The following is a 52,433-nucleotide window of genomic DNA, read 5'->3' as shown; positions in this document are numbered from 1 at the left end:
CATCAGGAAAAGTTAGGGAAACAGGATTCGACATAATGATCTCCTATCCAGTCCCGCCAACGAATGCGGGTGGTATAGTTGGCCGGCGGTGCCGGTGAATTGACGATACAGCGTCGCATCCGTCAGACGCGCAGAGATCGCTGTAGTGCTTTGGATTGCTGCGTGTTTCCCCAGATCACAGAACGACCCGTGGAAATCCGCCGTAGCCTGATAAAGGGTTTTCGAAAGTGAGTAAAGGCGAGGCTGTCGCGGGCGTTAGCTGCGCAGCATCTCGGAAAGCCCCTTCACCGTGTTCCAGTTGCGGAACGTCCCGATGCCCAGTCGCTTCGTGGTCATCGCGCCGAGCAGCTTCGATTCGCTCGCCTTGCCGGGGAAATGCACCCAGAGATCGCCGTCGACGATCGCCAGTCGCTCGCCGGCGGTGCAGTAGCGCCGAAGTCCTTCGAGCGCCGTTTCCGTTAGGGGATCCCGCATCACCCGAACATGGACCTGCGTCGCGTCCGCCTCGCTCTCCTGACGGAAGGGATTGGACGCAGCAAGCGTCTGCCAATCGGCCTCGGATCGAACAAGAATGTCGACATGCCGGCCAAACGTCTCGGCAAAGGCCGCCTCAAGCGGCATTTCGAGGTCCCGAGTGGACGTTTGTCCGGTCTGAAACACCAGATTGCCCGTTGCGACCAAGGTCCGCGGCGCTTGATAGCCGAGCGTTTCCGCCATCTTCTTGAGGTCAGCCATGACGACCCGACGGCCTGGCCCGAGAACGATACTGTAAAGCAAGGCGACGTAGCTGTTCATCATTCCCCTGTCAGGCGCGCCAGAAATCCGCAGCGCCCGCCGGCAGCCGGGCGAGCACCCGGTCGAGTTTCGCCTCGTCGATGTTGCGACGCAAGGCGCCAGCGACATCGGCAATGGCGCTGTCCGGGGAAATATTGTGATCCGGGCGCAGCGCCTGTACCTCCCGGGTCATGGCGATACGGCCCGAAAACGGGAGCCTCAGCTCATCGAGATCCCACTCGGCGACGAAGATCGCGCGGATGACAGGCGGCAGGATGTCGGCAAACAGGATGGCGTCTTCGGTGTCGAGCCGTCGCCGAAACGTCTGCAGCACCGCCTGCACCATCGTATAGGCCTGGTTCGTCGTCTGCAGCCCGGCCAAGTCGCGGGCATCGAGAATGAAGCGCTCGAAGTCCGCGGAAGCCTGACGGTACTCCATCGGCATGGTCATGGCGGTCATCCAATCTTCGGCCGCGGCCGCCAGAAGCGCCACGGCGCGTACCATACGAGGCGCGGCTCAAGCCGCTCGGGTACCGGATCGAAGCCATGCGTTCCGCCCGGCCCGCAGCGCGCCACGCGAAACAGCGTCATCCAGCCTCCGGCCCAGGAGCCATGGCGGGCAATCGCCTCGTAACCGTATTCCGAACAGGTCGGCAGGTGCCGGCACGAATTGCCGATGAAGCTCGAAAGGGTCAACTGATAGGCTCGGATCAGCGCCATGCCCAAGAGCCGCCCGGGGGTCTTGCGAAACGGCCCCGACCAGTTTCGGCCACGTGCCGCTGGCGCTGCCTTCTCCTGTGCAGCGTGCCGGCAATTCGGTTCGCCGCACATTTCAGACGGCCGCGAGCAGTCGCCTGGCCTCGATCTGCTCGATGGCATCGACGACGGCATCGAAGGTCAGCATGGTCGACGCATGGCGCGCCTTGTAGTCCTTCACCGGACGCAGGAAGCGCATATCCTCGAAGCGGCCCGAAGGCCCCTCGCCGTCCGCCTTCAACATGGCCAGCATGTCTTCGCGCGCCTGGCGGATCTCCTCGGCACCGGCGCCGACGACATGGCGCGCCATGATCGAAGAGGACGCCTGGCCGAGCGCACAGGCTTTCACGTCATGGGCAAAATCGGTGACGACGTCACCATCCATCTTCAGCCAGATATGCACCTTGGAACCGCACAGCTTGGAATGCGCCGTCGCGTCCGCATCGGCGTCGCCGAGCGTCCCAATACGGGGAATATTGCCGGCAAATTCGAGAATTCGGCTGTTGTAGATGTCATCCATCATTTGACGCGATCCGACTGATTTTTCGCGGTTTTGAGTGATCGACGCATGATTTTCTCCGGTAGACGGGAAAAAAGCACGACGCGACACGCTCCGCCTCTTTCATCTCTGTGGCACCATACTATATGCTATGTCGTGTTGGGGCGACAGTTCCGCAAGAGGAACAATGTCGCCTGTTGTTTGGGAAACCGTGCCGGAAGGTCCAGTGCACTGCTAAGCCAGGACCGGAAAGCCCCGGAGCCCGCCAACGGAACCCAAGCCTGCAGGGTTAGGCGAATGGCCAGTGGCGAGTTGTCCGAAAGATAAAACGTCAAGCAATCCCGTATTGCTCAAAGAGGCCATTATGGATGCCATAGTGAAGAATTTTCCTGTGCTCGACGATGCGAGCGGCCGTCCGACCCAGAAGGAAGCGGAGGACGCCGTACGTGTTCTTTTGCGCTGGGCCGGCGAAGACCCGCAGCGCGAAGGACTTTTGGATACGCCTGCGCGCGTCGCCAAGTCCTACCGCGAGCTTTTCAGCGGTTATGAACTTGCTGCCGAAGACGTGCTCGGCCGCACCTTCGAGGAAGTCGCCGGCTACGACGACATGGTGCTCGTCAAGGACATCCCGTTCTATTCGCATTGCGAACACCACATGGTGCCGATCATCGGCAAGGCGCATGTCGCCTACCTGCCGAACGGGCGCGTGCTCGGCCTGTCGAAGATCGCCCGCGTGGTCGATATCTACGGCCGACGCCTGCAGACGCAGGAATCGATGACGGCGCAGATCGCCAAGGCGATCGACGAGTCGCTCGCCCCGCGCGGCGTTGCCGTGATGATCGAAGCCGAGCATATGTGCATGGCGATGCGCGGCGTGCAGAAGCAAGGCTCGACAACGCTGACGACCACATTTACGGGTACGTTCCAGACGGAGCCGGCCGAGCAGGTGCGGTTCATGACTATGATCAGGGGCTTCAAGTAAGGCTCCGACAGACGGAGCCTTTCCATGACGCTCACCTTCGACGCTCCCTCCTCCAACAAGGCCGAACTGGAAACGGGTCCGGCCTTCACCCCGCGTTTCGATGAAAAGGGGCTGATCACCGCTGTCGTCACCGACGCCAGGGATGGAGAGCTGCTGATGGTCGCCCACATGAATGCCGAGGCTCTTGCGCTGACGATCGAGACCGGGGTGGCGCACTACTACAGCCGCTCGCGCAAAAGCCTCTGGAAGAAGGGCGAAAGCTCCGGAAACCTGCAGACGGTCAAGGAAATCCGCACCGATTGCGACCAGGATGCGATCTGGCTGAAGGTTTCCGTCGCCGGCCACGACGCGACCTGCCACACCGGGCGCCGTTCCTGCTTCTACCGAACCGTCGGCATCGAAGACGGCAAGGCCGCGGTCAAAATCACCGACGACCACAGGCATTTCGACCCCGCCGAGATCTACGATAAAAATTAAGCATCGCGCATCTTTTTGGCGCGGCTACATGCTATATTTATCTTTTGGAAACCAACCGGGCGCCTAATCCTTAAGCAAGGATGCGGCGCAATCGGAACGATCCCGTTCCAAACTGTATTGCAAACTGTATCCAATGTTTATCGGTCGCGCCGCATTCGTCGGTGGGATCGGTGATATACCTTAAGAATGGTGCCAGTCTTTCAGCGATGAATCGGGACAAGGCCGGCACCGGCGCCGGCTTGGCGGAGCCTCCCCAGGACGCGCGCACGAAATTGCGTCTCTCCAGGATCAATCCCGACCCCTGGGAAGTTTAGTCAGTGATGAAATGCCACAGCGACCTTCGCGCATTCTCATCGACGTGTCGCGCTGCGGAGTATTCGGCGGTGTTGGAGGTGCCGGATGTTGAATTGGACGTTTACGCGTAGCAACCAGATTACGGATCTGTCCGGACCGGACGGAACATCGATTTCGACAGCGCCGCCTGAACCGGCGCCACCTCCGCAAAAACCGAAGATCGCAATCGCGCTTGGCGGCGGTGCCGCGCGCGGCTGGGCCCACATCGGCGTGCTGCGCGCCCTCGACGAAGAAGGCATCGAAGTCGGCATGATTGCCGGCACCTCGATCGGCGCGCTCGTCGGCGGTTGCTACCTTGCCGGCAAGCTCGACGAACTCGAAACCTTCGCCCGTTCCCTCACCGTGCGCCGGATCGCCGGGCTGCTCGATTTCGCCATCGGCGGCGGCGGTCTTTTCGGCGGCCTGCGGCTGACCAAGCGCATGCAGGAACATCTCGAGGGTCTCAGCATCGAGAGCCTCGACAGGCCATTCATTGCGGTTGCGACAGAGGTACACAGTGGCCACGAGGTGTGGCTCGAAAAAGGATCGCTGATTACCGCGATCCGCGCGTCGTATGCCCTGCCCGGCATTTTCGAACCGATCAAGGCGAACGGACGCACGCTGATCGATGGCGCGCTCGTCAATCCGGTTCCGGTTTCGGTGTGCCGCGCCCACGAACAGCAGCTCGTCGTCGCGGTGAACCTCAACTACGATCTCTATGGCCGCTCGGCCGTCGTCAAACACAGCGCCGGCGCCGAATCCCTGGATGCGCCCTCCAAGGAAGCGCCGCACCAGTCGCGCCTCGGCATGACCAGCGTCATGGTCCAAGCCTTCAACATCATTCAGGACCGGATTTCCCGCGCCCGGCTTGCCGGCGACCCGCCAGATTTGGCGCTGCACCCGAAACTCAACGACATCGGTCTTTCGGAGTTCCATCGCGCGGGCGAAGCCATCGATCGCGGCTACCACGAGGCAAAGGCCAGGCTGGTTGAAATTCGCCGCATGCAGGAAGTGCTCGTTCGCTGACGGCTCGTTTGCGGCGTGAAAGGCCCGAGACGGGCGGTGCACCTTGCCGGTCGCCCATAGGCCATGATGAACACAAGGGTGCCTCGCGGCCCCCAGGGGATTAGGAGGGCGGCGGAGTGCCGCCCTTTCCCGTCAGCCAGCGATATAGGCCTTGATCTGTTCGGTCTCGTGCTCGATGGCGCGGATGTGATGCTTGATCACGTCGCCGATCGAGACGATGCCGGCGAGTTGACCGTTTCTTTCGACCGGCAAATGACGGGCCCTGAGCTTGCTCATCATTTCCATCAGGGTCTGCACGGACATATCCTCGGTGCAGCAGTAGACATTCTGCCACATGACCGCTGCTACCGGTCTTTCGAGACAGGTCGAGCCCTGCTTGGCAATCGCCGCGACGATGTCGCGCTCGGTGAGGATGCCTGCGATCTGATCGTCCGCGTCGAGGATGACGACCGCACCGATATGATTGTCACGCAAGAGGATGGCAGCCTGTTGGACTGTCATCTGAGGGCCGACCGTTACGACATTCCGGCCCTTTTCATCGAGTATGGCTTTAACTGACATGCGCACATCTCCCGTTGCGACAACACCGGGTCGGCAGGGAAAGGTCCAGCCATCTCACGTGCGGTACGGTCGGGCGATGGAACCTGTACCCTGGCCGCTTGCGAAAGCCGTCTCGCGTGCTCCTCAGACGCGGATGGCATTCCATACCCGGCCTACACGGGCCGCCCTGTCTTTCGATCACGGGCGACCGTAACAAATGGTGCGCCAGCGCCTTGGGGAAATCAAGCGCTCACAAGCGCTGTCCGCCGATCTTTCGCTCCGTCAGTCGCGCGGATCGAAAAGGCTGAAGAGCAGAAAGCCGAAGAGGAAGCCGCCGATATGCGCTTCCCAGGCGACGCTGCCCGCCCCGCCAGGGGTAAACATGCCAAGGCCGATCAGGAAGTTGGTCAGGAACCAAATGCCGGCGAAGACCACGACCGAGCGGTTGGCCAGCGCCTCACCGACATCGAGCCGGCGATTGAGATGGGCGAACTGCCGACTGATGCGTCCGCTCGGCGAGAAGACGAAGCGTGCGGCAGCCCCCATGAATCCCGACACTACGCCGGAAGCACCGACGACGACGATCATTTCCCCCCAGTGAAAGACCGTATGCAGCGCGACGGCGGCCGCAGCCGACAGGCACCAGAACACGGCAAGGCGCCCCATACCGATCCGCCGCACCACCGGCGCACCGAAGGCAACCATCCAGAAGATGTTGAAGATCAGATGCTCCCAGCTTCCGTGCAGGAAGGAGTAGGTGACGGGGCTCCACAGCCACGCAAGCCCCTGCTCTGCCAGAGGGTGGTCGTAACGCGCCGGGAGAAAGGCGAAATTGAAGATGATCTCCTGATCGATCGTCGGCGGCAGCACGTAGGTTCGCAGAACATGGATTGCGATCAGAAACAGCAGGATGAAAGTCAGCCCCGCCGGCAGATTAAAGGCCGGCTCGCGCGCCGGGCTCGCGGCGCTCTCGCGCTCTGCTTCCGGTGGCGTCGCCGTCTGATCTCGTTCCATGGTTGCTGCTCTCTCCTCTCAATGCGGTCCACACATTCCTGCTCGATCGCGGCGATGGCATGGCATCGCCGGCATTAGGACTGGAATTGGGGCGACCAGCCATAAGCAAACAAAAAAAGACCGTCCAGCAAAAACTGAACGGTCGCCAAGCTCAGATCCGAGCTCCAGTTCAAGTGCCGAAGACAACGCTTCGTAAAGTGATGTCCTCCCCTGCCAGTTGCGGCGGGCCACTGCAACGGAAACCGTTTGTTAACCTTAATTTCCGGCTGGCACGGTTTTCGCTCCTTAATCCTCCGAACCGCAATGCACGGCCGAAGATGTCCCGAACCGGGACACACCGGGCCGCAGGAATGGAATGAACGAAACGATGCGCAGCAATACGACAACGGAGCTTTTCCGATACTGGAACACCATTCGCGGGAAGCGCGAGCTTCCGCGCCGCGACGAGCTTGAACCCTCGGATATCAGAATGCTGCTGCCGAACCTGTTCATTCTCGAGCGCGACCGCAATGCCGGCATCTCGTTTCGCCTGGCGGGAACCCAGGTGTGCGCCCTCTTCGGCCAGGAGCTGCGCGGGCGGCAATTCGGTATGCTGTGGCTCGGAAGCCAGGCGGCGAAAACGCACCGCATCACCGACCAGGTCATGACGCATCGTGTGCCGCTGGTGCTTTCGGCCAAGGGCCGCACCGCCGACGCACGGGAGGTCGACATCGAAACCCTGCTCTTGCCGTTGGCCTCCAGCGAAGGAGAAAGCGACCGGGTCCTTGGCGCCCTCTCACCCCTTTCTCGCCCGTATTGGTTGCATGCAACCGCGATCGAGTGTCTCGACGCGACGGGTATGAAAGTTCTCGACCCCGACCGCACCGCCGTCTTTCGCGAAGAGGAAGCACAGCAACCGAGCGGTACCGTTGCAAAATCGCCGGCCGCGGGCGCATTTTCGAGCGAATTCCGCCAGTTCGGGCATCTCCGCATTCTCGAAGGCGGCCGCCGCGACTGATCCGGAGCGCTGTGCCGAGATGACGCCCTGGACCAACCGGAGGACGAACCTTCTATTAACTTGAAAAGGCTAATCTCCGCCAGCCAAGCTATGTCGCCACAGAGTCATCATGTTCTCGTTTCAGCACGCACAGAATACCGCTCCGAAACCGCACCACGAAGGTGCGTTCCAGCGCGTTTCCGTGAATCTGGCGGGGCGGCTGATGCTTGCCAATCATGACGAGTTCGAGTGCACCGCCATCGACATGTCGCCCGGCGACGTCCTGCTTTCCTCGCCGGCCCAGCCGCGCGCGGGCGAACGCATCATCGCCTATGTCGATCATGTCGGGCGTCTCGAAGGGACCGTATCGCGCATCGCCGACGGCGCTTTCGTCATCCAGCTCAACGCGACCGAGCGCAAGCGCGAGAAGCTCGCGGCCCAGCTCACCTGGATCGCCAACAAGCACGAGCTCGGACTGCCGGAAGACCGCCGCCACGATCGCCTTGCGCCGCGCAAGACGGTGACTGAGTTGACGCTCGACACCGGCGAGAAGTTCCCGTGCCGCATCATCGACCTTTCGCTGTCCGGTGCCGCCGTCGACATCGAGAACCGCCCGCCGATCGGCACCGCCATTCTGCTCGGCAACATGAAGGGCCGGATCGTCCGCCACTTCCAGGAAGGCTGCGCCATCGAGTTCTCGGGTATCCAGTCCCGTGAAGCGTTGACCGAATTCCTCTAACGGCGGGCCTGCGCCGTTCGTTGCCCGATCGCCCCGCATCGGGCAAGGCTCACAGCCCGGCCGCCCCGCCATCCATGCACCCGGCCTGAAGCCGTCTTCGTGCTTCTCTTGTGCGGCAACACCCCCGCTCCTGCATCAACGCGCTCCGCCCGTCCGCGGCCCAGCGAACGCGCCAGAAGCGCACTCACTTAGCCCTACGTCCGCGTAGCCCGAACGCACAGGATGAGCAGCGACAACCGGAGCGGTTTTCGCAGGCATCGACACGCCTGCGCCTGCGCCTGCGCCTGCGCCTGCGCCTGCGCCTGCGCCTGGATCATTTCGAGACAGGTACGCCGCAACACGCAAACGCATTCGCCGTCTGCAAATATTTTTTCCGGCAGAATTCCAGCGAAAACGCATATTTCAAGTCAAAAGCCTCCGGAAGAACCGTGGGCTGACACGGAAAATCCGTCTTTCCCGCCGCACCCGCGCCGCGACTTTTGCTAAACCCGACGACCTTCCCATCATAAAACCAAGTAAATACAGATGGTTGATTGCTTAACAAATTACATCTCCATCTGCGAAGGAAGCTGAAATAGATAAAATTTGATTCAAATTCAACTCAAATACAAATAAAATTCTATTCTTGTTTTATTCTTATACGACTTTCATTTGTACTTGTTTTTAGCTCGCAAGTTCGCGAGCGATAAAAACGTCTGTGCCATTGTCGAACCATAACGGGGAGACAATCATGCTCAAGACAATCACCAAGCTGATCGCGATTGCGGTCCTTTTCACCGGCGGCCTTTTCGGCACGGCCCAGGCTCTTACGGCCAACATGGTCGTGACCGGCTCGACCAACCCGCCGATCGGCCACTACGAGTTCTGCAAGATCTATGCGTCGGAGTGCACCTCTAACGGCAAGGATCGCGGCCCGATGGTGCTGACCCGCGAAGGCTGGCAGAAAATTCTCGAGATCAACTACGACGTCAACCAGGCGATCACCCCGATGACCGACATGGAAATCCATGGCGTCGAAGAGAAGTGGTCCTATCCGGAAACCGTCGGCGATTGTGAAGACTATGTCCTCCTGAAGCGCCGCAAGCTGATCGAAAGCGGTTTCTCCGCATCCGACCTCTTGATCACCGTCGTGCTGCAGCCGAATGGCGACGGCCACGCCGTCCTTACCGTTCGCACTGACCGCGGCGACTTCATCCTCGACAACATGCGCAACAAGGTGCTGCTGTGGTCGGATACCGAATACACCTACCTCAAGCGCCAATCGACCGAACATTCCGGCCGCTGGGTCAAGCTTCAGGACGGCCGCACCGTCGCCGTCGGTAGCGTTCGCACACAGTAAGATCCGAAACACAGGCGGGCCGCCACCCGGCGGACGCCTCCCAACGGGCCTCGGTCAGTCACTTTCCCCGTCCAGACCGAGCCTCGGCCGGTTCCGTGTCCCTCGGAACCGGCCGTTTTTTTATGAGGCCCCTCCTCGCCGAGTACCTGCAGGCATAGGGCATTCATCGAAAGTTAACCGTCTTCGACCAGCGTCGGGCAAGCGGCCCCCGCCACAGTTCGGCCTGCCACGAGCCAAGGGGTCGACACTCGACTTGGGCGCGGCCAACGCGACGGGACGGCCACGATGAGCAATTCTCCAAACGGGATAGACGAACCGGAACTCCGGCCACTTCTCTCCACCCGTTTCGTCTATCGGGTGACGGCGATCGTCGTTGTACTTGCCGGACTGACGGCGGCAATCGCCTTCGCGGGACGATGGTTCGGCGAAAACCTTGCTCTCGCCGGCCACACTGCGAGCCGCGAGACCTACGATATCTTCATCGGACAGGATCACCTGCGGCTGCCGGCGAACATGATCCGCTTCGAGGCGCAACGTGCCACTTCGATCGTCGGGCGTGTCGACGTCTACCTGACATGGCCGGGCATCGAAGGTTACAGCGACGAAAACCGCGACCTCTTCAACGACGTCGACGCGCCTGAAAATCTGATCTTCCTGCAGATTTCGCAAAGCACCATGTCCCGCGACATGTCGGGCCGGCTGGAGCCGATCTACACGCAAGTCTTCGACGGCGCTCCGTCCCCCGGGCCGAACGGACTACAGTTGCACGCGACCAAAACTGCCTCCAGCTATGCGGGCGAAGTCTTCTATACTGCGGAGCGGACAGGCCAGGCACCCTACGTGGTGCGCTGCCTGAAATCCGACGCGCAAACCATATCGACGAGCGCCGACTGCCAGCGCGACATTCATGCCGGCAAAGACCTCGTGGTGCTCTACCGCTTCGCCAATAAACTGCTGCCACGGTGGAAGGAGATCGACGACGCGATAACGGCTTTCATCAAAAGCCGAATCGTGCCCTGATTTCGTCCAACTGGTGTGGTCGAGGCTGTCGCCGCGCCATTGCGCTACACCGGAATTGTCTTTGTACGAATGCGTCCGATTCCGGAAACCAATCATTCATCATAAACCGATTGGTAACGCTATGCCGATACTGTCTCGAGAACGGTCGTTCCCGGAGGCGGCGTCCGGACAACCCCATGACATGAGAATAAAGAGCAGCGTAGTGTCCCAAACCGGTTTTTTTGATCTCGCGAAGCGCCCGTTCGGCGCTCTTTCAAAGATGGTAAAGCGGGTCGTCCTGGCAGGCACCATTGCCTCGGTCGCCTTTGTGTTGCCCGGCTTTGCGGCGTCGACCTACGCCAATCCCAAATATTCGGGCATCGTCGTCGATGCCAAGACCGGCAAGATCCTCTATGGCGAGGATGCCGACGAACTGCGCTATCCGGCGTCTCTCACCAAGATGATGACGCTCTACCTCACCTTCGAGGCGCTCGAAGCCGGCCGGATCAGCAAGTCCACGCAGATTCCCTTCTCGAAGAACGCGTCCGCGGAGCCGCCGTCGAAGCTCGGCGTACGCGCCGGCCAATCGATCACCGTCGAGCAGGCGATCCTTTCGCTCGTCACCCGGTCGGCCAACGATGCCTCCACCGCGCTTGGCGAGTATCTCGGCGGCTCGGAGCAGCGCTTCGCCCGCATGATGACGAACAAGGCGCGCGCGCTCGGCATGACGCGCACGACCTACCGCAACGCCAACGGCCTGCCCAATCCGGAACAGCGCACCACCGCACGTGACCAGGCTCGCCTCGGTCTCGCGCTCCGCCAGCATTTCCCGCAGTATTACGACTATTTCTCCACCCGCAGCTTCCGCTTCGGCAAGCAGACCATCGGCAACCACAACCGCCTGCTTGGCAATGTGCGCGGCGTCGACGGCATCAAGACCGGCTACACCCGCGCCTCCGGCTTCAATCTCGTCACCTCGGCCCAGATTGACGGTCGCAGCATCGTCGCCGTCGTCATGGGCGGCACCTCGGGCGCGAGCCGCGATGCACAGATGCGCCGCCTGGTCGCGAAGTACATGCCGGACGCGTCGCGTCGCGGCAACGGCAACCTGATTGCCGAGACGAAGCCGACCCCGGTTCCGGCAGAAGAGACCCAGGTTGCAGCCGCAGCGCCCGTTGCCGAGACGCCGGTCGTTGCGGCCGTCGCCACAGGCCACGACCTGCCCAACACCGGTCCCGTTCCGGACTTCCGCTACAATGGTGAAAGCGCCAGCAGCGTGCAGATGGCCTATGCCGGCAACAAGCGCGCATCGGACAACCCTGTCCTTTCCTCGAAGATCGTTCCCAACACGCTCGACGCACAGAGCCTGAAGCTTCGTCAGCCCGCGACCGCAGCCATGGTCGACACGCAGATCACCCATTCCGTGCCGAAGAAGGCAGACGCTGCCGCCAAGGCAGAGCCCGCCGAAGTCGCAAAGGCCGAGCCGATGCCGGCTCAGCCGCAGGGCTGGGTGATCCAGATCGGTGCCACGCCGGACAAGGACCAGGCCATGACGCTGCTCGGCAACGCCAAGGACAAGGGCGGCAAGGCACTTCGCAACGCGCAGCCGTTCACCGTTGCCTTCGGCCAGGTATACCGCGCCCGCTTCGGCGGTTTCGATGACCAGAATTCCGCAGTCAACGCCTGCAAGGCCTTGAAGAAGAAAGGCATCTCCTGCTGGGCCAGCCAGCAGTAACGACGAAATTTGGCGGCCGGATGTGTTTGTTTTTCGGCCGCCTTCCTCGGATTTGTACAGCGTAACGAGGTTAAACATGGCAATGAACGAGAACGTTCCGGGTGTCACCCCGCTGCCGGGGCGACGGGCTAAACCGTCGCGCATCAATCTGCACCCCCTGCACGAGGCGGCCATGCGCATCGCCGATCTCGGCCTCAATCGATCGAAGGCCAAGACACGCGATCTCGTCGGCATGCTCTTGACGCACGGGGCGCGCGCCTGGCGCTCGACCCAGCCGCGCGCCGGCATCCACCTTCACGTGACGGCGCCGAACCGGCGCCATCCGCTGAAGATGCGGATCACCTGAACATCCACAGTTCGAAAGGCGGCTACGGCCGCCTTTTTTGCATTCTGGCTGGGTGATGGTGCGGCCTCGGTGAAGCCGCTTCGCGCACGGTCGAGTGCGAAAGCGGGCACTGCTTTCAAGGAACACGCTGGTTGCCGCACGATTGCAAAGGTACCCGCGGCACAGGAATTCTAGAGAAGTCCGAGTTCCGCCAGTTCGCGCCGCAATTCGAGCGGCATCTCGGAACCGCTGCCCGAGAGCGACGCCAGGTCGCGCGGGGCGTCCTTGTCGGTCAGGTAACGCCAGCCCTGGAACGCACGGCGCGGCTGCAGTTCCGTCTCGACCACTTCCGGACCCAGCAGCAGATTGCATCGGCCGATGCCTTCGCCGTCGGTGAAGGTCTCTATGCCGATCAGCGGCTGGCGCGCCTGCACGCTGCCCTTTATCACCCAGTAGAGCGAACCGCCTTCGAGCAACTCCTCCACGCGCTTGGGCACCATGCGCGTGGTGTGGAACGAATGCGGCTCCAGGCCAGCGGCCATGGCGGCCATCGCCTTGCGCGAAACCCATTCGCGCAGGTCCTCGATCGATTCCGCTCCGACACAGAGCTTTATGAGATGTAGAGACATGGTTTTTTTGAACACCCGTCCGGCCGTTGCGGTCAAGCGGCCAGACGTCGTTCATCCACAATCACCGCAACACGTCCGGTCGATACACCGACGTTCGGGCTTCACGAGACCTGCAAGCTTGCAGGTCTCAACACTCGACGACGTTGACCGCTAGACCGCCGGTCGAGGTTTCCTTGTACTTCTCGTTCATGTCGACGCCCGTCTGCCGCATCGTCTCGATGCACGCGTCGAGCGGCACGAAATGCTTGCCGTCACCCTTGAGCGCCAGGGAGGCGGCGGTTACCGCCTTGACCGCGCCAAGCGCATTGCGTTCGATGCAGGGCACCTGCACGAGGCCCGCCACGGGATCGCAGGTCATGCCGAGGTGATGCTCGAGCGCGATCTCGGCGGCATTTTCGATTTGCTCGGGCGTGCCGCCCATGACGGCGGCAAGGCCGGCCGCTGCCATCGCGGACGCCGAGCCCACCTCGCCCTGACAGCCGACCTCGGCGCCGGAAATCGAGGCATTGTGCTTGATGATGCCGCCGATCGCGGCAGCCGTCAGTAGATAGTCGCGAATGCCCTCCTGGTCGGCATCGTCATGGAAATGCATGTAATAGCGGATCGTCGCCGGCACCACGCCAGCGGCACCGTTGGTCGGCGAGGTGACGACGCGGCCGCCGGCAGCGTTCTCCTCGTTGACCGCCATCGCGTAAACGCTCAGCCAGTCGTTGGCGAGCAGCGGATTGGCCTTGTTGGAACGCCACTCTTCCTGCAGCTTGTCGTGGATCGAGCGGGCGCGGCGGCGAACCTTCAGGCCGCCGGGCATGATGCCGTCCTGGCTCAAGCCCCTGTCGATGCAATTGCTCATCGCGCCCCAGATGCGGTCGAGTCCGGCGTTCAGTTCGTCCGGCGACATCGTCGCCTCTTCGTTCGCCCGCTTCATCTGCGCGATCGTCAAGCCGGAGCGCGCAGACATATCCAGCATTTGCTGTGCCGAGGAGAACGGGAACGGCACCTTGACGCCCGTCGCCTTGTTCTTCGAGGCGCGCATGGCCTCCAGTTCCGTGTCGGTCACGACGAAGCCGCCGCCGATCGAATAGTAGATCCGCTTCAACAGCAGCCGGCCGTCACGGTCGAAGGCGGAAAACGACATGCCGTTGGCATGGCCGGGGAGCGGCACCTTCTTGTCGAAGATCAGATCGGTCTTCGGCTGGAACTCGTAGGACGGATGGCCCGGCGGCGTAATGCGGCCCGTGCGTTCGACTTCGTCGATCAGGGCATCCATGCGATCCGGATCGACGAGATCCGGGCGCTCGCCGACCAGGCCGAGGATCACCGCCCTGCCCGTTCCATGGCCGATGCCGGTATGGGCGAGCGAACCGTGCAGGCTCACCTTGATCGCGGCGACGGCGGCGTGGGACGGACGCGGCCAATCATCGGAAAGGATGAGATCGAGAAAGCGATTGGCGGCCGACATCGGCCCCATCGTATGCGAGCTCGAAGGCCCGATACCAATCTTGAACACGTCGAAGACGGAAAGAAACATAAGCTGCCTGCCCCGGAGACTGACCCGCGACGCACGGGCATGATCGCCCGCCGCCGCATTCACGATTGCCTCGATACCACGCTTCATGGTCCATGCGAACCGGCGCCGTATCCTCATATTCACTGAACGATTTTATCCTCAGATCGGTGCCGATTTAAGGACATTCACCAGCAGATATAGGAACGAAGCCTAAGCGATCCCATGGCCGGCGCTCAGGCGGTCAACCGACATTCGATCGCATCCATGCGACATCGTCGCCCGCGTATGTTCCGGCGAGCCGTAGCCCGGAATCAAAAACGGCGCGGCTCTTGGGAAGCCGCGCCGTCAATCAGTGGACTTGTCTAGAAACTAGATATCAAAGGCCGCCGAAAAGATAAGCAAGAACAAGAACGCCAGCGAAACCAGCTACGGCGCGAGCAGTCACGCCCCAGCAAGACTTCTGAATTGTATTGTCCATGATGTCTCCGAAACACTCTCAACGGCCGCGGGCAGCACAGTAGGCGCCCGCGTCTGGGGCCATGCATATTGAAGAAAGCGTAAATGCGCAATGGGGGAATGTGGCGGAAAAGTGTCCCGCTTCGGCGCTCCTCCACACGATCCTGGTGAAAACCCCTCAATTCCCCGGCAAAGGCGAAGAGAAATTCCGCCGCATTTTCATCACAGTAGTTGACGCGTCGCCGATTCAGACGCCGCCCCGGCCACCTTGCAATTTCCAAAAGCCATGCCAAAAACACGTGTATGACCTTCGAAGATTACATAGCACTTGTCGTGTTTATCCTGCTTTGGGCGGGTTTCAGCTGGGCGACCGATGGCACCCGCGGCTTCAAGCGCGTGAGTCTCACCCGCCTCATGAACGAGCATCGCGGCCGCTGGATCCGCAATTCGCTCAACCGCGACCTGAAGATGATCGATACGCAGATCATCGCGGGCCTGCAGGCCGGCACCGCCTTCTTCGCCTCGACCACCATCTTCGCGCTTGGCGGCTGCTTCGCGCTGCTCGGCGCGACCGAACAGGCGCAGATGATCTTTGCCGACATGCCCTATGTCTTCCATGGCGGGCGCACGGCCTTCGAGCTGAAGGTCGGCGGCCTTACCTGCCTATTCGGCTACTCCTTCTTCAAGTTCGGCTGGTCCTACCGGCTGTTCAATTATTGCTCGATCCTGATGGGCGGCATCCCGATGACCGCCGACATGCAGCGGGATCGACATGCCGCGGAAAAGGCGGCCGAACGGGCGATCCGCATGAACGTGCTCGCCGCCAAGCATTTCAACGCCGGTCTCCGGGCGATCTTCCTGTCGATCGGCTATCTCGGCTGGTTCATCAGTCCCTATGTGTTCGTGGCGCTCACCGTCTTCGTCATCTTCGTCTTGACCCGCAGACAGTTCTTCTCGGAAGCGCGGTCGGCGCTCCTCCAGGACGCGACACCCTGACGATCCGCGCGCCCGGCGCGCCGAACGCCGACTTGCAGCCACAACGTTCCATCAGCAATCAAGGACGCGTGCCTGGCGCAAGCCAGGCCTGCCACTCTTCCTCACGCCAACAGGATGGCGAATGCCCATGTCCGATATCCATGTGACCGCACCGGCAGCAGAGACCCCCGCGAAACCGACAGGCAGGCGGCTCGCCTTCATCGATGTCGCGCGCGGTGTGGCGCTGCTTGCCATGGCGACCTATCACTTCGTCTGGGACCTCGAGTTCTTCGGCTATGTCGCGGCAGGCACCGCCGGCACCGGCGGCTGGAAGATCTTTGCGCGGCTGATTGCCAGCAGCTTCCTGTTTCTTGCCGGCTACAGCCTCGTGCTCGGGCAATGGCCGACGATCCGCATCGACGCGTTCCTGCGCCGTTTCGCCAAGATCGCTGGCGCCGCAGCGCTGATCACGATTGCCACCTATTTCGCCTTTCCGGACACGTTCATCTTCTTCGGCATCCTGCATGCGATCGCCGCGGCGAGCCTGGTCGGCCTGATCTTCCTCAGGCTTCCTGCCGTCGTTTCCTTCGCCGCAGCAGCCGCCGCCATCGCAGCCCCGTTCTATCTGCGATCACCGATTTTCGATGCCCCCTGGCTCTGGTGGGTCGGCCTGTCGGAAACGCTACCGCGCTCCAACGACTACGTGCCGCTGTTGCCGTGGCTCGGGCCGTTCCTGCTCGGCCTAGGTACCGCCAAGCTCTTCCACGCGCGGCTGGTGTCCGCGCTCGCAAGCCGCCCTTCCACAGGTGGCAAGGGGCGGCTGTGGATGACGGCCCTCGTCTTCGGCAGCCGTCACAGTCTGGCCATATACCTCATTCACCAGCCCGTGCTCATCGGACTGGTCTATCTCTTCTCGCTGATCTCTCCGCCGACACTGCCGGATCCCAAGGAAGCCTATCGCAGCAATTGCGTTGCGGCCTGCAACCAGGGCAATCCGGCTGTGCCGTGCGACAGCTTCTGCGGCTGCACGCTCGACCGTCTGGTGGAACAGAACCTGTTCGATAGTCTGAACAGGGGAGAGATCAACGTCAGCACCGATGAACGCATTGCGCGAATCGCACAGCAATGCACAATGAACGTGCAATCAGGGGACTAGGACATGAATGCCTATCGTGCCAAGCCGCTGAACTTCCCATGGCCGGCCCTCCTCTACGGGGTCGCCACTCTTGCGGCGCTCATCCTGGCGCGACATTTTCCCATTCCCGTCGCCCATGGCCACGGTTGGTTTCCCTGGATCAGCGGCGGCATCCTGATGGTCGTCGCCGTCTGGCTCGATCTCTGGGCGGTCAAGACGCTGCTCGACCGCCACACCGCCGTCCTTCCCTCTCGGTCGGCAACCTGCCTCGTCACCTACGGGCCGTTCCGCTTCACACGCAACCCGATCTATCTCGGCTACACCTTGATGATGATCGGCTTTGGTCTGGCGACGCTCAATCCCTGGTTCTTCATCACGGCGATCACAGCGGTCATGCTGACGACGCTCCTTGCCATCCGCAACGAGGAGCGACACCTGCTGTCTCGCTTCGGTTTCGAGTTCGAGCGCTACTGCCGGCACACCAGCCGCTGGATCTGAGCGCAGGCGCGGCTGCGCGCAGCGAAAAGGGCAGCGCGAACGCTACCCTTCAAAATATCCAGAGATAAACCAGCGAACCTTTAGGTGCCGACGCCGATTTCGGCCAGACGCGTCAGGCATGCCTCCTCGACATTGTCGAGTTCCGTCAGCGTATCGTCGATGTCCTTGCGCTTCTGGCGCAGCTCTTCGCGCTTTTCCTCGACGCGCGACATCAACAGCTGAAGCTGGCCGAGCTCGCCGGGCGGGTCCTTGTAGACCTGAATGATTTCACGGATCTCGGCGATGGTGAAGCCGATGCGCCGTCCGCGCAGGATCTCCTGAATGAGCCGCCGGTCAGCCGGCCGGAACAGGCGCGTGCGGCCACGGCGCTCCGGATGGATGAGGCCCTCGTCCTCATAGAAGCGCAGCGTTCGGGTGGAAATGCCGAATTCCCGCGTCAATTCGGTGATGCTATAGTATTTATTCACGCTGCCATTCCATGTGTTCCTGCACATGCACTATCGTTGACCTTGACGTAAAAGTCAAACAACACGCCGCGTTACGTAACGTGGAACCACCAGGTGGCGATGCCGAGAAAGCTGAAGAAGCCGGTGATATCGGTAATGGCCGTCACGAAGACGGCCGAGGAGACCGCCGGGTCGGCGCCGAAGCGATCGAGGCAGAGCGGCACGAGGATGCCGCCAAGGGCGGCAGCCATCATGTTGATCAGCATCGCAGTCGCAATGATGCCGCCGATGTTCGGGTCCTGAAACCAGAGACCGGCGAGAAGGCCGATCAGCGTGCCGAAGATCATGCCGTTGAGCAGACCGACCCCGGCTTCACGCCGAATGATGCGCGGGGCGTTGTGAATGTCGAGACCCCGGGTTGCGAGCGCGCGCACCGTGACAGTCATCGTCTGCGAACCAGCATTGCCGCCCATGCCCGCAACGATCGGCATCAGGATGGCGAGCGCCACGATCTGCTGGATCGTCGCGTCGAAGAGGCCGATGACCGAAGCCGAGATGCAGGCGGTCATCGAATTGATGAACAACCAAGGCACGCGTGAGCGCGATGCCTCCCCGACGGAGTCCGAAAGTTCTTCGTCGCCGACGCCGCTCAGGCGCAGCAAGTCTTCTTCGGCTTCTTCCTGAATGACGTCGACGACGTCGTCGATGGTGAGCACGCCGACGAGCCGGCCATTGTCGTCGACCACGGCCGCGGAAAGCAGGTCGTATTGCTCGAACAGCTGGGCCGCCTCTTCCTGGTCCATCTCGGCCGGAATGGCATGGCTGGTGTCGTGCATGATCGCATCGACCTTGACCGAACGCTTCGTTCTGAGGATGCGGTCGAGGTCCATCGCGCCGAGCAGCTTGAAGGTCGGGTCGATCACGAAGATCTGCGTGAAACTCTCGGGCAGGTCCTCGTCTTCGCGCATGTAGTCGATCGTCTGGCCAACGGTCCAGAACGGCGGCACCGCCACGAACTCGGTCTGCATGCGCCGACCGGCCGTGCTTTCGGGATAATCCAGCGAGCGGCGGAGGCGAACCCGCTCGGTAAACGGCAGCTTCGCCAGGATCTCGTCCTGGTCTTCCTGGTCCAGGTCTTCCAGAATGTAAACCGCATCGTCCGAATCCATCTCGCCGATGGCCTCGGCGATCTGTTCGTTCGGCATGTGCTCGACGATGTCGAGACGGATTGCCTCGTCGACCTCGGTCAGCGCCGAAAGGTCGAACTCCTTGCCGAGCAGTGAAACCAGCGCCAGGCGCTGATCGGGCTGGATGGCCTCGAGCAGGTCGCCCATTTCCGACGAGTGTAGGCCGGCGACATGCTGGCGCAGGTAGATCGTATCGCGATCGGCGATTGCCGCGCCGACATGCATGAGAAAATCGGAGCGGATAGAACCGTCGTCGGCATAAATGTCCGAGCCGTCAAAGGCCTTGACGTCTTCCGAGCTGCGGTCTTCGTCGCCAGTATTGCTCATGCGCGCCCTCGAAACGATTTGCTGCTTCCCGGCCGCCCACCTCGCAAGCCGGAAAGAATGCGTCCACTGACGGTTGCCTGGACCTCACCCGCCGCCACGGACGGGAATTTGGGCCTTACAGCCTGCTAGCGCAAAGCCCTGCCGAGGTCCACAGCACAGATACCACCCGGCGAAGCGCAACAACAGATTTATTCAAGCTGTTGCAAATACATGAAAAACCGGCTGCATCTCGACACAGTCGACATCGCTCGCGTGATCGGCTAGCACTTCAGTCGAGATATCGGCAGCGCAACACGCATTTGGCGCCGCCAAGGAAGATCTAATGGCCATTCGCCCCATTGTCCGCTTTCCCAATCCGCTGCTGACGCGGAAGGCGGAGACGATCACCCGGTTCGACCCGGCACTCGAGGCGCTGGCCGCGGACCTTCTCGACACGATGCGGGCCGCCCCCGGCGTCGGCATCACGGCACCGCATATCGGCATCCTGGAGCGCGTGACGGTGATCGAGCTCGATCGCGACAGCGGCGCCAGGATCTTCGTCAATCCGGAAATCATCTGGCACAGCGACGCGAAGGCGACCCATACGGAAGGCAGCGTCTCGATGCCGGGCATCCTGGAAGAGGTGGAGCGCCCGAACGCCGTTCGCGTCCGCTACCAGACGCTGCGCGGCGAGACGATCGAGGAGGAGGCGGACGGTTTCATGGCCATCTGCCTGCAGCACGAAATCGACCAGCTCGACGGCATCTTCTGGACACAACGGCTGTCGCGCCTCAAGCGCGATCGCGCCATCAAGAAGTTCGAAAAGCTGACCAGAGAGCAGGCGCGCGGTTAGCGCACCGGTTCCCTGCCCGCAACATCAAATCATAGTCACCAAGGACCGAACCATGAAACCGACCTATCTCGCCGTCATCGGCCTCCTCGCGCTTGCCGGCTGCAACAGCACCCAGCAAAATCTCGAGCCCCTGCCCCAGAGCCTGACCTATGGCGAAAACGCTGCCAACAGAAAGACACAAGCCTCACCAGGGGCCATGGTCCAGAACCGCTTCATGTATGAGGGCCAGATGGTCTACGAGACCTATGAAGTCCAGCCCGACCGCACCTACAAGCTCGTCCGCCGCCGCATGGACCAGAGCGGACCTGCCGGCAACAACTGATACGAATGAGCGGCGCACGGGCGCAGCGACCTCTGTCGCCCGTCGTCGCAATCATTTTCGAGCCGCGTACACCGCCGTTTCGAATTCGAGATAGCTCCCGAACGAAGCTGGATCGGCAAAGGGCAGTATCTGTGTTGCCCACAGGCCGCCGAGACCGTTTTGGCGGTCTATCCAGTAGTAGAGGTTTGCAAGCCCCGCCCAGGCCAATGCGCCGGCTGGTCTCCCCGTCGGCGCAGCCTCATCGTTGATCATGAAGCTTATCCCCCAGGACTTCGGCATGCCGGGGAAAAATTCGGCGTCGTGCGACAGGCTTTTGATCACCCCCGGGAGCCTCTTGATTTTCTTTTCTCCAAGGCCGTTCCTTTCCGCCATCTCGACGGTTTCGGCCTTCAGCACGCGACCGCCGGGAGACATCCCGGCGTTGAGCCACATGCGGATAAATTTGGCGTAGTCGACAGCCGTCGAATAGAGACCGTGCCCGCCCATCTGGACCTCCGGATCTTGCGGGAGCCTGAAATCAGGCCGCGGCGACAAGCGTCCGGCATCGTCCCTTTGATGTAGCGTGACCACGCGGGAGATCATGGGCGGCGTCAAGGTAAAGCCGGTGTCCTCCATGCCAAGCGGTTGGAGGATGCGTTCCGCCATCACGACGCCAAGCCGCTTGCCGGTGATGCCCTCAACGACCTGCCCGGCCCAGTCCAGGCTACTCCCATATTCCCAGTCATCGCCGGGATCGAAGAGCAAAGGCGTCCGGATGGATGCATGGGATGCGGTGATCACGCTCGGCTGCCCATGCTGACGCGCCAACCGGGCATAGGTCTCGTTGAAAAAGTCATAGCCAAAACCCGCCGTGTGCAGCAGCAGCATGCGCGTGGTGATGTCCCGCTTGGGCGGGCGGAGTTTCGGATTCCCCGCGGGATCAAACCCCTCGATCACCTGCAGCGTGCCGATTTTGGGCGCGTATTGTCTGGCGGGAGCGTCGAGATCGAGGCTGCCCTCCTCAACCAATTGCAGGCAGGCCGTCGCCGTGATCGCCTTCGTCATAGAGAAGATCGCAAAGACGCTGTCGGCCGTCATATCCGTCGCGCCAGCCAAAGAGCGCGCTCCGGCCGCGCCCTCGTAAAAATTGCCCTGTCGATCCGTCGCGATCGCGACAACGCCTGGCACGCCATCGGCGGAACGAACCGCGGCATTGAGGATTGCATCGGCACTAGTCTTGAGATCGCCGGACAAAGGAACCTCCCCCATAGCCAAGGCTTCGACACGTGTGGCGGGCGTGCCACCTTTCACGTCGAACCACCGTGAAAATCCTAGCACCAAAGGACGACCTAAGCCATTTTCTGTCGGCCATGGAAGGAGCGAGCTGTCGGCTACTCAGCGCGAGACGAGCGAGATTCGGATTACCGCACGGCATCACGTTGCCGCCGAACAAGGCGCGCCAGAAACGGGAAAGCTAAACATGGATTTGAAACAAAAAACCCGGCCGAAGCCGGGTATTTGGTGCGGTCGAGAAGACTCGAACTTCCACGGGTTGCCCCACAGCGACCTCAACGCTGCGCGTCTACCAATTCCGCCACGACCGCATCGTGGTAGGGCCGACTTGCGTCGGCGCGGCTGCATGTAGCAAAAGCCCCTTGAGTGCACAAGGGATGGCTGTGGACAAATTGAACGATGGCGACGGACAGTCCGAAACATTCACCATGGGACACAGAGACCGCGTTCGGCGGGTGTATTTTCGCCCCGCGAACGGCGTTCCGGATGCCTTTCGAGGCTGGCCTTCGCCACGACGGGATCGCCCGCAGTCGTTTTGAAGTGCGCGCGCAAGATGAGCGACGGCCGACACACCCCTATTCGAATGCTTGATGTGGACTGGAAAGCAAACGGATGCACCGGTTGCGCCCAGGCAGAAATCCCAACTTGGCTAACACCACGATTAAAAACAAAAAACCCGGCCGAAGCCGGGTTTTTTTGGTGCGGTCGAGAAGACTCGAACTTCCACGGGTTGCCCCACAGCGACCTCAACGCTGCGCGTCTACCAATTCCGCCACGACCGCATCGTGGTAGGGCCGACTTGCGTCGACGGGGCTGCATGTAGCAAAAGCCCCTTAGGGGCACAAGAGCATCACGACAGAAATTTGACGGGAAACGAAACTATTTCAACAGCCCGCCCGAGGAGCCCCGGAAACGCTGGACTCTTGCCGCGCGCCATCCCATGTACAGGCTCTAAAAAACAGGAATGCCGAGCGAATGCAGCGCGAAAATCTGAGCCAGGACATGTTTGCCCCTCCGGAATCACCCCCGGTTCGCTGGCGGATTGCCTCCGAACTGGTCGATTATCCGCAGGCCGTCGAGTTGATGGAGCAGGAAGCCGCGGCGATTGCCGCCGGCACCGCGGATGAACTGGTCTGGCTGGTCGAGCACCCGCCGCTCTATACGGCCGGCACCAGCGCCGACGCCGCCGATCTCGTCATGCCCGACCGTTTTCCGGTCTTTGCCACCGGCCGGGGCGGCGAATACACCTATCATGGCCCGGGCCAGCGCGTCGTTTATGTCATGCTCGACCTCAAGCGCCGGAAGCAGGACGTCCGGGCCTTCGTCGCAGCACTCGAAAGCGTCGTCATCTCCACACTCGATTCGATGAATGTCCGCGGCGAGCGGCGCGAAGACCGGGTCGGTGTCTGGGTGCGGCGCCCGGAAAAGCCCGCCCTGCCCGACGGCTCGATGTCGGAAGACAAGATTGCCGCGATCGGCATCCGCCTGCGCAAGTGGGTGAGCTTCCACGGCTTTGCGCTTAACGTCGATCCGGATCTCGACCATTTCGGCGGCATCGTGCCCTGCGGCATCCGCGGTTATGGCGTCACCAGCCTCGTCGACCTTGGCCTGCCGGTGATGATGCCGGACGTGGACATCCGCCTGCGCGAGGCCTTCGAGGCCGTGTTTGGCCCGACGACAAACGACGCGGCCTGAGCCCGCTCAGTTCGACGCCCGACGTCCCGCCTGCCGCTCGCGCCAGATGATGAACAGGCCGGAGCCGACGATGATGGCGATGCCGAGCCATTTCGAGAGCGACGGGAAATCTCCGAAGATGAGATAACCGAGCGCCGTCGCAGTGACGATCTCGAAGTAGTGGAACGGCGCCAGCAACGAGACCGGTGCTGCGCGGAACGCCTTGACGACCAGCAGGTGGCCGTAGCCGGAGAGCGCGCCGAGAACAACCACCAGCATCCAGCCAAGCGGCGACTTCGGCAGCGACGGCACGAAATCGGGGCTGCCCATGCCGTTGCCGATCAGGATCACCAGTGCCATCGTCAACGTGCCGCCGATGCCGGCAATCGTCTGCATCGTCAGCGGCGAGTCGCCGGTGCCGACAGCGCGGTTGAGCAGCAGATAGCAGGCAAAGACGAACGCGCAGGCAACCGGCAACAGCGCGGTTAGCCCGAAAGCGGCAAAGCTCGGCTGGATGACGATCATCGCTCCGCCGAAACCGACAACGATGGCGAGCCAGCGCCGCCAACCCACTTTTTCCTTGAGGAACACTGCGGACAGGCAGGTCAGGATGAAGGGTTCGACGAAATAGATGGCGAAGGTGTCGGCAAGCGGCATGTACTTCACCGATATGAAGAAGAACAGGGCCGCGGTCGCCAGCAGCACACCACGCAGCAGATTGGCGAAGGGCCGCTTTGCTCTCAGCGCCTGCAGGCCGCCGGCGCCAAGCAGCAACGGCAGCGTCGCCACCAGTTGGAAGAAGAAGCGGTAGAAGGTCACCTGCCCCGGCGACATGCCCTCATAGACGGCCATGTACTTCGCAATCACGTCCATGCCCGGCAGGATGACCATCGCAAAGAGCATGATGGCGACGCCCTGCATCACCGTATCGGTGCGTTCGGTGGTCGCGGTTCGGGCGTCTGTCATGAAGCATGCTCCTGTGGCCGCCGCAGATTAGAGCCTATGCCTTGGTTTTCAACGGCCGAGGATGCGACGGGAAAAGAACTATCCGCGCCCTAGCCGCAATTGACGGTGTTTTTGGCGCTTCGGGGTGGTCCCTCACGACCCAAATGCCTATAAGCTCAGGACAATCTTCCGCCCCGGACCTCAAGGTCGGCCGTCAGCCGCCAAGGCCCGGGACCTTTGAACGTGACCGTGGCAAAGGAGATGTCCATGCGCTTGTCCACCGAAACGATGATTGCCCGCCTGCGCGACACCAGCGACGGTGATACGCTGGGAGGGCGCATCTGGAGGGCGCGCGACGCCGCCAATCTCAGCGCCAAGGAACTGGCCGACCAACTCGGTGTGCGCACGGAGACGATCGCGGCCTGGGAACGGGATCGGGCCGAACCCCGCACCAATCGGCTGTTCATGCTCGCAGGCGTGCTGGGCGTCACCCCGGCCTGGCTGATCGCCGGGCTCGGCCGCGCGCCGGATGCCGACGCCGACGACGAGAAGGACGGCCTGCGCGAGCAGCTCGCCCTCGTCAAGAAGCTGCACGAACAGACCGGCAAGGCGATCGCCGCACTTGAGATGGAACTCAATCGCGTTCAACAGAACATTCGATAACCCATTGCGATTCCACGTGGGGCCGCCGTCCTGGCGGCCCGAAGTCGTTTCAGTCCAAGGAGAAAATAGATGGATGTACGCGCCGCCGTTGCCGTTCAGGCAGGCAAGCCGCTTGAGGTCATGACGGTTCAGCTCGAAGGCCCGAGGGCCGGCGAAGTCCTGATCGAGGTAAAGGCCACAGGCATCTGCCATACCGACGATTTCACGCTGTCGGGTGCCGATCCGGAAGGCCTGTTCCCGGCGATCCTCGGCCATGAGGGCGCCGGCATCGTCGTCGACGTCGGCCCGGGCGTCACCTCGGTGAAGAAGGGCGACCATGTCATTCCGCTCTATACGCCCGAATGCCGCTCCTGCCCGTCGTGCCTGTCGCGCAAGACCAATCTCTGCACCGCGATCCGCTCGACGCAAGGGCAAGGCCTGATGCCGGACGGCACCTCGCGCTTCTCGATCGGCAAGGACAAGATCCACCACTACATGGGCTGCTCGACGTTCGCCAACTACACGGTTCTGCCGGAGATCGCGGTTGCCAAGGTCAACCCGGACGCGCCGTTCGACAAGATCTGCTACATCGGCTGCGGCGTGACCACCGGCATCGGCGCCGTCATCAACACGGCACAGGTGGAAATGGGTGCGACTGCGATCGTCTTCGGTCTCGGCGGCATCGGCCTCAACGTCATCCAGGGCCTGCGTCTTGCCGGCGCGGACATGATCATCGGCGTCGATCTCAACAACGACAAGAAGGCCTGGGGCGAACGCTTCGGCATGACCCACTTCGTCAACCCGAAGGAAGTCGGCGACGACATCGTGCCTTACCTCGTCAACATGACCAAGCGCGGAGCCGACCAGATCGGCGGCGCCGACTACACCTTCGACTGCACCGGCAACACCAAGGTGATGCGCCAGGCGCTCGAAGCCTCGCATCGCGGCTGGGGCAAGTCGGTCGTCATCGGCGTTGCCGGCGCCGGCCAGGAAATCTCCACCCGTCCGTTCCAGCTGGTTACCGGCCGCACCTGGATGGGAACCGCCTTTGGTGGCGCACGCGGGCGCACCGATGTGCCGAAGATCGTCGACTGGTACATGGAGGGCAAGATCCAGATCGATCCGATGATCACCCACACCATGCCGCTCGAAGACATCAACAAGGGGTTCGAACTGATGCATTCGGGCGAGAGCATCCGCTCGGTTGTTCTGTACTAAGCTGTTATTTTGATTCAGAAAGGCGCCGGAGACGATTGATTTCCGGCGCCTTTTTCAGTCCCCTTGAGAAGTTGATTCAAGATGATCTATGTCGACGCAGACGCCTGCCCGGTGAAAACCGAAATCCTGAAAGTGGCCGAGCGCCACGGGATCGAGGTGACCTTGGTCGCCAATTCGGGCCTGCGCCCTTCGCGCGACCCGATGGTGCACAATGTCGTCGTTTCGGCAGGTTTCGACGCGGCCGACAACTGGATCGCCGAACGGGCGCATGAGGGCGATATCGTCGTTACCGCCGATGTGCCGCTTGCCGTTCGCTGCGTTGCCGCCGGTGCGCTCGTCACCGGCCCCTCCGGCCGGGTCTTTGACAAAGGCAATGTCGGCATGGCCTCTGCGATGCGTGACCTCGGACAGCACCTGCGCGAGACCGGCGAAAGCAAGGGCTACAACGCCGCCTTCACGCCGCGCGATCGATCCGCTTTCCTCGAAACCCTTGACCGACTCGCGCGGCAGTCGAAAAAATGAACGCGCAACGGGCGGGATCATGGGGCCCGCAACCGCAGGGGCACTAGCATGGCAACGACGACGAAGCTCAGGCATTGGCCGTTTTACACCGCCATTCTGTGCGCGCTCGCAAGCGTGCCCGTCCTCTGGTTCGTGGCGCAGCGTTTCGCCCTTGAGGGGGCTGCGATCACCTTCTTCTGCGTCTATCTCGTCATGTGCTGGCGGCGATTGCGAATGATGACCGGCCGGCATCTGAAGACCCATGCCCGTAACACCGACGAGCCCGAGGTCGTGATCCTGCTCGTGACGTTCGGGGCAGCAGCGAGTTCGCTCGTTTCCCTGTTTTTCGCGCTGAACGGCGAGAAGTCCGGCTCGGCGCTGGCGCTCGGCCTCGCCTTTGCCTCCGTCGTGCTCGGCTGGGCAACAATCCACATGATGGCGGCCATGCACTATGCCCATGCCTATTGGATCGCGAACCAGGACCAGCAGACGGCAGAGCCGGCGCGCGGCCTCGAATTTCCAGGAACGCCGGAGCCCGGCGGATACGACTTTCTCTATTTTTCCTTCGTCATCGGCATGACGGCGCAAACATCCGACGTCGCCATCACCACGACCGCCATGCGGCGCATCAACCTGATGCACGCCATCGTTTCGTTCTTCTTCAACACCGTGCTCGTCGCCGCCGCCGTCAACGCGGCCGTGCAGCTTGCCGGCTGAGCATCTTTATCCAAGGAGCATCCCATGAAAGTCCTTTCGCAAAACACCGCCTTCGGCGGCATGCAGGGCGTCTTTTCGCACGAGTCCGAGGCCTGCAAGGGCGAGATGACCTTCGCCGTCTTCGTGCCGCCGCAGGCGATCAGCGAACCGCGGCCGGTGCTCTGGTATCTCTCCGGCCTTACCTGCACGCATGCGAACGTCATGGAGAAAGGCGAGTACCGGCGCATGGCCGCCGAGCTCGGGCTGATCGTCGTCTGCCCGGATACGAGCCCGCGCGGCACGGATGTTCCCGACGAACTGACGAACTGGCAGATGGGCAAGGGAGCAGGCTTCTATCTCGATGCCACCGAAACGCCCTGGGCCGGGCACTACCAGATGTATAGCTACATCACCGAGGAACTGCCCGCCTTCGTCGGCCAGCACTTCCGCATGGACATGAGCCGCCAGGGTATCTTCGGCCATTCGATGGGCGGTCACGGCGCCATGACCATCGCGCTCAAGAACCCGGACCGTTTCAAGAGCTGCTCGGCCTTCGCCCCGATCGTCGAACCTTCGACCGCCGACTGGTCGGTCGGCGCCTTCGAGAAGTATCTGGGCGCGGACCGCGCCGTCTGGCGCCAATATGACGCCTGCGCGCTCGTCAAGGACGGTGCGCGCTTCCCCGAGTTCCTGATCGATCAGGGCAACGCGGACAGCTTCCTTGAAAACGGCCTGCGCCCCTGGCTGTTCGAGGAGGCGGTCAAGGACACCGGCATCGATTTGACGCTGCGCATGCACGAACGCTACGACCATTCCTACTATTTCATCTCGACTTTCATGAACGATCATCTGCGCTGGCATGCCGAGCGGCTGGTCTGATAATCGAAGGCGCAATTCCGAGCAGAAGCCGCTTTCGCGGAAATGCGCCGCCAATTTTGACCCGGAGCCACTGATGACCCATCTTCTCCTCGTTGGCGCCGGCGGCGCAATCGGCTCGATGCTGCGCTATCTCGTCGGTCTTTGGGCCGTCCACCGCCTGGGATCCGGTTTTCCCTGGGGCACGCTTGGGGTCAATATAACGGGCTCGTTCCTGATCGGCGTGCTGGCCGAAGTGATCATGCGCAAGTTCGGCGCCTCGCCGGACATGCGTGTCTTCCTCATCACGGGCGTCCTCGGCGGTTACACCACCTTTTCCGCCTTCTCTCTCGACGCGATCACGCTCTTCGAGCGCGGCGATGTCATGCTCTCGGCCGCCTATGTACTTGCCAGTGTCGCGCTTTCGATCCTCGCGGTCTTCAGCGGGCTGGCTCTCATGCGCGCAATAGTCTAAAGGCTCGTCTTACAGGCGCTGCGTATCCAGGGGACACGCGGCGCATTGCTGCATTGTCCTTCGACCGTTGTCGCTTCGAGGCCATTATCATGCAGCACCGAAAATATTGCGGCAGCCCTTGCGCGCCTGAAGCTTCCTCTTTTGCGTCATCCCAACGCAGGGGCTTCGGACCGACGCGCGACGCTGCGACCAAACAGAAGGCAGGTTCGCTCAAATGGCAGGCATAGAACACAGGCAGGTGGACGGTGACGAGGCAGGCATGCGCCTGGATCGCTGGTTCAAGGTGCATTTTCCGGGACTGGGCTTCGGCCCGCTGCAGAAGCTGCTGCGCTCCGGCCAGGTCCGCGTCGATGGTGCCCGCGCCAAATCCGACACGCGGATCCAGCCCGGCCAGACGATCCGTATTCCGCCGCTCGGGGTCGATCCCAAGGAAGTCAAGACCGGGCCGATCGCCGGCCGCGACCTCAGGAACTCACCCGACGGCGAGTTGCTGTCGCGCATGGTGCTGCACGAGGACGCAAAGGTGATCGTGCTCAACAAGCCTGCCGGCCTTGCCGTTCAGGGCGGCTCGGGCGTCAACCGGCATATCGACAAGATGCTCGAGGCCTGGACAAACCAGAAGGGCGAAAAGCCGCGTCTCGTCCACCGTCTCGACCGCGACACCTCAGGGGTGCTGGTGATTGCCCGCACGAGAGGGGCAGCGCAGAAGCTGACCGCCGCCTTCCGCGAGCGCGACACCAAGAAGACCTATTGGGCGCTGGTAAAGGGCGTTCCGCGCAAGCGCGAGGACCGGATCTCGACCTGGCTCGTCAAGGAGCAGACGCCGGACGGCGACCGCATGCGCATCGCCAAGCATGGCGAAGACGGTGCCGACCACGCCATTTCCTACTACCGCATTCGCGAACAGGCCGCACAGAACCTCGCCTGGCTGGAGATGGAGCCCTATACCGGCCGCACCCACCAGCTTCGCGTCCATGCATTGCACATCGGACACCCGATCCTCGGCGACCCCAAATATTTCGATGCCGACATCAACTGGAGCCTCCCAGGCGGCATGCAGAACCGTCTGCATCTGCACGCGCGCCATATCGATATTCCTCACCCGGACGGTGGGCGCCTGCGCGTGACCGCGCCACTGCCACCGCACATGGTCCAGAGCTGGAACCTGCTGGGCTTCGAAGAGAACGAGCCTGGCGAGGACGATTGATGAAACTGGCGCTTTTCGATTGTGACGGCACGCTGGTCGATAGCGGTGGCCTGATCCATGAAGTGATGGCGCGCACGTTCGAGGCATTCGACCTCGAGCGCCCGCCCCTCTCGGCGACCAAGAGCATTATCGGCCTGACCCTCGACATCGCCATCGCGCGCCTGCTCGGCCGCGAACATGTCGACGATCAGGCGCTGGCTATGACGGCGCACTACAAGTCGATCTTCGCCGGGGTGCGCGGCGAAGGCGGCTTTCAGGAACTGTTGTTTCCCGGCATTGCCGATATGATGCAGACGTTGTCCTCCCGCGACGCGCTGCTGATCGGCGCGGTAACCGGCAAGTCGCGGCGCGGCTTGACCCATATCGCCGAGACCCACGGCTTCGACAGCGTCTTTTTCGTATCGCGGACCGCCGATGATTGCCCCTCCAAGCCGCATCCGGCCATGGTGACGGAATGCTGCTTTGAAGCCGGCATCGATGCGAAGGATACTGTCGTCATCGGCGATGCGATCTATGACATGCAGATGGCCAAGGCTGCAGGCGCTGCCGCCATCGGCGTTGCCTGGGGCTATGCTTCCGTTCCCGACCTCATCGAGGCGGGCGCGGATTTCGTTGCCCGGACGCCGGCCGACATCATTGAATGGATGGAACACAATCATGCCTGATATTCGCGACGAACTCAGCGGTGCGATGAGCCACGAGGATCCGGTCCGCCGGGCACAAATCCAGATGCTGAAGCCGCTGCCGAAGCGCTTCTACAAGGACGTCAGCGTCGCGGCCGCGGAAGGCGATACGCACGCCGTGCTGCTCGACGGCCGCACCGTGCGCACGCCGGCAAAGCAGCCGCTTGCCGTGCCGACGCGCAAGCTCGCAGACATGCTCGCCGCCGAATGGGATGCGCAGGCAGAGGTCATCGATCCTGGCAAGATGCCGATCACGCGCATCGTCAACACCGCACTTGACGGCGTCGCCAAGGACCAGCGCTCGGTTTTCGACGATATCCTGCGTTTTGCCGGAACGGACATGCTCTGCTATCGCGCCGACAGCCCGGAAGGCCTCGTCGCCCGCCAGAACGAGATCTGGAACCCGGTGCTCGACTGGGCGCAGCAGACACTCGGCGCCCGCTTCATCCTCGCCGAAGGCGTGATCCACCAGGAGCAGCCGGAAGAAGCGCTTTCCGCCTATGCGGAAGGGCTGCGCGCCTTCGCGACCCCGCTCGGCCTCACCTGCGTCCACACGGTGACGAGCCTGACCGGCTCCGCCTTGCTGGCACTCGCCTTCGCTTCCGGCCGTCTGACAGCCGAAGAAGCCTGGACGGCTGCGCATGTCGACGAGGACTGGCAGATCGAGCATTGGGGAACCGACGAGGAAGCCTTCCGCCGCCGCGAGAACCGCTGGCAGGAAATGCAGGCGGTCGCCGCGGTTCTTGGCGCCCTACGCTGACGAACCCGGATCAACGGAATACGAAACGGGCTGCGTGTCTTCCGACCCGCAGCCCGTTTCTTTTGTTCAAGATTTTAGCGCCAAGGCGCTTCCACTCGTACGCTAGCGTAACGAGAGCGGAGAGCCGTAAAGTTAGGCGGCCAGCTTCAGGCCGGCGATACCGCTGACGATGAGCGCGATGCAGCCGAGGCGAACGAAGGTTGCCGGCTCGGCAAACAGGAAGATGCCGAGGATCACAGTGCCGACGGTGCCGATGCCGGTCCAGACAGCGTAAGCCGTACCGAGCGGCAGGGTGCGCACGGCGAGACCGAGCAGCGCGATGCTGAGGATCATCGAGCCGACGGTCAGGATCGTCGGTGTTACCCGCGTAAAACCATCCGTGTATTTGAGACCAATTGCCCAGCCGATTTCGAGAATACCGGCAAGCAGAAGAAGGAACCAGGCCATATCAAACTCCTAAAGTTTGGAGCGAGGCCGTCCCCGCGGATGTTCGGTATCACCTATGCGAACCGTGCAGCCGTCTGCAACGCGGGTTCTATCTCACACTCCAGTTACGCCGGCAAGGCGGTCATGGGCAAATCAGCCTTGCGTCCGCGGCAAAGCTAAACCATTTCACGCAGTCGTTGAAACCATCAAAACGCGTGGGGGCGCCGAGGTTCTGCAAGTGGGCGCTCTATGGAGCGTTGCGCTCCCGGCGGAGTTTCGACCACCATTCCAGCCGCTTACGGATCTCACGCTCGAAACCGCGTTCCGGCGGATCGTAGAAGGTCCTGCGCCCCATCTTCTCGGGGAAATAGTCCTGGCCGGAAAAGGCGTCCGGCTCGTCATGGTCGTAGCGGTAGCCGTCGCCGTAGCCCTCGCCCTTCATCAGTTTCGTCGGGGCGTTGAGGATGTGTTTCGGCGGCAGCAGCGAGCCGTTTTCCTTCGCCGCCCGCATCGCCGCCTTGTAGGCGGTGTAGACGCCGTTCGATTTCGGCGCGGTCGCGAGATAGACGCAAGCCTCGGCAAGCGCCAGTTCGCCCTCGGGCGAACCGAGATAGTCATAGGCATCCTTGGCGGCGTTGCAGATCACTAGCGCCTGCGGGTCGGCAAGGCCGATGTCCTCCACTGCCATGCGCACCAGCCGCCGCCCGAGATAGAGCGGATCCTCGCCGGCATCAAACATGCGGCAGAGATAATAGAGCGCGGCATCCGGATCCGAGCCGCGCACAGACTTGTGCAGGGCCGAGATCAGATTGTAGTGGCCGTCCTGGCCCTTGTCATAGACCGGCGCCCGGCGCTGGACGATGTTTTGCAGTGCTGCCGCGTCGAAGATCTCGTCGCGCCGCGCAGCGCGCCAGACTTCTTCGGCCAGCGTCAGCGCAGCGCGGCCGTCGCCGTCGGCCATGCGAATGAGGCTGGCGCGCGCGTCCGCATCGAGCGGTAGTTTCTTGCTCTCGGTCTCTTCGGCTCGCGACAGCAGTTCCTCGATGCTGTCTTCACCGTGCGGCTTGAACGTCAGCACCCGGGCGCGCGACAAAAGAGCGGCGTTGAGTTCGAAGGATGGGTTTTCCGTCGTTGCACCGACGAGGATCACGGTTCCGTCTTCCATGACGGGCAGGAAGCTGTCCTGCTGCGCTCGGTTGAAACGGTGGATCTCGTCGACGAAGAGCAGCGTCTGGCGACCGGACATGCGCCTTGCCCGCGCCGCCTCGAACACCTTCTTGAGATCGGCGACGCCAGAGAAGATCGCCGAGATCTGCTCGAAGGCAAGCCCCGCCTCCCCCGAAAGCAGCCGCGCCACAGTCGTCTTGCCCGTTCCGGGCGGCCCCCAGAAGATCATCGACCCGAGCGAACCCGATGCAATCATCCGCGACAGCACGCCGTCCTCACCGGTCAGGTGATCCTGACCGGTGACTTCGGCAAGCGTTCGCGGGCGAAGCCGGTCGGCAAGCGGCCTTGCCGACGCCATTTCCGGTGGCTCGTGGGCGGTAAACAGGTCGCTCATCGGAAGAACTGACGGATGAGTTGACCGTCACGCTCGATCTCGACGCGCCAGAAGGAGGCATCGTCGGCCATGACCTGTTCCAGCGTCTTCGACGTGTCGATCGCCGTGCCGTTGACCGACCGCACGATATCCTTTGGCTCGAGGCCGATGCGGGCGGCGGGCGAACCGCGGTTGACCTGCATGACGACGACGCCCTGCAGCGAGGTCGACATGCGCAACTCGTCGGCAAGGCGCGGCGACAGGTTGGCAACGACTGCGCCGGCGAAGGGATTGCGCCCTTCGATCAGACGTTCGTCGCGCGGCGAGGTCTCAGGCGCCCGGTCGAGCTTGAGCGTCACTTCCCGCTGCTTGCCGTTCTCCGATACGGTGACCCGCGCCTCGTGGCCGATGCCGACCGTCGTCAAGCGATAGCCGAGGGCATCGGGATGTTCGACCTCTATGCCGTTGACGGCGGTGATCACCTGGCCGGGCTTGATCCCCGCCTGTTCGGCCGGGCCGCCCGCCACGACAGCGGTCACCAGCGCGCCACGGGCGCGGTTGAGGCCGAGGGCCTCGGCCACTTCCGAAGTGACCGGCTCGAAGCTCGCGCCGATGAACGGACGTACGAACGCGCCGTTGCCGCCTTCGGCCGACGCAACGAAAACCTTCACCAGATTGGCGGGGATGGCAAAGCCGACGCCGTTCGAGCCGCCCCCCTTGGAGAAGATCGCCGTGTTGATGCCGATGAGCTGGCCGCTCATGTCGATGAGGCCGCCGCCGGAATTGCCCGGGTTGATTGCCGCATCCGTCTGGATGAAGAAGCCGAAGTCACCCGACGAGACCTGGTTGCGCGCAAGCGCCGAAACGATGCCGCTCGTCACCGTCTGGCCGACGCCGAAGGGGTTGCCGATCGCGAGCACGAGGTCACCGACCTCGACCGCATCGGAATCACCAAGCGGCACGATGTCGAAGGGACCGTCCGACTGGATCTTCAGAACCGCGAGGTCGAGCCGGTCGTCCTTGAGAACGATCTTGCAAGGAAACTCGCGGCCGTCGGCCAGCGCCACCTTGATATCGTCGGCGCCCTCGATGACGTGGTTGTTGGTCACCACGATGCCGTTCTTGCCGACGATCACGCCGGAACCCAGCGAAGACTGCTTCTCCGATCGGTTCGGCATACGTTGGCCGAAGAACTCCTCGAAGAAGGGATCGCCGGAAAAAATCGACCGGCGCTCGACCACCCGTTCGGCATAGACGTTGACGACGGCGTTCGCCGTCTGCTTGACGAGGGGGGCAAAAGAAAGCTGCATTTCGGTCCGCGACTGCGGAACGCTCTTGGCCTCCTGGGCCAATGCCGGACAGGCGAGAGAAACAGCGATGACGAGCGAAACAAGCGCTCTTCGACCTACGATCATGTAAAGCATTCTCCTATTCGTCGCGGCTACGTTCAGATAGGATTTCGCGGGAAAAAAGGCAAATGTTGGCGCAGGATACGCAAAGTCGCCGGCTTCACGCGCTACGCACAAAAACGTGGTTCGCAGCCCCTTTCACGGTGATCGAAAGTCTGCTGAATTCATACAAGACAAGGCTCATAAATCACTTCGGAAAAGACCATGCCATCTTACCGTCCGCCGCGAATCGTTTCCTCCGAAATCACCCCGGAGGCCATCTTTTTCAACCGCCGCACCTTCCTCGGGGCTGCCGCCGGCGGCGTGCTGCTTGCGGGAAGCGGTACGGGGCTCGCGGCCGCACTCAGCGCGCCCAAGGGCAAATACACCGTCGACGAGGACCTGACGCCCGAGGCCGACGTCACCAGCTACAACAATTTCTATGAGTTCGGGACAGGCAAGGGCGACCCTGCGGCCAATTCGAACAGCTTCAAGCCGACGCCATGGACCGTGAAGGTCGATGGGCTCGTCGGCAAGCCGAAGGAATTCGGGCTCGAGGAGCTCTTGGCGTTGCCGATCGAAGAGCGCGTCTACCGCATGCGCTGTGTCGAAGCCTGGTCGATGGTGATCCCCTGGACCGGGTTTCAGCTCTCGGCGCTGCTCGACAAGGTCGAGCCGCTCGGCAGCGCCAAATATGTCTCGTTCGAGACCGTGGTGCGGCCATCCGAAATGCCGGGCCAATCCGGTTTCTTCCAGCCGTTGCCCTGGCCCTATCGCGAGGGGTTGAGGCTCGACGAGGCCCGTCACCCGCTGACACTGCTGTCCGTGGGCGTCTACGGCAAGACGCTTCCCAACCAGAACGGCGCGCCGGTTCGGCTGGTCACTCCGTGGAAATACGGCTTCAAGGGGATCAAGTCGATCGTGCGCATTTCCCTGACGGAAACACAGCCGCCCTCGACCTGGAACCTCTCGGCGCCGAACGAGTACGGCTTCTTTGCCAACGTCAATCCGGCGGTCGATCATCCCCGCTGGAGCCAGGCAACGGAAAACCGCATCGGCGGTGGCGGCTTCTTCGGCTCCAACCGGCGCGACACCCTGCCCTTCAACGGCTATGCCGACGAGGTGGCCGGGCTTTATGCCGGCATGGATCTCAGAGCGAACTATTGATCATGGCTCGCCTGCCCACCCTTGCAAAGCGTTACCATTCAGCCTCGGTCTGGGCGCTCTACGGCCTCGGGCTGCTGCCGGCCGCCTACGCATTCTATCTCGGCGCTACGGGCCAACTGCCCGGAAATCCGGTCAAGGAATTCGAACACCTGCTCGGCCTCTGGGCGCTGCGTTTCCTCGTCGCGACGTTGGCGATCTCGCCGATCCGCGACCTCTTCGGCATCAACTGGCTGCGCTACCGCCGTGCCTTGGGACTGCTGGCGTTCTACTACGTGCTGATGCACTTCCTCGCCTACATGCTGCTCGATCAGCGGCTAAACTTTCCGAGCATACTGGCCGATATCGCCCGCCGCCCCTTCATCACCATCGGCATGGCCGCGCTCGTCATGCTGATCCCGCTGGCGCTCACGTCCAACAACTGGTCGATCCGCAGGCTCGGTGCGCGGTGGAACAAACTTCACCGCCTGGCCTACGTGATCACCGCCGCCGGCGCCCTGCATTTCTCGATGTCGGTGAAGGTCATCGGCCCGGAACAGCTGCTTTATCTCGGGCTCGTTGCGCTGTTGCTCGCCTGGCGGCTGGTGCGCAAACCCTATCTGCGGCGCAAGCGCCAGGCCGCCAATGCGCCGACGAAGACCGCTACCGAAAGCGCCTGAGGCGCTCTTCGTCCCGCCCTCAACAACGCCCCCCGATCGCATGTCAGCGAAACGGCGTCTGAGCGGGCGCGCTGTCAGGCGTGCGCTCAAACGACGGGGCCAACGAAAAATACGCCCAAAGAAAAAGCGGCCGGGTGACGAACACCCGGCCGCTTCAATTTTCTGCCTTCGATCGGCTTAGGCTGCTTCGGCAGCTTCAGCTTCTGCGGCAACGCGGGCGAGATCCTTCGCGCCCTTTGCCGAGACGTCGCGGTCAACGAATTCGATGACGGCGAGCGCGGCGTTGTCGCCGTGACGGAAGCCAGCCTTCATGATGCGCAGGTAGCCGCCGTTGCGGGTGGCGTAACGCGATGCGATCGTGTCGAACAGCTTGGCAACGACAGCGGCGTCGCGGATCTGCGAGATCGCCTGGCGGCGAGCATGCAGGTCACCGCGCTTGCCGAGCGTGACGAGCTTCTCGACGATCGGGCGGATTTCCTTAGCCTTCGGCAGAGTCGTAACGATCTGCTCGTGTTCGATCAGCGAAGCTGCCATGTTGGCAAACATCGCCTTGCGGTGGCTGGCGGTTCTATTCAGCTTGCGGCCGGCTTTACCGTGGCGCATGGCTATTCTCCTTCACTTGCAGGCATTCGCCCGCAGTCTAATGGTTAGTATTGGTCTTCGTAACGCTTGGCGAGATCTTCGATGTTCTCAGGCGGCCAGGACGGCACTTCCATGCCGAGGTGCAGGCCCATGGAAGCGAGAACTTCCTTGATTTCGTTCAGCGACTTGCGACCAAAATTCGGCGTGCGGAGCATTTCTGCTTCGGTCTTCTGAATGAGGTCGCCGATGTAGACGATGTTGTCGTTCTTCAGGCAGTTGGCCGAACGGACCGAAAGTTCCAGTTCGTCGACCTTCTTGAGAAGCGCCGGGTTGAAGGCGAGTTCGGTAACTGCCTCTTCCTCTGCTTCCTTCTGCGGCTCGTCGAAATTGACGAAGACCGACAGCTGGTCCTGAAGGATGCGGGCCGCAAATGCGATCGCATCTTCACCGGTGACGGAGCCGTCCGTCTCGATGGACATCGTCAGCTTGTCGTAATCAAGAACCTGGCCTTCGCGGGTGTTTTCCACCTTGTAGGACACTTTCTTGACCGGCGAGTACAGGCTGTCGACCGGGATCAGGCCGATCGGAGCATCTTCCGAACGGTTGCGATCTGCCGGAACGTAGCCCTTGCCGTTGTTGACGGTGAACTCCATGCGGATCTCGGCGCCCTCATCGAGGGTGCAGATCACATGGTTCGGGTTGAGGATTTCGATATCGCCAACCGTCTGGATGTCACCGGCGGTTACAACGCCCGGACCCTGCTTGCGCACAACCATGCGCTTTGCGTCGTCGCCATCCATCTTGATGGCGATTTCTTTGATGTTGAGCACGATGTCCGTCACATCTTCCCGGACGCCCGGGATAGAGGAGAACTCGTGCAGGACGCCGTCGATCTGCACTGCGGTGACAGCAGCACCGCGCAGAGACGACAGCAGCACGCGGCGAAGCGCGTTGCCGAGCGTCAGACCGAAGCCGCGTTCAAGCGGTTCCGCAACCAGCGTTGCCTTGGTGCGGCCGGAGGAGACGAACTCCACCTTGTTCGGCTTGATCAGTTCCTGCCAATTCTTCTGGATCATGTTTTCTGCCTTCCGTTCGTTGCCACCATCCAATCGTGACAACCGAGCCCCGAAGACCGGGAGCGCGCGTCTGCGCCCTCACCGGCATGTTGAATGCATATGATCAGACGCGGCGCTTCTTGCGCGGGCGGCAGCCGTTGTGCGGGATCGGGGTCACATCGCGGATCGAGGTGATCATGAAGCCCGCAGCCTGCAGCGCGCGAAGAGCGGATTCACGGCCGGAACCCGGACCGCAAACTTCGACTTCCAGCGACTTCATGCCGTGTTCCTGAGCCTTCTTGGCGCAGTCTTCAGCGGCGATCTGTGCGGCAAACGGGGTCGACTTACGCGAACCCTTGAAACCCTTGGCACCGGCAGACGACCAGGCAATCGCGTTGCCCTGTGCGTCGGTGATGGTGATCATGGTGTTGTTGAACGACGAATTGACGTGCGCAACGCCAGACGTGATGTTCTTGCGTTCGCGACGGCGAACGCGGGTGGCTTCCTTGGCCATAGGATCCCTTTCTTAGATCTCTGCACCGCCGTAATTCCAGCGGCTCCACCGGGAAAAGGATTTGACGTCCCCTGCCCTGCATCTTCACTTCCCGCAGGACGAAGTATCGCCCTGCGAACATATCGCCCGGCCGGATCGGCCGAACAAAGGTCAGGCAAACACCCTTCCAAACTGCAAAAGGAGGCCGGTGTTTGACACCAGCCTCCCAATCTCCCTTTTCGGGAAATTACTTCTTCTTACCGGCAATCGCCTTCGCCGGACCCTTGCGGGTGCGAGCGTTGGTGTGGGTGCGCTGACCGCGAACCGGAAGGCCACGACGGTGACGCAGGCCGCGGTAGCAGCCGAGGTCCATCAGGCGCTTGATGTTCATCGAGGTCTCGCGACGCAGGTCGCCTTCGACCTGGTAGTCGCGGTCGATCGTTTCGCGGATCTGCAGGACTTCAGCGTCCGTCAGCTGATGCACGCGACGATCAGCCGGGATACCGACCTTCTCGATGATTTCCTGTGCGAATTTCGGGCCGATCCCGTGAATGTAGGTCAGCGCAATAACTACGCGCTTTGCCGTCGGGATGTTGACGCCAGCGATACGTGCCACGTCTATTCTCCTTGCGTTCCAGTTGCCATCCGGCAATAGGTGCTTCGTTACGCGACCTCGAAGAGCCGCACGTTGATTGAGGTTCGAGACACGTCAAAAACGACCGTACCCGGACTTCATTTTCTTTGAAGACCGCGCCGACCGCTCTCATGTCGCGAGTTGGCGCTGTCTTTGGCGGAATCGGCCGGAAAAGTCAACTCCCCGGCGGTTCCTTTTCGGCAAAGACCAGTGTCTAAGCCAGAATCTTCTCGATCTCGGCAGTGACGGTGTTCACTTCCGCCATGCCATCGACCGTTCTGAGCTGCCCCGTTCCGGCGTAGTGCTCGGAGAGCGGCGCCGTCTTTTCGCGGTACTCGGTCAACCGGCGCTTGAAGGCCTCCGGATTGTCGTCCGAACGAACGGTGCCGCCGGCTGCGATGGTTTCCGCTACGCGATTCTCCATCCGCTTTACAAGGGCTGCCTCGTCGACCTTGAGCTCGATTACGGCATCGAGCTTCAGGCCCTTGCCCTCGAGCATCTTGCCGAGCGCGATCGCCTGCGGAACCGTGCGCGGGTAACCGTCCAGGATAAACCCCTTCGCACAGTCCGGTTGGTCGATGCGATCCGACACGATTTCGTTGACGATCTCATCGGACACCAGCTGACCGGCATCCATGACCGCCTTGGCACGCTTGCCGACTTCGGTCGCCTGGGCGACGGCCGCCCGCAGCATATCTCCTGTGGAAAGCTGCGGAATGCCGTATCTCTCCGTCAGAAGCTTGGCCTGCGTCCCCTTGCCAGCGCCCGGCGGTCCCAAAAAAATCAGTCTCATCGTCCCCTCTTTCCTCCGCGCAGCTTCGACTTCTTGATCAGCCCCTCATATTGCTGTGCGATGAGGTGGCCCTGGATCTGTGCTACCGTATCAAGGGTGACGCTGACAACAATCAAAAGCGACGTACCACCAAGGTAGAACGGCACGCCGGTCTGAGCGATCAGAACTTCCGGCAGAATGCAGACGAAGATCAGATAGGCCGCACCGATCACGGTGATGCGCGTCAGGACATAATCGATGTATTCCGCGGTCCGCTCGCCCGGACGAATGCCCGGGATGAAGCCGCCGTGCTTCTTCAGATTGTCGGCCGTGTCCTTCGGATTGAAGACGATCGCCGTGTAGAAGAAGGCGAAGAACGCGATCATCGCACCGTAGAGCACCATGTAAAGCGGCTTGCCGTGCGCGAGCGCGCCAACAACGGTGGTCGCCCAGCCCGGCAGCGTCGCGGTATTGGCAAAGCCTGCAAGCGTTGCCGGCAGAAGCAGCAGCGACGAGGCGAAGATTGCCGGGATGACGCCCGATGTGTTGAGCTTCAGCGGCAGGTGCGAGGTGTCGCCCTGGAACATGCGGTTGCCGACCTGTCGCTTCGGATACTGGATCAGAAGACGCCGCTGGGCGCGCTCAACGAACACGATGAGCGCGATGACGCCGACGACCATGACGATGATCGCGAGGATCAGCGGGGTCGACAGTGCGCCGGTGCGTCCGAGTTCGAGCGTGCCGGCCAGAGCCGTCGGCAGATGGGCGACGATACCGGCGAAAATGATCAGCGAGATGCCGTTGCCGATGCCGCGCGAGGTGATCTGCTCACCGAGCCACATCAGGAACATGGTGCCGCCAAGCAGAGAAATGACGGTCGAAATACGGAAGAACCAACCCGGATCGTTGACGAGGCCGTTACCGCTCTCGAGGCCGACCGCGATGGCGTAAGCCTGCGCCGTGCCGAGAAGTACCGTGCCGTAACGGGTGTACTGGTTGATGATCTTGCGACCCTGCTCGCCTTCCTTCTTCAGCTGTTCCAGTGCCGGAACGACAGAGGTCATCAGCTGAACGATGATCGACGCAGAGATATAGGGCATAATGCCGAGCGCGAAGATCGCCATGCGCTCAACTGCACCGCCCGAAAACATGTTGAAGAGGCCGAGGATGCCGCCGCTCTGGCCGCGGAATGCCTGAGCAAACGCTTCCGGGTTAAGACCGGGCAGCGGGATATAGGTGCCAAGACGGTAAACCAGAAGCGCACCAAGCGTGAACCAGAGCCGTTTCTTCAGATCTTCCGCCTTGGCGAAAGTCGAGAAATTCAGGTTCGAGGCGAGCTGTTCCGCTGCAGAAGCCATGCAATTCTCCGCGTACCAAATCTCGGAATCAGCGGGAACACCCGGTCCGTTCCGGAAGGACTAACTTTTCGTCTTGAAAACCGGACGCGAGGCGATTGTGTCTGCAATCGGATGCCTCACCGTGGTTTCCGCTATATCCGCCGCGGCGAGCGATTCGCGCTTGCGGACGTGAGGCTCACATATGGGAGCAAAACCGCCCGGAGTGAAGCACCCCGGGCGGTTCATCAATAATATTATTCAGCAGCCGCTGCGAGCAGCTTGATCGAGCCGCCAGCCTTTTCGATCTTCTCGATCGCAGACTTGGAAGCGCCGGCAACTTCGAGCGAAACCTTCGCCTTCAGTTCGCCGTCGGCCAGAACGCGGACGCCGTCCTTTTCGCGACGGATGACGCCGGCAGCCTTGAGGGCAGCTGCGTCAACGGTCTTGGAAGCGTCGAGCTTCTTGGCGTCGATTGCCGTCTGGATACGGCCGAGCGACACGACAACAAACTCCGAAGCGAAGATGTTGTTGAAGCCGCGCTTCGGCAGACGACGGTAGATCGGCATCTGGCCGCCTTCGAAGCCGTTGATCGCAACGCCCGAACGAGCCTTCTGACCCTTCACACCGCGACCGGCGGTCTTGCCGGAGCCCGAGCCGATACCACGGCCAAGACGCTTACGGCTGTGGGTCGAGCCTTCGTTGTCCTTGATTTCATTCAGTTTCATGAGCTTATCCCCCTCACTTCTCGTCGACGACGCGAACGAGGTGCTGGACGGTCCGGATCATGCCGCGGACAGACGGAGTGTCTTCCAGCGTGCGAACCCGGTGCATCTTGTTGAGGCCCAGGCCGATCAGCGTCTGACGCTGTACGGCCGGACGGCGAATGGGGCTACCGATCTGCTCGACGGTAACGGTCTTCGCTGCGACTTCTTTTTTAGCCATCTGTCAGCTCCCTTATTCTTCGGAAGCAGCGCCGGAGGCAACACGACGAGCCTGGAGCGTGGCGTACTTCATGCCGCGCTGAGCTGCGATGTCCTTCGGGTGCATCTGGTTCTTGAGGGCGTCGAACGTTGCACGAACCATGTTGTAAGGGTTCGACGAACCGGTCGACTTGGCAACGACGTCATGAACGCCGAGCGTTTCGAAGACGGCGCGCATCGGGCCACCAGCGATGATACCGGTACCGGCCTTGGCCGAACGCAGCAGCACCTTGCCGGCGCCATGACGGCCGTGAACGTCGTGATGCAGGGTACGACCACCACGCAGCGGGACGAAAATCAGGTCGCGCTTTGCGGCTTCGGTTGCCTTGCGGATGGCTTCCGGCACTTCGCGTGCCTTGCCATGACCGAAGCCAACGCGGCCCTTCTGGTCGCCAACGACGACGAGAGCGGCGAAACCGAAACGACGACCGCCCTTCACCACCTTGGCGACGCGGTTAATTGCTACGAGCTTATCGACAAATTCGCTGTCGCGCTCTTCGCGGTTCTGGCGATCTTCGCGAGAACCCTTTCTTTCCTGTGCCATTGTCCTTTTCCTTTTTCTTTTCCGGGTGCAATCGGCAGATTGACAAAAGTCGCCCCCGTCCGATGGATCGGATGCGACCGGAAACCTATGAGAGTGCCAGGCAGGCGCAACGCCCGCCTGGCGACCGATCAGAAGTTCAGACCACCTTCACGGGCAGCATCGGCCAAAGCCTTGATGCGGCCGTGATAGATGAAGGCGCCACGATCAAAGACAACGTCCTTGACGCCAGCCTTTACGGCGCGCTCAGCGATGAGCTTGCCGACGGCAGCAGCAGCTGCCGTGTCAGCGCCCGTCTTCAACGACGAACGCAGATCGGTATCGAGGGTGGAGGCAGACGCAAGCGTCTTGCCGGCCACGTCGTCGATGACCTGTACGTAGATGTTCTTCGACGAGCGATGAACCGACAGGCGCGGACGGCCATTGGCGACCGCCTTGATTTGACGGCGCACGCGGTTGGCGCGACGCACAAGAGTATCTTTCCTGCTAGCCATTTCGCGTGATCCTTACTTCTTCTTGCCTTCTTTGCGGACAATCCGCTCTTCGGCATACTTGACGCCCTTGCCCTTGTAGGGCTCGGGGCCACGGTATTCGCGGATTTCCGCTGCAACCTGGCCGACTTGCTGCTTGTTGATGCCGGACACGATGATTTCGGTCGGCTTCGGAACAGCAATCGTGATGCCTTCCGGCGTCTGGTAGACGACGTCGTGGCTGAAGCCGAGCGCCAGCTGCAGGTTCTTGCCCTGCATCGACGCACGATAACCAACGCCGTTGATTTCGAGCTTGCGCTCGTAACCGTCCTTGACGCCCTTGAAGATGTTCTCGATCATCGTGCGGGACATGCCCCACTTCGAACGAGCATCCTTGCTCTGGCTGAGCGGCTGTACAACAACCGCATTTTCTTCGAGCTTTACCGAGACTTCGTCGTTTGCAACGAAGAACAGTTCGCCCTTCGGGCCCTTCGCCGTTACCTTCTGGCCATCAACGCTTGCCGTGACGCCTGCCGGAACCTGAACGGGCTTCTTACCGATACGAGACATTTTTATACCTGTCTGTTCGCTATGGAGAACTTGCTACCGTCTTCGATTAGAAGACGGAGCAAAGGATCTCGCCACCAACATTCTGTTCGCGTGCCTGATGATCGGCCATCACGCCCTTCGGGGTCGAAAGGATGGTGATGCCGAGGCCGTTCGCGACCTGCGGAATGGACTTAACCGAGACATAAACTCGGCGGCCCGGCTTGGAAACGCGGCCGATCTCACGGATCACGGAAGCGCCTTCGTAGTACTTCAGTTCGATGTTCAGCTCGGCCTTGCCGTTGCCGAATACGACTTCGGAGTACCCGCGGATGTAGCCTTCAGCCTGAAGAACATCCAGAACACGTGCACGGAGCTTCGAAGCCGGCGTGGAAACGCTCGACTTGCGGCGAGCCGCGCCGTTACGGATACGGGTGAGCATATCGCCCAGCGGATCAGTCATTGCCATGTGCCCGTCTCCTTACCAGCTCGACTTGACAATACCCGGCACCTTGCCGAGGTTGCCCAGTTCGCGAAGCGCAATACGCGACATACGAAGTTTACGATAGAAGGCGCGCGGACGGCCGGTAACTTCGCAACGGTTGCGGATGCGGGTCTTGGATCCATCGCGCGGCAGGCCTGCCAGCTTGATGGTTGCCTTGAACCGCTCTTCAATCGGCAGAGACTGGTTCATGATGGTCGCCTTCAGAGCGGCACGCTTTGCAGCCTGCGAGGCAACCAATTTGCGGCGGCGCTTGTTCTTTTCAACTGCGCTCGTTTTCGCCATTAAAGTTATCCTTCTTTACGCTTGTCGTTACGGATTACTGACGGAACGGGAAGTTGAACTCTGCGAGCAGAGCACGAGCTTCGTCGTCGTTAGTAGCCGTCGTGCAAACGATGATGTCCATGCCCCACATCTGATCAACCTTGTCGTAGTTGATCTCAGGGAACACAATGTGTTCCTTGACGCCCATGGCGAAGTTGCCACGTCCGTCAAAGGACTTCGGGTTGAGGCCACGGAAGTCGCGAACGCGCGGAAGAGCGATGTTCACGAGACGATCGAGGAACTCAAACATCCGAACGCCGCGCAGGGTAACCTTGGCACCAATCGGCATGCCTTCGCGAAGCTTGAAGCCTGCGATGGAGTTGCGAGCGCGGGTGATTACCGGCTTCTGGCCAGCAATCGCTGCGAGGTCGGCAGCAGCAACGGTCGGCTTCTTGGAGTCGCCCGTCGATTCGCCAACACCCATGTTGATGACGATCTTGTCGAGGCGTGGGATCTGCATTTCGTTGGCGTAGGAGAACTTCTCCTGCATAGCCGCACGAATACGCTCGACATATTCCTTCTTGAGCCGCGGCTCGTAAGCGGACTTAGCCATCGATCACTACTCCCGAACGCTTGGCCACGCGGACCTTCTTGTCGCCATTGATCTTGAAACCGACGCGGGTCGGCTTGCCATCCTTCGGATCGGCAATCGCGATGTTCGAAAGATGGATCGAGGCTTCCTTGTTGATGATGCCGGCTTCCTGGCTCTGGGTCTGGCGCTGGTGACGCTTCACCATGTTTACGCCACGCACGACAGCCCGGTCTTCCTTCGGCATTACCTGTACGACTTCGCCGGTACGACCCTTGTCCTTACCGGTGAGAACGACGACTTTGTCGCCTTTACGGATCTTTTGCATCTCTTAACGCTCCCTTAGAGTACTTCTGGAGCCAGCGAGATGATCTTCATGTGGTTCTTGGCGCGAAGTTCGCGCGGAACCGGTCCGAAGATACGGGTGCCGATCGGCTCTTTCTTGTTATCGATAAGAACGGCTGCGTTGGTGTCAAAACGGATGACAGAGCCATCCGGACGGCGGATGTCCTTCGCAGTGCGAACGACAACAGCCTTCATGACATCACCCTTCTTTACGCGGCCGCGCGGAATGGCTTCCTTGATCGAAACGACAATGATGTCGCCGACCGACGCATACTTGCGCTTGGAGCCGCCCAGCACCTTGATGCACATGACACGACGTGCGCCGGAATTATCCGCCACGTCGAGGTTTGTTTGCATCTGAATCATGTCAGGTCGCCTTCTTGTTGTTACCAGGCCGGTTGGGTCGAAACCCCCTCGCCCGGCTTATAATGCTCATCTCAAAGCAAAAGAACGCCCGGAATCGAGCGTTCCCCTGCTTCAATTGCGTGCTTCATACAGGTATTTTCCCAAGACGCAAGGGTCTTGGCGTCAAAACCTGCTGAAATCAAGCGTGGGCGGCGACTACCGTCCAGCGCTTATCCTTCGAGATCGGCGCGCATTCCTCGATGGAAACGACGTCACCAACCTTGTACTGGTTGTTTTCGTCATGCGCCTTGTACTTCTTCGAGCGACGGACGGTCTTCTGGAGGATCGGGTGCGCAAAGCGGCGCTCGACCCGTACGACGACGGTCTTGTCGTTCTTGTCGCTGACAACAGTGCCCTGCAGAATGCGTTTCGGCATATTTTCTGGTCCTTAGGCCTTGGCTTCTGCCGCCTTCTGGCGGGCAATGGTTTTGACGCGTGCGATGTCCTTGCGGACTTCGTTGATACGCGAAGACTTCTCGAGCTGGCCGGTTGCCTTCTGGAAGCGCAGGTTGAACTGCTCCTTCTTCAGCTTGGCGAGCTCTTCGTTGAGTTGATCGGCGCTCAGGGCGCGAACATCTACAGCTTTCATGAGTTCACTCCTTACTCTGCGATACGCTGCACGAAGCGCGTCTTGACAGAGAGCTTGGCAGCGCCAAGACGAAGTGCCTCACGGGCAAGTTCTTCGCTGACACCATCGATCTCAAACATCATTCGGCCGGGCTTGACCTTGCATGCCCAGTATTCGACCGAACCCTTACCCTTACCCATGCGGACTTCCGTCGGCTTGGCGGTAACCGGAACGTCAGGGAACACACGGATCCAGACGCGGCCGGCGCGCTTCATGTGGCGCGTGATCGCGCGGCGGGCCGCTTCGATCTCGCGTGCATTCACGCGGTTGGGTTCCTGAGCCTTAAGGCCGAATTCACCGAAAGCGAGATCAGATCCGCCCTTGGCTACGCCCTTGATGCGGCCCTTGAACTGCTTGCGATACTTCGTACGCTTTGGCTGCAACATTTTTTTACTTCTCCGATATTGGCTGCCAAACGCGAATGTTACGCGTTTTCACGACGGCGGTCACGATCGCCACGGTCGCGATCACGGCCTGCCGGGCCCTGGTTGTCACTTTCGATCGCGCGACGCTCGGAAGCCATCGGATCGTGCTCAAGGATTTCGCCCTTGAAGATCCAGACCTTGATGCCGCAGATACCGAAAGCGGTTTCCGCTTCAGCCGTGCCGTAGTCGATGTCCGCACGCAGCGTGTGCAGCGGAACGCGACCTTCGCGGTACCATTCGGTACGAGCGATTTCGGCGCCACCGAGACGGCCGGCGCAGGTGATCTTGATGCCTTCGGCGCCAAGACGCATGGCCGACTGAACAGCGCGCTTCATCGCACGGCGAAAAGCCACGCGGCGCTCGAGCTGCTGGGCAATCGACTGAGCAACGAGCGTTGCGTCGACTTCCGGCTTGCGCACTTCAACGATGTTGAGGTGCGTCTCAGAGTTGGTCATCTCGGAAAGCTTCTTGCGGAGCTTCTCGATGTCAGCGCCCTTCTTGCCGATGATCAGGCCCGGACGAGCAGAGTGGATCGTGACGCGGCACTTCTTGTGCGGACGCTCGATAACCACCTTGGCAATGCCGGCAGCCTTGAGTTCTTCCATCAGGTAAGCGCGGATCTTCAGGTCTTCGTGAAGAAGCTGGCCGTATTCGGCGTTGTCCGCGAACCAGCGGCTGTCCCAGGTCCGGTTGATACCGAGACGGAAGCCGATTGGATTAATCTTCTGACCCATTATGCGGCCTCCCCTTTGGCTTCCACTTCACGGACGACGATCGTCAAGTGCGAGAACGGCTTTTCGACACGCGATGCACGGCCGCGACCACGAGCGTGGAAGCGCTTCATGACAATCGACTTGCCAACGTAAGCTTCTGCAACGACGAGCGAATCGACGTCGAGATCGTGGTTGTTCTCTGCGTTTGCAATGGCAGATTCAAGGGTCTTCTTGACCGTCTCTGCAATGCGCTTGCGGGAGAATTCCAGTTCGGCCAGAGCGCGATCGACCTTCTTGCCGCGGATCATCGCGGCAACCAGGTTGAGCTTCTGGGGGCTGACGCGGATCGTGCGCGCAACTGCCTGCGCCTCATTATCCTTCAGCCGGCGTTCGGCTTTTGCCTTGCCCATTGTTACTTCCTCTTTGCCTTCTTGTCCGCACCGTGACCGTAGTAGGTCCGGGTCGGAGAGAATTCACCAAACTTGTGGCCGACCATGTCTTCGTTGACGCTGACCGGAACGTGCTTGCTGCCGTTGTAGACGCCGAAGGTGAGACCGACAAACTGCGGAAGGATCGTGGAGCGGCGGCTCCAGATCTTGATCACTTCGTTGCGACCGCCTTCGCGGACCTTCTCAGCCTTCTTGAGAAGATAACCGTCAACGAACGGACCTTTCCATACTGAACGAGTCATTCGAGACTTCCTCTCTTACTTCTTCTTCTGGTGGCGCGAGCGCATGATGAACTTGTCGGTCGACTTGTTCGAGCGCGTACGCTTACCCTTCGTGGGCTTGCCCCACGGGGTAACCGGGTGACGACCACCCGAGGTACGGCCTTCACCACCGCCGTGCGGGTGGTCAACCGGGTTCATGACGACGCCGCGAACGTGCGGCTTCTTGCCACGCCAACGCGAACGACCAGCCTTACCGTCATTGATGTTGCCGTGGTCGGGGTTCGACACGGCGCCGATCGATGCGAGGCAGGAACCATGCACCAGGCGCTGTTCGCCAGAGTTCAGGCGAAGGATCGCCATGCCCTGGTCGCGGCCAACGAGCTGTGCGTAGGTACCGGCGGAGCGGGCCATCTGGCCGCCCTTGCCCGGCTTCATTTCCACGTTGTGGATGATGGAGCCGACCGGGATGTACTGCAGCGGCATCGTGTTACCGGGCTTCACGTCAACGGCCTTCTCCGAAGCGATGACCTTGTCGCCGGCAGCGAGGCGCTGCGGAGCGAGGATGTAGGCCTTTTCGCCGTCGGCGTAGTTGACGAGCGCGATGAACGCGGTGCGGTTCGGGTCGTATTCCAGACGCTCGACGGTGCCTTCAACGTCGAACTTGCGACGCTTGAAGTCTACCAGACGATAGGTGCGCTTGTGACCGCCGCCCTGAAAGCGAACGGTGATGCGACCGAGGTTGTTGCGACCGCCCTTGGAAGACAGGCCTTCGGTCAGCGCCTTGACCGGCTTGCCCTTGTAGAGGCCGGACCGGTCAACGATGACCAGCTGACGCTGGCTCGGGGTCGTCGGATTGAAATTTTTCAATGCCATTTTCTTGTTCCCTTTTGGGTTTTTACCCTAATGGGCCTATCCGTTAGAGACCGGTGGAGACGTCGATGGACTGACCGTCGGCGAGCGTGATGACCGCCTTCTTCACGTCCTTCTGCTTTCCGGCAAAGCCGCGGAAACGCTTCGTCTTGCCCTTGCGGACCAGCGTGTTCACGGCCGTAACCTTGACGCCGAACAGAGCTTCGACAGCAGCCTTGATCTCAGGCTTCGAAGCGTCCTTGGCGACGTTGAAGACGACCTGGTTCTGTTCGGAAACCAGCGTCGACTTTTCAGTGATCGAGGGGGACACGATCACGTCGTAGTGGCGAAGATCCGTCATTTGAACCGCTCCTCCAGAGCTTCCACGGCAGCCTTGGAAAGCACGAGCTTGCCACGGCGCAGAATGTCGTAAACGTTGATGCCCTGAACCGGCAGAACGTCCACATTCGGGATGTTCTGGGCTGCGAGCTTGAAGTTGTTCTCGATCTCGGCGCCGCCGATGATGAGAGCGTTGGTGAGGCCGAGCGAGGCAAACACCCCGGCCAGTGCCTTGGTCTTGGCTTCCTTGGCAACGAGATCGTCGATGACGATGATCTCTTCAGCCTTCAGCTTGGCCGAGAGTGCATGGCGCAGGCCGAGAGCACGAACCTTCTTCGGAAGGTCGTGTGCGTGGCTGCGGACAACCGGGCCATGAGCCTTACCACCGCCGCGGAACTGCGGAGCGCGAGCGGAGTGGTGGCGGGCGCGGCCCGTACCCTTCTGCTTGTACATCTTGGCGCCGGTGCGCGAAACTTCCGCGCGGCCCTTGGCCTTGTGCGTGCCCTGCTGCTTCTTGGCGAGCTGCCAGCGAACGACGCGGGCAATGATGTCTTCACGGGGTTCGAGGCCGAAAATGGCGTCCGAAAGGGAAACCTTTCCTGCGTCCTTGCCCTCGAGGGTCTTGACGTTGAGATCCATTACTCGGCTCCCTTACTTCGATGCTTCGGCGCGCACAGCGGCCGGACGCGGAGCGCCTTCCGGGGTGCCCGACTTGATGGCGTCACGAACGACGATCCAGGCACCCTTGGAGCCGGGGACAGCGCCCTTGACCAGGATCAGACCGCGGTCTTCATCGGTCGATACGACTTCCAGGTTCTGGGTGGTGACGCGCGTCTGGCCCATGTGACCAGCCATGCGCTTGCCCTTCCAAACGCGGCCCGGATCCTGGTTGGAACCGGTAGAACCATGCGAACGGTGCGATACGGAAACGCCGTGCGTTGCACGCAGACCGCCGAAGTTGTGGCGCTTGATGGCGCCGGCAAAGCCCTTACCGATCGTGGTACCGGTGACGTCGACGAGCTGACCGGCAACGAAATGGTTCGCCGTCAGTTCTGCACCGATGTCGATCAGGTTGTCCGCGGAAACGCGGAACTCGACGAGCTTCGCCTTCGGCTCGACGTTGGCAGCGGCAAAGTGGCCGCGCATCGCCTTCGGCGTGTTCTTGACCTTGGAGCGGCCAGCACCGAGCTGGACAGCAACGTAGCCGTTCTTTTCTTCCGTACGCTGGGCTACCACCTGGCAGCTTTCCAGCTTCAAAACTGTAACCGGGATATGCTCACCGGCGTCGTTATAGACGCGGGTCATTCCCACTTTCTGTGCAATCACACCTGAACGCATTGGTTCATTCCTCTTGAGAGTTAGTGACGGAGCGAACCCCCTCACATCTCTGGTTTAAGGTCTCCTTGAGATCATCCGATCTTGAGGTCGCCCGTTTTTGGAAGCCGTTGGACCGGGGGTCCACGTACCTTCCTTGTTTATTAAAGCTTGATTTCCACGTCGACGCCGGCAGCCAGGTCGAGCTTCATCAGCGCGTCAACGGTCTGCGGGGTCGGGTCTACGATGTCGAGAAGGCGCTTGTGGGTGCGCATTTCGAACTGTTCACGGCTCTTCTTGTCGACGTGCGGCGAGCGGTTGACCGTAAACTTTTCAATGCGCGTCGGCAGCGGTACGGGACCGCGCACGCTTGCACCGGTACGCTTTGCAGTCGACACGATTTCACGCGTCGAGGCGTCGAGGATCCGGTGATCAAACGCCTTGAGGCGGATGCGGATGTTCTGGCCGTTCATACGACTTATCCTTGTTCAGGTTACTTGCGGTTTCCGTGGAAAAACACGCAGTGAACTTCGTTTAATTTCGGCCAGTCCGCTAACTTTTCAAAGATCGGAGGGACAGGGTTTCCCCTGCCCCTTCCTATTTGAGCGGCCGTGGCCGGCCTGTCTTTCTGTGAGCGCACAACGTCGAAGCACCGTGCAAATCACGCGTGGGCGCCATTTGCACTATTTCGTCGTCTTCGGCAAGCCGTGCGACCAACTAAATCTTTCGGGGCGGGTATGTCCAAGGCGCATAGCACATGCGCCTTGTGTCTTCCCGCCCTCAGTCTCGTCGATTACTCGACGATCGAGGCAACGATGCCGGCGCCGACGGTACGGCCGCCTTCGCGGATCGCGAAGCGCAGCTTTTCTTCCATCGCGATCGGAACGATCAGCTCAACGGCAACCGTGACGTTGTCGCCCGGCATAACCATTTCCGTGCCTTCCGGCAGCGTGACGATGCCCGTCACGTCCGTCGTGCGGAAGTAGAACTGCGGACGGTAGTTGGTGAAGAACGGCGTATGACGGCCGCCTTCTTCCTTCGTCAGGA

69 protein-coding genes, 2 tRNA genes and 1 pseudogene (1 of these 72 running past the window's edge) are annotated in these 52,433 nt (G+C 61.3%); 26 read left to right on the top strand and 46 right to left on the bottom strand.

Annotated elements, in window-relative coordinates:
* The 5 genes from thrS to IB267_RS00340 all read right to left on the bottom strand — a co-directional run.
* A protein-coding gene (gene thrS / locus IB267_RS00360; protein WP_192445970.1) for a threonine--tRNA ligase crosses the window boundary here: on the bottom strand, positions 1-34 show its start. It extends 1,949 nt beyond the left edge of the window; the window shows 34 of its 1,983 coding nt (coding positions 1-34); its start codon is at positions 32-34; its stop codon lies beyond the left edge, outside the window.
* Positions 35-255: 221 nt separating this feature from the next.
* The gene (locus tag IB267_RS00355; RefSeq protein ID WP_192447134.1) at positions 256-795 is read right to left on the bottom strand and encodes a DUF1697 domain-containing protein; all 540 of its coding nucleotides are present in this window, start codon (positions 793-795) and stop codon (positions 256-258) included.
* A 10-nt stretch (positions 796-805) separates the two neighbouring features.
* Positions 806-1,234 carry a DUF2267 domain-containing protein gene (locus tag IB267_RS00350; protein WP_192445969.1) on the bottom strand — a complete coding sequence of 143 codons (429 nt, stop codon included), beginning with the start codon at positions 1,232-1,234 and terminating at the stop codon, positions 806-808.
* On the bottom strand, positions 1,231-1,605 hold the full coding sequence (yidD, locus tag IB267_RS00345) for a membrane protein insertion efficiency factor YidD (RefSeq protein WP_192445968.1): 375 nt from the start codon (positions 1,603-1,605) through the stop codon (positions 1,231-1,233). Before yidD ends, IB267_RS00350 begins: the two co-directional genes overlap by 4 nt.
* 1 nt (position 1,606) lies before the next feature.
* Positions 1,607-2,053, bottom strand: coding sequence for an iron-sulfur cluster assembly scaffold protein (locus IB267_RS00340; protein ID WP_034795955.1), 447 nt, complete (start codon positions 2,051-2,053; stop codon positions 1,607-1,609).
* Between the two features lie 340 nt (positions 2,054-2,393).
* On the opposite strand from IB267_RS00340, the gene folE reads away from it, so the two are divergent.
* The 3 genes from folE (at position 2,394) to IB267_RS00325 (ending at position 4,847) form a co-directional block, all read left to right on the top strand.
* Positions 2,394-3,011 (top strand): GTP cyclohydrolase I FolE, encoded by a 618-nt coding sequence (gene folE, locus IB267_RS00335; protein WP_043616502.1) that lies wholly within the window; start codon positions 2,394-2,396, stop codon positions 3,009-3,011.
* Between the two features lie 24 nt (positions 3,012-3,035).
* Positions 3,036-3,488 carry a phosphoribosyl-AMP cyclohydrolase gene (gene hisI, locus IB267_RS00330; protein ID WP_192445967.1) on the top strand — a complete coding sequence of 151 codons (453 nt, stop codon included), beginning with the start codon at positions 3,036-3,038 and terminating at the stop codon, positions 3,486-3,488.
* 399 nt (positions 3,489-3,887) lie between these two features.
* On the top strand, positions 3,888-4,847 hold the full coding sequence (locus tag IB267_RS00325) for a patatin-like phospholipase family protein (RefSeq protein WP_192445966.1): 960 nt from the start codon (positions 3,888-3,890) through the stop codon (positions 4,845-4,847).
* Between the two features lie 132 nt (positions 4,848-4,979).
* Here IB267_RS00325 and IB267_RS00320 read toward each other — a convergent pair whose 3' ends face one another.
* Positions 4,980-5,408: a CBS domain-containing protein gene (locus IB267_RS00320; RefSeq protein ID WP_034795965.1), complete on the bottom strand. Its 429-nt coding sequence runs from the start codon at positions 5,406-5,408 to the stop codon at positions 4,980-4,982.
* Positions 5,409-5,669: 261 nt separating this feature from the next.
* Positions 5,670-6,401 carry a rhomboid family intramembrane serine protease gene (locus IB267_RS00315; protein WP_192445965.1) on the bottom strand — a complete coding sequence of 244 codons (732 nt, stop codon included), beginning with the start codon at positions 6,399-6,401 and terminating at the stop codon, positions 5,670-5,672.
* Positions 6,402-6,756: 355 nt separating this feature from the next.
* On the opposite strand from IB267_RS00315, the gene IB267_RS00310 reads away from it, so the two are divergent.
* The 6 genes from IB267_RS00310 to IB267_RS00285 all read left to right on the top strand — a co-directional run bounded on the left by IB267_RS00310 (position 6,757) and on the right by IB267_RS00285 (position 12,535).
* Entirely contained in the window at positions 6,757-7,398 is a 642-nt protein-coding gene (locus tag IB267_RS00310) for a PAS domain-containing protein (protein ID WP_192445964.1), read from the top strand.
* Between the two features lie 109 nt (positions 7,399-7,507).
* Positions 7,508-8,116 (top strand): PilZ domain-containing protein, encoded by a 609-nt coding sequence (locus IB267_RS00305; protein ID WP_192445963.1) that lies wholly within the window; start codon positions 7,508-7,510, stop codon positions 8,114-8,116.
* A 730-nt stretch (positions 8,117-8,846) separates the two neighbouring features.
* On the top strand, positions 8,847-9,455 hold the full coding sequence (locus IB267_RS00300; protein ID WP_043624822.1) for a transglutaminase-like cysteine peptidase: 609 nt from the start codon (positions 8,847-8,849) through the stop codon (positions 9,453-9,455).
* 285 nt (positions 9,456-9,740) lie between these two features.
* Positions 9,741-10,475: a hypothetical protein gene (locus IB267_RS00295; protein WP_192445962.1), complete on the top strand. Its 735-nt coding sequence runs from the start codon at positions 9,741-9,743 to the stop codon at positions 10,473-10,475.
* Between the two features lie 181 nt (positions 10,476-10,656).
* Positions 10,657-12,189, top strand: coding sequence for a D-alanyl-D-alanine carboxypeptidase (locus IB267_RS00290; protein ID WP_192445961.1), 1,533 nt, complete (start codon positions 10,657-10,659; stop codon positions 12,187-12,189).
* A 76-nt stretch (positions 12,190-12,265) separates the two neighbouring features.
* The gene (locus IB267_RS00285; protein WP_034795983.1) at positions 12,266-12,535 is read left to right on the top strand and encodes a hypothetical protein; all 270 of its coding nucleotides are present in this window, start codon (positions 12,266-12,268) and stop codon (positions 12,533-12,535) included.
* A 170-nt stretch (positions 12,536-12,705) separates the two neighbouring features.
* On the opposite strand, the gene IB267_RS00280 is transcribed toward IB267_RS00285, so the two are convergent.
* Positions 12,706-13,143, bottom strand: coding sequence for a DUF1489 family protein (locus tag IB267_RS00280; RefSeq protein ID WP_192445960.1), 438 nt, complete (start codon positions 13,141-13,143; stop codon positions 12,706-12,708).
* 127 nt (positions 13,144-13,270) lie between these two features.
* A complete protein-coding gene (locus tag IB267_RS00275) occupies positions 13,271-14,671 on the bottom strand; it encodes an L-serine ammonia-lyase (protein WP_192445959.1) in 1,401 nt (466 codons plus the stop codon).
* Between the two features lie 738 nt (positions 14,672-15,409).
* Here IB267_RS00275 and IB267_RS00270 point away from each other — a divergent pair.
* The 3 genes from IB267_RS00270 (at position 15,410) to IB267_RS00260 (ending at position 17,714) form a co-directional block, all read left to right on the top strand.
* The gene (locus IB267_RS00270; protein ID WP_043624836.1) at positions 15,410-16,102 is read left to right on the top strand and encodes a DUF599 domain-containing protein; all 693 of its coding nucleotides are present in this window, start codon (positions 15,410-15,412) and stop codon (positions 16,100-16,102) included.
* 127 nt (positions 16,103-16,229) lie between these two features.
* Complete coding sequence (locus tag IB267_RS00265) at positions 16,230-17,237, top strand: DUF1624 domain-containing protein (protein ID WP_192447133.1); 1,008 nt, start codon at positions 16,230-16,232, stop codon at positions 17,235-17,237.
* Positions 17,238-17,240: 3 nt separating this feature from the next.
* Positions 17,241-17,714: an isoprenylcysteine carboxylmethyltransferase family protein gene (locus tag IB267_RS00260; protein WP_043624844.1), complete on the top strand. Its 474-nt coding sequence runs from the start codon at positions 17,241-17,243 to the stop codon at positions 17,712-17,714.
* Positions 17,715-17,794: 80 nt separating this feature from the next.
* Here IB267_RS00260 and IB267_RS00255 read toward each other — a convergent pair whose 3' ends face one another.
* Together IB267_RS00255 and mgtE are read right to left on the bottom strand one after the other, a co-directional pair.
* Complete coding sequence (locus tag IB267_RS00255) at positions 17,795-18,208, bottom strand: MerR family DNA-binding transcriptional regulator (RefSeq protein WP_043624847.1); 414 nt, start codon at positions 18,206-18,208, stop codon at positions 17,795-17,797.
* Between the two features lie 44 nt (positions 18,209-18,252).
* Entirely contained in the window at positions 18,253-19,674 is a 1,422-nt protein-coding gene (gene mgtE / locus IB267_RS00250; protein WP_192445958.1) for a magnesium transporter, read from the bottom strand.
* 322 nt (positions 19,675-19,996) lie between these two features.
* Here mgtE and IB267_RS00245 point away from each other — a divergent pair, with 322 nt between their 5' ends.
* Both IB267_RS00245 and IB267_RS00240 read left to right on the top strand, forming a co-directional pair.
* Positions 19,997-20,506, top strand: coding sequence for a peptide deformylase (locus IB267_RS00245; RefSeq protein ID WP_192445957.1), 510 nt, complete (start codon positions 19,997-19,999; stop codon positions 20,504-20,506).
* 52 nt (positions 20,507-20,558) lie between these two features.
* Positions 20,559-20,828, top strand: coding sequence for a hypothetical protein (locus tag IB267_RS00240; RefSeq protein WP_192445956.1), 270 nt, complete (start codon positions 20,559-20,561; stop codon positions 20,826-20,828).
* Between the two features lie 51 nt (positions 20,829-20,879).
* On the opposite strand, the gene IB267_RS00235 is transcribed toward IB267_RS00240, so the two are convergent.
* The 3 genes from IB267_RS00235 to IB267_RS00225 form a co-directional block, all read right to left on the bottom strand.
* Positions 20,880-22,061: a serine hydrolase gene (locus tag IB267_RS00235; RefSeq protein ID WP_210335731.1), complete on the bottom strand. Its 1,182-nt coding sequence runs from the start codon at positions 22,059-22,061 to the stop codon at positions 20,880-20,882.
* Between the two features lie 265 nt (positions 22,062-22,326).
* Positions 22,327-22,411: transfer RNA gene (locus tag IB267_RS00230), tRNA-Leu, on the bottom strand.
* Between the two features lie 386 nt (positions 22,412-22,797).
* A tRNA-Leu gene (locus tag IB267_RS00225) sits at positions 22,798-22,882 on the bottom strand.
* A 193-nt stretch (positions 22,883-23,075) separates the two neighbouring features.
* Here IB267_RS00225 and lipB point away from each other — a divergent pair.
* The gene (gene lipB, locus IB267_RS00220) at positions 23,076-23,795 is read left to right on the top strand and encodes a lipoyl(octanoyl) transferase LipB (protein ID WP_192445955.1); all 720 of its coding nucleotides are present in this window, start codon (positions 23,076-23,078) and stop codon (positions 23,793-23,795) included.
* Positions 23,796-23,801: 6 nt separating this feature from the next.
* On the opposite strand, the gene IB267_RS00215 is transcribed toward lipB, so the two are convergent.
* The gene (locus IB267_RS00215) at positions 23,802-24,740 is read right to left on the bottom strand and encodes a DMT family transporter (protein ID WP_246765029.1); all 939 of its coding nucleotides are present in this window, start codon (positions 24,738-24,740) and stop codon (positions 23,802-23,804) included.
* Positions 24,741-24,986: 246 nt separating this feature from the next.
* Here IB267_RS00215 and IB267_RS00210 point away from each other — a divergent pair, with 246 nt between their 5' ends.
* The 9 genes from IB267_RS00210 (at position 24,987) to IB267_RS00170 (ending at position 31,756) form a co-directional block, all read left to right on the top strand.
* Positions 24,987-25,382: a helix-turn-helix domain-containing protein gene (locus IB267_RS00210; RefSeq protein WP_043623403.1), complete on the top strand. Its 396-nt coding sequence runs from the start codon at positions 24,987-24,989 to the stop codon at positions 25,380-25,382.
* Between the two features lie 69 nt (positions 25,383-25,451).
* Positions 25,452-26,579, top strand: a complete 1,128-nt coding sequence (locus tag IB267_RS00205) for an S-(hydroxymethyl)glutathione dehydrogenase/class III alcohol dehydrogenase (protein ID WP_043623346.1) — start codon at positions 25,452-25,454, stop codon at positions 26,577-26,579.
* Between the two features lie 81 nt (positions 26,580-26,660).
* Complete coding sequence (locus tag IB267_RS00200) at positions 26,661-27,101, top strand: YaiI/YqxD family protein (protein ID WP_192445954.1); 441 nt, start codon at positions 26,661-26,663, stop codon at positions 27,099-27,101.
* A 48-nt stretch (positions 27,102-27,149) separates the two neighbouring features.
* Positions 27,150-27,797, top strand: a complete 648-nt coding sequence (locus IB267_RS00195) for a DUF1345 domain-containing protein (protein WP_192445953.1) — start codon at positions 27,150-27,152, stop codon at positions 27,795-27,797.
* A gap of 24 nt (positions 27,798-27,821) precedes the next feature.
* Positions 27,822-28,655: an S-formylglutathione hydrolase gene (gene fghA, locus IB267_RS00190; protein ID WP_192445952.1), complete on the top strand. Its 834-nt coding sequence runs from the start codon at positions 27,822-27,824 to the stop codon at positions 28,653-28,655.
* 73 nt (positions 28,656-28,728) lie between these two features.
* On the top strand, positions 28,729-29,106 hold the full coding sequence (crcB, locus tag IB267_RS00185; RefSeq protein WP_192445951.1) for a fluoride efflux transporter CrcB: 378 nt from the start codon (positions 28,729-28,731) through the stop codon (positions 29,104-29,106).
* Between the two features lie 214 nt (positions 29,107-29,320).
* Positions 29,321-30,313: an RluA family pseudouridine synthase gene (locus IB267_RS00180; RefSeq protein WP_192445950.1), complete on the top strand. Its 993-nt coding sequence runs from the start codon at positions 29,321-29,323 to the stop codon at positions 30,311-30,313.
* Complete coding sequence (locus tag IB267_RS00175; RefSeq protein ID WP_192445949.1) at positions 30,313-30,978, top strand: HAD-IA family hydrolase; 666 nt, start codon at positions 30,313-30,315, stop codon at positions 30,976-30,978. Before IB267_RS00180 ends, IB267_RS00175 begins: the two co-directional genes overlap by 1 nt.
* Positions 30,971-31,756 (top strand): ATP12 family chaperone protein, encoded by a 786-nt coding sequence (locus IB267_RS00170; RefSeq protein ID WP_192445948.1) that lies wholly within the window; start codon positions 30,971-30,973, stop codon positions 31,754-31,756. The genes IB267_RS00175 and IB267_RS00170 overlap by 8 nt, the downstream gene beginning before the upstream one ends.
* Before the next feature lie 132 nt (positions 31,757-31,888).
* Here IB267_RS00170 and sugE read toward each other — a convergent pair whose 3' ends face one another.
* The 3 genes from sugE to IB267_RS00155 all read right to left on the bottom strand — a co-directional run bounded on the left by sugE (position 31,889) and on the right by IB267_RS00155 (position 35,137).
* Positions 31,889-32,203 carry a quaternary ammonium compound efflux SMR transporter SugE gene (gene sugE, locus IB267_RS00165; protein ID WP_034795623.1) on the bottom strand — a complete coding sequence of 105 codons (315 nt, stop codon included), beginning with the start codon at positions 32,201-32,203 and terminating at the stop codon, positions 31,889-31,891.
* A gap of 226 nt (positions 32,204-32,429) precedes the next feature.
* Positions 32,430-33,743, bottom strand: a complete 1,314-nt coding sequence (locus tag IB267_RS00160) for a replication-associated recombination protein A (RefSeq protein ID WP_192445947.1) — start codon at positions 33,741-33,743, stop codon at positions 32,430-32,432.
* Positions 33,740-35,137 (bottom strand): DegQ family serine endoprotease, encoded by a 1,398-nt coding sequence (locus IB267_RS00155; protein ID WP_192445946.1) that lies wholly within the window; start codon positions 35,135-35,137, stop codon positions 33,740-33,742. The genes IB267_RS00160 and IB267_RS00155 overlap by 4 nt, the downstream gene beginning before the upstream one ends.
* A 198-nt stretch (positions 35,138-35,335) precedes the next feature.
* On the opposite strand from IB267_RS00155, the gene msrP reads away from it, so the two are divergent.
* Both msrP and msrQ read left to right on the top strand, forming a co-directional pair.
* Complete coding sequence (gene msrP / locus IB267_RS00150) at positions 35,336-36,277, top strand: protein-methionine-sulfoxide reductase catalytic subunit MsrP (RefSeq protein WP_043623375.1); 942 nt, start codon at positions 35,336-35,338, stop codon at positions 36,275-36,277.
* A 2-nt stretch (positions 36,278-36,279) separates the two neighbouring features.
* Positions 36,280-36,933, top strand: coding sequence for a protein-methionine-sulfoxide reductase heme-binding subunit MsrQ (gene msrQ, locus IB267_RS00145; RefSeq protein ID WP_192445945.1), 654 nt, complete (start codon positions 36,280-36,282; stop codon positions 36,931-36,933).
* Between the two features lie 177 nt (positions 36,934-37,110).
* Here msrQ and rplQ read toward each other — a convergent pair whose 3' ends face one another.
* The 28 genes and pseudogenes from rplQ to tuf form a co-directional block, all read right to left on the bottom strand.
* Positions 37,111-37,536: a 50S ribosomal protein L17 gene (rplQ, locus tag IB267_RS00140; protein ID WP_034795595.1), complete on the bottom strand. Its 426-nt coding sequence runs from the start codon at positions 37,534-37,536 to the stop codon at positions 37,111-37,113.
* 44 nt (positions 37,537-37,580) lie between these two features.
* Positions 37,581-38,591: a DNA-directed RNA polymerase subunit alpha gene (locus IB267_RS00135; protein WP_034795592.1), complete on the bottom strand. Its 1,011-nt coding sequence runs from the start codon at positions 38,589-38,591 to the stop codon at positions 37,581-37,583.
* Positions 38,592-38,694: 103 nt separating this feature from the next.
* Positions 38,695-39,084: a 30S ribosomal protein S11 gene (gene rpsK, locus IB267_RS00130; RefSeq protein ID WP_003536496.1), complete on the bottom strand. Its 390-nt coding sequence runs from the start codon at positions 39,082-39,084 to the stop codon at positions 38,695-38,697.
* A 226-nt stretch (positions 39,085-39,310) separates the two neighbouring features.
* Positions 39,311-39,679: a 30S ribosomal protein S13 gene (gene rpsM, locus IB267_RS00125; RefSeq protein WP_034795586.1), complete on the bottom strand. Its 369-nt coding sequence runs from the start codon at positions 39,677-39,679 to the stop codon at positions 39,311-39,313.
* 232 nt (positions 39,680-39,911) lie between these two features.
* The gene (locus IB267_RS00120) at positions 39,912-40,490 is read right to left on the bottom strand and encodes an adenylate kinase (RefSeq protein WP_034795582.1); all 579 of its coding nucleotides are present in this window, start codon (positions 40,488-40,490) and stop codon (positions 39,912-39,914) included.
* Entirely contained in the window at positions 40,487-41,827 is a 1,341-nt protein-coding gene (gene secY, locus IB267_RS00115; protein WP_043623382.1) for a preprotein translocase subunit SecY, read from the bottom strand. Before secY ends, IB267_RS00120 begins: the two co-directional genes overlap by 4 nt.
* A 233-nt stretch (positions 41,828-42,060) precedes the next feature.
* The gene (rplO, locus tag IB267_RS00110) at positions 42,061-42,531 is read right to left on the bottom strand and encodes a 50S ribosomal protein L15 (RefSeq protein ID WP_034795576.1); all 471 of its coding nucleotides are present in this window, start codon (positions 42,529-42,531) and stop codon (positions 42,061-42,063) included.
* 13 nt (positions 42,532-42,544) lie between these two features.
* On the bottom strand, positions 42,545-42,748 hold the full coding sequence (rpmD, locus tag IB267_RS00105) for a 50S ribosomal protein L30 (protein WP_043623384.1): 204 nt from the start codon (positions 42,746-42,748) through the stop codon (positions 42,545-42,547).
* Positions 42,749-42,760: 12 nt separating this feature from the next.
* Positions 42,761-43,330: a 30S ribosomal protein S5 gene (gene rpsE, locus IB267_RS00100; protein WP_065776805.1), complete on the bottom strand. Its 570-nt coding sequence runs from the start codon at positions 43,328-43,330 to the stop codon at positions 42,761-42,763.
* Positions 43,331-43,458: 128 nt separating this feature from the next.
* Entirely contained in the window at positions 43,459-43,821 is a 363-nt protein-coding gene (gene rplR, locus IB267_RS00095; protein ID WP_043623388.1) for a 50S ribosomal protein L18, read from the bottom strand.
* 12 nt (positions 43,822-43,833) lie between these two features.
* Positions 43,834-44,367, bottom strand: a complete 534-nt coding sequence (rplF, locus tag IB267_RS00090) for a 50S ribosomal protein L6 (protein WP_043623391.1) — start codon at positions 44,365-44,367, stop codon at positions 43,834-43,836.
* Positions 44,368-44,413: 46 nt separating this feature from the next.
* Entirely contained in the window at positions 44,414-44,812 is a 399-nt protein-coding gene (rpsH, locus tag IB267_RS00085) for a 30S ribosomal protein S8 (RefSeq protein ID WP_025426677.1), read from the bottom strand.
* 12 nt (positions 44,813-44,824) lie between these two features.
* A complete protein-coding gene (rpsN, locus tag IB267_RS00080) occupies positions 44,825-45,130 on the bottom strand; it encodes a 30S ribosomal protein S14 (RefSeq protein WP_034795562.1) in 306 nt (101 codons plus the stop codon).
* 34 nt (positions 45,131-45,164) lie between these two features.
* Complete coding sequence (gene rplE / locus IB267_RS00075) at positions 45,165-45,722, bottom strand: 50S ribosomal protein L5 (RefSeq protein WP_043623396.1); 558 nt, start codon at positions 45,720-45,722, stop codon at positions 45,165-45,167.
* On the bottom strand, positions 45,715-46,026 hold the full coding sequence (gene rplX, locus IB267_RS00070) for a 50S ribosomal protein L24 (protein ID WP_192445944.1): 312 nt from the start codon (positions 46,024-46,026) through the stop codon (positions 45,715-45,717). The genes rplE and rplX overlap by 8 nt, the downstream gene beginning before the upstream one ends.
* A gap of 14 nt (positions 46,027-46,040) precedes the next feature.
* Positions 46,041-46,409, bottom strand: a complete 369-nt coding sequence (rplN, locus tag IB267_RS00065; RefSeq protein ID WP_034795548.1) for a 50S ribosomal protein L14 — start codon at positions 46,407-46,409, stop codon at positions 46,041-46,043.
* Between the two features lie 178 nt (positions 46,410-46,587).
* Complete coding sequence (gene rpsQ / locus IB267_RS00060) at positions 46,588-46,824, bottom strand: 30S ribosomal protein S17 (RefSeq protein WP_034795546.1); 237 nt, start codon at positions 46,822-46,824, stop codon at positions 46,588-46,590.
* Positions 46,825-46,836: 12 nt separating this feature from the next.
* On the bottom strand, positions 46,837-47,037 hold the full coding sequence (gene rpmC / locus IB267_RS00055) for a 50S ribosomal protein L29 (protein ID WP_034795543.1): 201 nt from the start codon (positions 47,035-47,037) through the stop codon (positions 46,837-46,839).
* A gap of 11 nt (positions 47,038-47,048) precedes the next feature.
* Positions 47,049-47,462, bottom strand: a complete 414-nt coding sequence (gene rplP, locus IB267_RS00050; RefSeq protein WP_011975175.1) for a 50S ribosomal protein L16 — start codon at positions 47,460-47,462, stop codon at positions 47,049-47,051.
* Between the two features lie 38 nt (positions 47,463-47,500).
* Entirely contained in the window at positions 47,501-48,235 is a 735-nt protein-coding gene (gene rpsC, locus IB267_RS00045) for a 30S ribosomal protein S3 (RefSeq protein WP_113541392.1), read from the bottom strand.
* Positions 48,235-48,624 carry a 50S ribosomal protein L22 gene (gene rplV, locus IB267_RS00040; protein ID WP_034795534.1) on the bottom strand — a complete coding sequence of 130 codons (390 nt, stop codon included), beginning with the start codon at positions 48,622-48,624 and terminating at the stop codon, positions 48,235-48,237. The genes rpsC and rplV overlap by 1 nt, the downstream gene beginning before the upstream one ends.
* A 2-nt stretch (positions 48,625-48,626) precedes the next feature.
* Positions 48,627-48,905: a 30S ribosomal protein S19 gene (gene rpsS, locus IB267_RS00035; protein ID WP_018239488.1), complete on the bottom strand. Its 279-nt coding sequence runs from the start codon at positions 48,903-48,905 to the stop codon at positions 48,627-48,629.
* Between the two features lie 15 nt (positions 48,906-48,920).
* The gene (rplB, locus tag IB267_RS00030; protein WP_043623402.1) at positions 48,921-49,757 is read right to left on the bottom strand and encodes a 50S ribosomal protein L2; all 837 of its coding nucleotides are present in this window, start codon (positions 49,755-49,757) and stop codon (positions 48,921-48,923) included.
* Positions 49,758-49,800: 43 nt separating this feature from the next.
* Positions 49,801-50,094 (bottom strand): 50S ribosomal protein L23, encoded by a 294-nt coding sequence (locus tag IB267_RS00025; protein WP_034795524.1) that lies wholly within the window; start codon positions 50,092-50,094, stop codon positions 49,801-49,803.
* Entirely contained in the window at positions 50,091-50,711 is a 621-nt protein-coding gene (gene rplD, locus IB267_RS00020) for a 50S ribosomal protein L4 (RefSeq protein ID WP_034795521.1), read from the bottom strand. The genes IB267_RS00025 and rplD overlap by 4 nt, the downstream gene beginning before the upstream one ends.
* 12 nt (positions 50,712-50,723) lie before the next feature.
* Entirely contained in the window at positions 50,724-51,410 is a 687-nt protein-coding gene (gene rplC, locus IB267_RS00015) for a 50S ribosomal protein L3 (protein ID WP_034795518.1), read from the bottom strand.
* A gap of 140 nt (positions 51,411-51,550) precedes the next feature.
* On the bottom strand, positions 51,551-51,859 hold the full coding sequence (rpsJ, locus tag IB267_RS00010) for a 30S ribosomal protein S10 (protein ID WP_003507767.1): 309 nt from the start codon (positions 51,857-51,859) through the stop codon (positions 51,551-51,553).
* Between the two features lie 320 nt (positions 51,860-52,179).
* Positions 52,180-52,433 (bottom strand): annotated as a pseudogene (gene tuf, locus IB267_RS00005) (elongation factor Tu); the annotation flags it as partial.

It is taken from the genome of Ensifer sp. ENS09, from assembly GCF_014852425.1.
Classification (GTDB): Bacteria; Pseudomonadota; Alphaproteobacteria; order Rhizobiales; family Rhizobiaceae; genus Ensifer.
The sequence above is the reverse complement of the archived record's forward strand: the minus strand, read 5'-3'. Positions and strand labels throughout refer to the sequence as shown.

Excerpts from the sequence above, each read along its gene's own strand:
- IB267_RS00320 (WP_034795965.1), bottom strand. The coding sequence starts at position 5,408 with ATGTCAGTTAAAGCCATACTCGATGAAAAGGGCCGGAATGTCGTAACG.
- IB267_RS00210 (WP_043623403.1), top strand. The coding sequence starts at position 24,987 with ATGCGCTTGTCCACCGAAACGATGATTGCCCGCCTGCGCGACACCAGC.
- IB267_RS00025 (WP_034795524.1), bottom strand. The coding sequence starts at position 50,094 with ATGACGGATCTTCGCCACTACGACGTGATCGTGTCCCCCTCGATCACT.
- IB267_RS00325 (WP_192445966.1), top strand. The coding sequence starts at position 3,888 with ATGTTGAATTGGACGTTTACGCGTAGCAACCAGATTACGGATCTGTCC.
- IB267_RS00285 (WP_034795983.1), top strand. The coding sequence starts at position 12,266 with ATGGCAATGAACGAGAACGTTCCGGGTGTCACCCCGCTGCCGGGGCGA.
- rplV (WP_034795534.1), bottom strand. The coding sequence starts at position 48,624 with ATGGGCAAGGCAAAAGCCGAACGCCGGCTGAAGGATAATGAGGCGCAG.
- IB267_RS00275 (WP_192445959.1), bottom strand. The coding sequence starts at position 14,671 with ATGTTTCTTTCCGTCTTCGACGTGTTCAAGATTGGTATCGGGCCTTCG.
- rplR (WP_043623388.1), bottom strand. The coding sequence starts at position 43,821 with ATGGCTAGCAGGAAAGATACTCTTGTGCGTCGCGCCAACCGCGTGCGC.
- sugE (WP_034795623.1), bottom strand. The coding sequence starts at position 32,203 with ATGGCCTGGTTCCTTCTTCTGCTTGCCGGTATTCTCGAAATCGGCTGG.
- hisI (WP_192445967.1), top strand. The coding sequence starts at position 3,036 with ATGACGCTCACCTTCGACGCTCCCTCCTCCAACAAGGCCGAACTGGAA.
- rpmD (WP_043623384.1), bottom strand. The coding sequence starts at position 42,748 with ATGGCTAAAAAAGAAGTCGCAGCGAAGACCGTTACCGTCGAGCAGATC.
- rpsS (WP_018239488.1), bottom strand. The coding sequence starts at position 48,905 with ATGACTCGTTCAGTATGGAAAGGTCCGTTCGTTGACGGTTATCTTCTC.
- rplX (WP_192445944.1), bottom strand. The coding sequence starts at position 46,026 with ATGCAAAAGATCCGTAAAGGCGACAAAGTCGTCGTTCTCACCGGTAAG.
- lipB (WP_192445955.1), top strand. The coding sequence starts at position 23,076 with ATGCAGCGCGAAAATCTGAGCCAGGACATGTTTGCCCCTCCGGAATCA.
- rpsE (WP_065776805.1), bottom strand. The coding sequence starts at position 43,330 with ATGGCACAGGAAAGAAAGGGTTCTCGCGAAGATCGCCAGAACCGCGAA.
- IB267_RS00135 (WP_034795592.1), bottom strand. The coding sequence starts at position 38,591 with ATGATCCAGAAGAATTGGCAGGAACTGATCAAGCCGAACAAGGTGGAG.
- rpsJ (WP_003507767.1), bottom strand. The coding sequence starts at position 51,859 with ATGAACGGCCAGAACATCCGCATCCGCCTCAAGGCGTTTGATCACCGG.
- IB267_RS00255 (WP_043624847.1), bottom strand. The coding sequence starts at position 18,208 with ATGTGCAGGAACACATGGAATGGCAGCGTGAATAAATACTATAGCATC.
- crcB (WP_192445951.1), top strand. The coding sequence starts at position 28,729 with ATGACCCATCTTCTCCTCGTTGGCGCCGGCGGCGCAATCGGCTCGATG.
- IB267_RS00290 (WP_192445961.1), top strand. The coding sequence starts at position 10,657 with ATGAGAATAAAGAGCAGCGTAGTGTCCCAAACCGGTTTTTTTGATCTC.
- rplP (WP_011975175.1), bottom strand. The coding sequence starts at position 47,462 with ATGTTGCAGCCAAAGCGTACGAAGTATCGCAAGCAGTTCAAGGGCCGC.
- IB267_RS00350 (WP_192445969.1), bottom strand. The coding sequence starts at position 1,234 with ATGACCGCCATGACCATGCCGATGGAGTACCGTCAGGCTTCCGCGGAC.
- IB267_RS00160 (WP_192445947.1), bottom strand. The coding sequence starts at position 33,743 with ATGAGCGACCTGTTTACCGCCCACGAGCCACCGGAAATGGCGTCGGCA.
- rpsN (WP_034795562.1), bottom strand. The coding sequence starts at position 45,130 with ATGGCGAAAACGAGCGCAGTTGAAAAGAACAAGCGCCGCCGCAAATTG.
- IB267_RS00270 (WP_043624836.1), top strand. The coding sequence starts at position 15,410 with ATGACCTTCGAAGATTACATAGCACTTGTCGTGTTTATCCTGCTTTGG.
- IB267_RS00195 (WP_192445953.1), top strand. The coding sequence starts at position 27,150 with ATGGCAACGACGACGAAGCTCAGGCATTGGCCGTTTTACACCGCCATT.
- IB267_RS00170 (WP_192445948.1), top strand. The coding sequence starts at position 30,971 with ATGCCTGATATTCGCGACGAACTCAGCGGTGCGATGAGCCACGAGGAT.
- msrQ (WP_192445945.1), top strand. The coding sequence starts at position 36,280 with ATGGCTCGCCTGCCCACCCTTGCAAAGCGTTACCATTCAGCCTCGGTC.
- IB267_RS00265 (WP_192447133.1), top strand. The coding sequence starts at position 16,230 with ATGTCCGATATCCATGTGACCGCACCGGCAGCAGAGACCCCCGCGAAA.
- IB267_RS00315 (WP_192445965.1), bottom strand. The coding sequence starts at position 6,401 with ATGGAACGAGATCAGACGGCGACGCCACCGGAAGCAGAGCGCGAGAGC.
- IB267_RS00260 (WP_043624844.1), top strand. The coding sequence starts at position 17,241 with ATGAATGCCTATCGTGCCAAGCCGCTGAACTTCCCATGGCCGGCCCTC.
- rplQ (WP_034795595.1), bottom strand. The coding sequence starts at position 37,536 with ATGCGCCACGGTAAAGCCGGCCGCAAGCTGAATAGAACCGCCAGCCAC.
- rpsC (WP_113541392.1), bottom strand. The coding sequence starts at position 48,235 with ATGGGTCAGAAGATTAATCCAATCGGCTTCCGTCTCGGTATCAACCGG.
- rplE (WP_043623396.1), bottom strand. The coding sequence starts at position 45,722 with ATGGCTAAGTCCGCTTACGAGCCGCGGCTCAAGAAGGAATATGTCGAG.
- IB267_RS00175 (WP_192445949.1), top strand. The coding sequence starts at position 30,313 with ATGAAACTGGCGCTTTTCGATTGTGACGGCACGCTGGTCGATAGCGGT.
- IB267_RS00245 (WP_192445957.1), top strand. The coding sequence starts at position 19,997 with ATGGCCATTCGCCCCATTGTCCGCTTTCCCAATCCGCTGCTGACGCGG.
- folE (WP_043616502.1), top strand. The coding sequence starts at position 2,394 with ATGGATGCCATAGTGAAGAATTTTCCTGTGCTCGACGATGCGAGCGGC.
- rplC (WP_034795518.1), bottom strand. The coding sequence starts at position 51,410 with ATGCGTTCAGGTGTGATTGCACAGAAAGTGGGAATGACCCGCGTCTAT.
- rplO (WP_034795576.1), bottom strand. The coding sequence starts at position 42,531 with ATGAAACTGAATGAAATCAAGGACAACGAAGGCTCGACCCACAGCCGT.
- IB267_RS00340 (WP_034795955.1), bottom strand. The coding sequence starts at position 2,053 with ATGATGGATGACATCTACAACAGCCGAATTCTCGAATTTGCCGGCAAT.
- msrP (WP_043623375.1), top strand. The coding sequence starts at position 35,336 with ATGCCATCTTACCGTCCGCCGCGAATCGTTTCCTCCGAAATCACCCCG.
- yidD (WP_192445968.1), bottom strand. The coding sequence starts at position 1,605 with ATGTGCGGCGAACCGAATTGCCGGCACGCTGCACAGGAGAAGGCAGCG.
- IB267_RS00180 (WP_192445950.1), top strand. The coding sequence starts at position 29,321 with ATGGCAGGCATAGAACACAGGCAGGTGGACGGTGACGAGGCAGGCATG.
- rplB (WP_043623402.1), bottom strand. The coding sequence starts at position 49,757 with ATGGCATTGAAAAATTTCAATCCGACGACCCCGAGCCAGCGTCAGCTG.
- IB267_RS00310 (WP_192445964.1), top strand. The coding sequence starts at position 6,757 with ATGAACGAAACGATGCGCAGCAATACGACAACGGAGCTTTTCCGATAC.
- rplN (WP_034795548.1), bottom strand. The coding sequence starts at position 46,409 with ATGATTCAGATGCAAACAAACCTCGACGTGGCGGATAATTCCGGCGCA.
- IB267_RS00295 (WP_192445962.1), top strand. The coding sequence starts at position 9,741 with ATGAGCAATTCTCCAAACGGGATAGACGAACCGGAACTCCGGCCACTT.
- IB267_RS00200 (WP_192445954.1), top strand. The coding sequence starts at position 26,661 with ATGATCTATGTCGACGCAGACGCCTGCCCGGTGAAAACCGAAATCCTG.
- secY (WP_043623382.1), bottom strand. The coding sequence starts at position 41,827 with ATGGCTTCTGCAGCGGAACAGCTCGCCTCGAACCTGAATTTCTCGACT.
- fghA (WP_192445952.1), top strand. The coding sequence starts at position 27,822 with ATGAAAGTCCTTTCGCAAAACACCGCCTTCGGCGGCATGCAGGGCGTC.
- IB267_RS00205 (WP_043623346.1), top strand. The coding sequence starts at position 25,452 with ATGGATGTACGCGCCGCCGTTGCCGTTCAGGCAGGCAAGCCGCTTGAG.
- IB267_RS00155 (WP_192445946.1), bottom strand. The coding sequence starts at position 35,137 with ATGATCGTAGGTCGAAGAGCGCTTGTTTCGCTCGTCATCGCTGTTTCT.
- rplD (WP_034795521.1), bottom strand. The coding sequence starts at position 50,711 with ATGGATCTCAACGTCAAGACCCTCGAGGGCAAGGACGCAGGAAAGGTT.
- IB267_RS00355 (WP_192447134.1), bottom strand. The coding sequence starts at position 795 with ATGAACAGCTACGTCGCCTTGCTTTACAGTATCGTTCTCGGGCCAGGC.
- rpsQ (WP_034795546.1), bottom strand. The coding sequence starts at position 46,824 with ATGCCGAAACGCATTCTGCAGGGCACTGTTGTCAGCGACAAGAACGAC.
- IB267_RS00120 (WP_034795582.1), bottom strand. The coding sequence starts at position 40,490 with ATGAGACTGATTTTTTTGGGACCGCCGGGCGCTGGCAAGGGGACGCAG.
- IB267_RS00240 (WP_192445956.1), top strand. The coding sequence starts at position 20,559 with ATGAAACCGACCTATCTCGCCGTCATCGGCCTCCTCGCGCTTGCCGGC.
- mgtE (WP_192445958.1), bottom strand. The coding sequence starts at position 19,674 with ATGAGCAATACTGGCGACGAAGACCGCAGCTCGGAAGACGTCAAGGCC.
- IB267_RS00305 (WP_192445963.1), top strand. The coding sequence starts at position 7,508 with ATGTTCTCGTTTCAGCACGCACAGAATACCGCTCCGAAACCGCACCAC.
- IB267_RS00300 (WP_043624822.1), top strand. The coding sequence starts at position 8,847 with ATGCTCAAGACAATCACCAAGCTGATCGCGATTGCGGTCCTTTTCACC.
- IB267_RS00215 (WP_246765029.1), bottom strand. The coding sequence starts at position 24,740 with ATGACAGACGCCCGAACCGCGACCACCGAACGCACCGATACGGTGATG.
- rplF (WP_043623391.1), bottom strand. The coding sequence starts at position 44,367 with ATGTCTCGTATCGGTAAGAAGCCCGTTCAGGTTCCGGCAGGCGTCACG.
- rpmC (WP_034795543.1), bottom strand. The coding sequence starts at position 47,037 with ATGAAAGCTGTAGATGTTCGCGCCCTGAGCGCCGATCAACTCAACGAA.
- IB267_RS00280 (WP_192445960.1), bottom strand. The coding sequence starts at position 13,143 with ATGTCTCTACATCTCATAAAGCTCTGTGTCGGAGCGGAATCGATCGAG.
- rpsK (WP_003536496.1), bottom strand. The coding sequence starts at position 39,084 with ATGGCCAAGGAAGCCACCCGCGTTCGCCGTCGCGAACGCAAGAACATC.
- rpsH (WP_025426677.1), bottom strand. The coding sequence starts at position 44,812 with ATGGCAATGACTGATCCGCTGGGCGATATGCTCACCCGTATCCGTAAC.